General features: G+C 58.6%; 42 protein-coding genes, 2 tRNA genes, 3 rRNA genes and 6 pseudogenes (1 of these 53 cut by a window edge). 27 read left to right on the top strand and 26 right to left on the bottom strand.

From position 1 onward, the window contains the following. The 3 genes and pseudogenes from RHM58_RS03225 to RHM58_RS03235 all read left to right on the top strand — a co-directional run. Positions 1 to 446, top strand: a pseudogene (locus tag RHM58_RS03225) (acid phosphatase) (it extends 1,251 nt beyond the left edge of the window). Between the two features lie 155 nt (positions 447 to 601). Beyond that, positions 602 to 1,774, top strand: a complete 1,173-nt coding sequence (locus RHM58_RS03230; RefSeq protein ID WP_201255209.1) for a hypothetical protein — start codon at positions 602 to 604, stop codon at positions 1,772 to 1,774. 182 nt (positions 1,775 to 1,956) lie between these two features. Then, positions 1,957 to 2,481 (top strand): SET domain-containing protein-lysine N-methyltransferase, encoded by a 525-nt coding sequence (locus RHM58_RS03235; protein WP_201255208.1) that lies wholly within the window; start codon positions 1,957 to 1,959, stop codon positions 2,479 to 2,481. Positions 2,482 to 2,487: 6 nt separating this feature from the next. Here the strand turns inward: RHM58_RS03235 and can are convergent, their stop codons facing one another. Then, the gene (gene can, locus RHM58_RS03240) at positions 2,488 to 3,132 is read right to left on the bottom strand and encodes a carbonate dehydratase (RefSeq protein WP_123514497.1); all 645 of its coding nucleotides are present in this window, start codon (positions 3,130 to 3,132) and stop codon (positions 2,488 to 2,490) included. 183 nt (positions 3,133 to 3,315) lie between these two features. Here can and RHM58_RS03245 point away from each other — a divergent pair, with 183 nt between their 5' ends. After that, a complete protein-coding gene (locus tag RHM58_RS03245) occupies positions 3,316 to 3,720 on the top strand; it encodes a serine kinase/phosphatase (protein ID WP_201206715.1) in 405 nt (134 codons plus the stop codon). A 143-nt stretch (positions 3,721 to 3,863) separates the two neighbouring features. On the opposite strand, the gene rimI is transcribed toward RHM58_RS03245, so the two are convergent. Beyond that, positions 3,864 to 4,316, bottom strand: a complete 453-nt coding sequence (gene rimI / locus RHM58_RS03250) for a ribosomal protein S18-alanine N-acetyltransferase (RefSeq protein WP_149661172.1) — start codon at positions 4,314 to 4,316, stop codon at positions 3,864 to 3,866. Beyond that, positions 4,309 to 5,049, bottom strand: a complete 741-nt coding sequence (locus tag RHM58_RS03255) for an energy transducer TonB (protein ID WP_322270808.1) — start codon at positions 5,047 to 5,049, stop codon at positions 4,309 to 4,311. The genes rimI and RHM58_RS03255 overlap by 8 nt, the downstream gene beginning before the upstream one ends. Before the next feature lie 220 nt (positions 5,050 to 5,269). On the opposite strand from RHM58_RS03255, the gene mksB reads away from it, so the two are divergent. From mksB to mksF, 3 genes are read left to right on the top strand one after another with little or no spacing between them, the layout of a single operon-like run. Then, positions 5,270 to 6,547, top strand: coding sequence for an Mks condensin complex protein MksB (gene mksB / locus RHM58_RS03260; RefSeq protein WP_201206719.1), 1,278 nt, complete (start codon positions 5,270 to 5,272; stop codon positions 6,545 to 6,547). Continuing rightward, complete coding sequence (gene mksE, locus RHM58_RS03265) at positions 6,537 to 7,238, top strand: Mks condensin complex protein MksE (protein WP_201206721.1); 702 nt, start codon at positions 6,537 to 6,539, stop codon at positions 7,236 to 7,238. Before mksB ends, mksE begins: the two co-directional genes overlap by 11 nt. After that, a complete protein-coding gene (gene mksF / locus RHM58_RS03270; RefSeq protein WP_201206723.1) occupies positions 7,235 to 10,075 on the top strand; it encodes an Mks condensin complex protein MksF in 2,841 nt (946 codons plus the stop codon). The genes mksE and mksF overlap by 4 nt, the downstream gene beginning before the upstream one ends. 184 nt (positions 10,076 to 10,259) lie before the next feature. Here mksF and RHM58_RS03275 read toward each other — a convergent pair whose 3' ends face one another. The 14 genes and pseudogenes from RHM58_RS03275 to RHM58_RS03340 all read right to left on the bottom strand — a co-directional run bounded on the left by RHM58_RS03275 (position 10,260) and on the right by RHM58_RS03340 (position 25,718). After that, entirely contained in the window at positions 10,260 to 12,563 is a 2,304-nt protein-coding gene (locus tag RHM58_RS03275) for an intermembrane transport protein PqiB (protein ID WP_322269656.1), read from the bottom strand. Continuing rightward, positions 12,556 to 13,179, bottom strand: coding sequence for a paraquat-inducible protein A (locus RHM58_RS03280; protein ID WP_201206727.1), 624 nt, complete (start codon positions 13,177 to 13,179; stop codon positions 12,556 to 12,558). Before RHM58_RS03280 ends, RHM58_RS03275 begins: the two co-directional genes overlap by 8 nt. Next, the gene (locus RHM58_RS03285; RefSeq protein WP_201206729.1) at positions 13,166 to 13,825 is read right to left on the bottom strand and encodes a paraquat-inducible protein A; all 660 of its coding nucleotides are present in this window, start codon (positions 13,823 to 13,825) and stop codon (positions 13,166 to 13,168) included. Before RHM58_RS03285 ends, RHM58_RS03280 begins: the two co-directional genes overlap by 14 nt. A 150-nt stretch (positions 13,826 to 13,975) precedes the next feature. Next, a 5S ribosomal RNA gene (gene rrf / locus RHM58_RS03290) occupies positions 13,976 to 14,091 on the bottom strand. Between the two features lie 173 nt (positions 14,092 to 14,264). After that, positions 14,265 to 17,166, bottom strand: a 23S ribosomal RNA gene (locus RHM58_RS03295). A 234-nt stretch (positions 17,167 to 17,400) separates the two neighbouring features. Then, positions 17,401 to 17,476: transfer RNA gene (locus tag RHM58_RS03300), tRNA-Ala, on the bottom strand. Between the two features lie 32 nt (positions 17,477 to 17,508). Beyond that, positions 17,509 to 17,585 (bottom strand) — tRNA-Ile (locus RHM58_RS03305). Positions 17,586 to 17,668: 83 nt separating this feature from the next. Next, positions 17,669 to 19,198, bottom strand: a 16S ribosomal RNA gene (locus RHM58_RS03310). Together the 16S, 23S and 5S rRNA genes with 2 tRNA genes alongside form the textbook arrangement of a ribosomal RNA operon. Positions 19,199 to 19,742: 544 nt before the next feature. Beyond that, entirely contained in the window at positions 19,743 to 20,363 is a 621-nt protein-coding gene (gene msrQ, locus RHM58_RS03315) for a protein-methionine-sulfoxide reductase heme-binding subunit MsrQ (RefSeq protein WP_322269658.1), read from the bottom strand. After that, positions 20,363 to 21,376, bottom strand: coding sequence for a protein-methionine-sulfoxide reductase catalytic subunit MsrP (gene msrP / locus RHM58_RS03320; protein ID WP_322269659.1), 1,014 nt, complete (start codon positions 21,374 to 21,376; stop codon positions 20,363 to 20,365). Before msrP ends, msrQ begins: the two co-directional genes overlap by 1 nt. Positions 21,377 to 21,434: 58 nt before the next feature. After that, positions 21,435 to 22,289: a CDP-diacylglycerol--serine O-phosphatidyltransferase gene (gene pssA / locus RHM58_RS03325; protein ID WP_201198011.1), complete on the bottom strand. Its 855-nt coding sequence runs from the start codon at positions 22,287 to 22,289 to the stop codon at positions 21,435 to 21,437. Between the two features lie 144 nt (positions 22,290 to 22,433). After that, a pseudogene (ilvC, locus tag RHM58_RS03330) lies at positions 22,434 to 23,451 on the bottom strand (ketol-acid reductoisomerase). 48 nt (positions 23,452 to 23,499) lie between these two features. Continuing rightward, a complete protein-coding gene (gene ilvN, locus RHM58_RS03335) occupies positions 23,500 to 23,991 on the bottom strand; it encodes an acetolactate synthase small subunit (RefSeq protein ID WP_003176102.1) in 492 nt (163 codons plus the stop codon). A 2-nt stretch (positions 23,992 to 23,993) separates the two neighbouring features. Beyond that, the gene (locus RHM58_RS03340) at positions 23,994 to 25,718 is read right to left on the bottom strand and encodes an acetolactate synthase 3 large subunit (protein ID WP_201198012.1); all 1,725 of its coding nucleotides are present in this window, start codon (positions 25,716 to 25,718) and stop codon (positions 23,994 to 23,996) included. Between the two features lie 401 nt (positions 25,719 to 26,119). On the opposite strand from RHM58_RS03340, the gene RHM58_RS03345 reads away from it, so the two are divergent. After that, positions 26,120 to 26,542: a DUF4124 domain-containing protein gene (locus tag RHM58_RS03345; RefSeq protein WP_201255802.1), complete on the top strand. Its 423-nt coding sequence runs from the start codon at positions 26,120 to 26,122 to the stop codon at positions 26,540 to 26,542. Between the two features lie 21 nt (positions 26,543 to 26,563). Here RHM58_RS03345 and RHM58_RS03350 read toward each other — a convergent pair whose 3' ends face one another. The 3 genes and pseudogenes from RHM58_RS03350 to mrcB all read right to left on the bottom strand — a co-directional run bounded on the left by RHM58_RS03350 (position 26,564) and on the right by mrcB (position 29,976). Then, positions 26,564 to 26,899: a YqcC family protein gene (locus RHM58_RS03350; RefSeq protein WP_322269660.1), complete on the bottom strand. Its 336-nt coding sequence runs from the start codon at positions 26,897 to 26,899 to the stop codon at positions 26,564 to 26,566. Beyond that, positions 26,899 to 27,637: pseudogene (locus RHM58_RS03355) on the bottom strand (tetratricopeptide repeat protein). The gene RHM58_RS03350 and the pseudogene RHM58_RS03355 overlap by 1 nt, the downstream one beginning before the upstream one ends. A gap of 16 nt (positions 27,638 to 27,653) precedes the next feature. Further along, positions 27,654 to 29,976: pseudogene (gene mrcB / locus RHM58_RS03360) on the bottom strand (penicillin-binding protein 1B). A 117-nt stretch (positions 29,977 to 30,093) separates the two neighbouring features. On the opposite strand from mrcB, the gene RHM58_RS03365 reads away from it, so the two are divergent. The 4 genes from RHM58_RS03365 to RHM58_RS03380 all read left to right on the top strand — a co-directional run bounded on the left by RHM58_RS03365 (position 30,094) and on the right by RHM58_RS03380 (position 33,487). After that, the gene (locus RHM58_RS03365; RefSeq protein WP_322269662.1) at positions 30,094 to 31,650 is read left to right on the top strand and encodes a bifunctional aminoglycoside phosphotransferase/ATP-binding protein; all 1,557 of its coding nucleotides are present in this window, start codon (positions 30,094 to 30,096) and stop codon (positions 31,648 to 31,650) included. Between the two features lie 90 nt (positions 31,651 to 31,740). Continuing rightward, positions 31,741 to 32,085 carry a pentapeptide repeat-containing protein gene (locus RHM58_RS03370; protein ID WP_201198018.1) on the top strand — a complete coding sequence of 115 codons (345 nt, stop codon included), beginning with the start codon at positions 31,741 to 31,743 and terminating at the stop codon, positions 32,083 to 32,085. Positions 32,086 to 32,397: 312 nt separating this feature from the next. Further along, positions 32,398 to 32,670 (top strand): TfoX/Sxy family protein, encoded by a 273-nt coding sequence (locus RHM58_RS03375; RefSeq protein ID WP_007971093.1) that lies wholly within the window; start codon positions 32,398 to 32,400, stop codon positions 32,668 to 32,670. A 16-nt stretch (positions 32,671 to 32,686) separates the two neighbouring features. Then, complete coding sequence (locus RHM58_RS03380) at positions 32,687 to 33,487, top strand: Crp/Fnr family transcriptional regulator (RefSeq protein WP_201255800.1); 801 nt, start codon at positions 32,687 to 32,689, stop codon at positions 33,485 to 33,487. A 223-nt stretch (positions 33,488 to 33,710) separates the two neighbouring features. On the opposite strand, the gene RHM58_RS03385 is transcribed toward RHM58_RS03380, so the two are convergent. Genes RHM58_RS03385 through RHM58_RS03400 form a run of 4 tightly spaced genes read right to left on the bottom strand, consistent with a single transcriptional unit; the run spans position 33,711 to position 37,254 of the window. Next, a complete protein-coding gene (locus RHM58_RS03385; protein WP_322269665.1) occupies positions 33,711 to 34,559 on the bottom strand; it encodes a ChaN family lipoprotein in 849 nt (282 codons plus the stop codon). Between the two features lie 21 nt (positions 34,560 to 34,580). Then, positions 34,581 to 35,348 (bottom strand): heme ABC transporter ATP-binding protein, encoded by a 768-nt coding sequence (locus tag RHM58_RS03390; RefSeq protein ID WP_322269666.1) that lies wholly within the window; start codon positions 35,346 to 35,348, stop codon positions 34,581 to 34,583. After that, entirely contained in the window at positions 35,348 to 36,331 is a 984-nt protein-coding gene (locus RHM58_RS03395) for a FecCD family ABC transporter permease (protein ID WP_201205030.1), read from the bottom strand. The genes RHM58_RS03390 and RHM58_RS03395 overlap by 1 nt, the downstream gene beginning before the upstream one ends. A 50-nt stretch (positions 36,332 to 36,381) precedes the next feature. Continuing rightward, on the bottom strand, positions 36,382 to 37,254 hold the full coding sequence (locus tag RHM58_RS03400) for a heme/hemin ABC transporter substrate-binding protein (protein ID WP_201198021.1): 873 nt from the start codon (positions 37,252 to 37,254) through the stop codon (positions 36,382 to 36,384). Positions 37,255 to 37,418: 164 nt separating this feature from the next. On the opposite strand from RHM58_RS03400, the gene RHM58_RS03405 reads away from it, so the two are divergent. Further along, positions 37,419 to 37,736: a Rieske (2Fe-2S) protein gene (locus RHM58_RS03405; protein WP_201198022.1), complete on the top strand. Its 318-nt coding sequence runs from the start codon at positions 37,419 to 37,421 to the stop codon at positions 37,734 to 37,736. Here RHM58_RS03405 and sfsA read toward each other — a convergent pair. Both sfsA and RHM58_RS03415 read right to left on the bottom strand, forming a co-directional pair. Continuing rightward, on the bottom strand, positions 37,733 to 38,446 hold the full coding sequence (gene sfsA, locus RHM58_RS03410) for a DNA/RNA nuclease SfsA (RefSeq protein WP_201198023.1): 714 nt from the start codon (positions 38,444 to 38,446) through the stop codon (positions 37,733 to 37,735). The two genes, RHM58_RS03405 and sfsA, sit on opposite strands and share 4 nt — an antisense overlap. Next, positions 38,446 to 39,620 (bottom strand): annotated as a pseudogene (locus RHM58_RS03415) (pyridoxal phosphate-dependent aminotransferase). Before RHM58_RS03415 ends, sfsA begins: the two are co-directional and overlap by 1 nt. A gap of 332 nt (positions 39,621 to 39,952) precedes the next feature. Here RHM58_RS03415 and dksA point away from each other — a divergent pair. The 14 genes and pseudogenes from dksA (at position 39,953) to RHM58_RS03485 (ending at position 57,613) form a co-directional block, all read left to right on the top strand. After that, positions 39,953 to 40,396, top strand: coding sequence for an RNA polymerase-binding protein DksA (gene dksA / locus RHM58_RS03420; protein WP_008153293.1), 444 nt, complete (start codon positions 39,953 to 39,955; stop codon positions 40,394 to 40,396). 113 nt (positions 40,397 to 40,509) lie between these two features. After that, complete coding sequence (gene gluQRS, locus RHM58_RS03425; protein ID WP_322269668.1) at positions 40,510 to 41,397, top strand: tRNA glutamyl-Q(34) synthetase GluQRS; 888 nt, start codon at positions 40,510 to 40,512, stop codon at positions 41,395 to 41,397. Between the two features lie 77 nt (positions 41,398 to 41,474). After that, on the top strand, positions 41,475 to 41,651 hold the full coding sequence (locus RHM58_RS03430; RefSeq protein WP_003176118.1) for a hypothetical protein: 177 nt from the start codon (positions 41,475 to 41,477) through the stop codon (positions 41,649 to 41,651). Beyond that, positions 41,635 to 44,588, top strand: a pseudogene (locus RHM58_RS03435) (sensor histidine kinase). Before RHM58_RS03430 ends, RHM58_RS03435 begins: the two are co-directional and overlap by 17 nt. A gap of 22 nt (positions 44,589 to 44,610) precedes the next feature. After that, complete coding sequence (locus RHM58_RS03440) at positions 44,611 to 46,044, top strand: sigma-54-dependent transcriptional regulator (protein ID WP_201198027.1); 1,434 nt, start codon at positions 44,611 to 44,613, stop codon at positions 46,042 to 46,044. Between the two features lie 736 nt (positions 46,045 to 46,780). Continuing rightward, a complete protein-coding gene (locus tag RHM58_RS03445) occupies positions 46,781 to 48,181 on the top strand; it encodes a polynucleotide adenylyltransferase PcnB (protein WP_201198028.1) in 1,401 nt (466 codons plus the stop codon). A 3-nt stretch (positions 48,182 to 48,184) separates the two neighbouring features. Further along, on the top strand, positions 48,185 to 48,670 hold the full coding sequence (gene folK / locus RHM58_RS03450; protein WP_201255797.1) for a 2-amino-4-hydroxy-6-hydroxymethyldihydropteridine diphosphokinase: 486 nt from the start codon (positions 48,185 to 48,187) through the stop codon (positions 48,668 to 48,670). 377 nt (positions 48,671 to 49,047) lie between these two features. Then, positions 49,048 to 49,848, top strand: coding sequence for a 3-methyl-2-oxobutanoate hydroxymethyltransferase (gene panB / locus RHM58_RS03455; protein WP_201198030.1), 801 nt, complete (start codon positions 49,048 to 49,050; stop codon positions 49,846 to 49,848). Continuing rightward, positions 49,845 to 50,705, top strand: coding sequence for a pantoate--beta-alanine ligase (gene panC / locus RHM58_RS03460; protein ID WP_201198031.1), 861 nt, complete (start codon positions 49,845 to 49,847; stop codon positions 50,703 to 50,705). Before panB ends, panC begins: the two co-directional genes overlap by 4 nt. 196 nt (positions 50,706 to 50,901) lie before the next feature. After that, on the top strand, positions 50,902 to 51,282 hold the full coding sequence (panD, locus tag RHM58_RS03465; RefSeq protein ID WP_201194633.1) for an aspartate 1-decarboxylase: 381 nt from the start codon (positions 50,902 to 50,904) through the stop codon (positions 51,280 to 51,282). A gap of 407 nt (positions 51,283 to 51,689) precedes the next feature. Continuing rightward, a complete protein-coding gene (gene pgi / locus RHM58_RS03470) occupies positions 51,690 to 53,354 on the top strand; it encodes a glucose-6-phosphate isomerase (protein ID WP_201198032.1) in 1,665 nt (554 codons plus the stop codon). 172 nt (positions 53,355 to 53,526) lie between these two features. Next, positions 53,527 to 55,470 (top strand): acetate--CoA ligase, encoded by a 1,944-nt coding sequence (gene acs / locus RHM58_RS03475; protein WP_322269669.1) that lies wholly within the window; start codon positions 53,527 to 53,529, stop codon positions 55,468 to 55,470. 67 nt (positions 55,471 to 55,537) lie between these two features. After that, a complete protein-coding gene (locus tag RHM58_RS03480) occupies positions 55,538 to 56,410 on the top strand; it encodes an oxygenase MpaB family protein (protein WP_201198034.1) in 873 nt (290 codons plus the stop codon). Between the two features lie 186 nt (positions 56,411 to 56,596). Continuing rightward, complete coding sequence (locus RHM58_RS03485; RefSeq protein WP_201198035.1) at positions 56,597 to 57,613, top strand: class I SAM-dependent rRNA methyltransferase; 1,017 nt, start codon at positions 56,597 to 56,599, stop codon at positions 57,611 to 57,613. Positions 57,614 to 57,671 lie beyond the last annotated feature (58 nt).

Consider the following 57,671-nt stretch of genomic DNA (forward strand, 5'->3'; position numbering starts at 1 on the left):
CCGACGCCGAAGCCGGCAAGCTGCCCGCGGTGACGTTCTACAAACCCCAGGGCAACCTGAACATGCACGCCGGTTACGCCGACATCGCGTCGGGCGACCGGCATATCGTCCGCGCACTGAAAGTGCTGCAGCAAAGTCCGCAATGGAAAAACATGGTGGTGGTGATCACCGTCGACGAGAACGGCGGCTGGTGGGACCACGTTGCCCCGCCCAAAGGCGATCGCTGGGGCCCGGGAACGCGTATTCCGGCCCTGGTAATTTCACCGTTCTCGCGCAAGGGCACGGTGGATCACACGGTGTATGACACCGCTTCGATCCTGCGGCTGATCACTCGCACCTTTCAACTGGAAACCCTCGACGGGATCAAAATGCGTGATGACGCGATGATCGCCCGGGGCCAGAAGCCGATGGGGGATTTGACCAACGCTCTGCATTTTCCGGGTTGATTGATTGAAGATCAAAAGATCGCAGCCTTCGGCAACTCTTACGGGGGAATGTCATCGGCTGCGATTTTTTGCGTGGGTACTGGACCGCTCGACACATCTGGTTTCAGTATGGAGGCGCCCCGCCTACGAGGGCCCACGCTGAAAAGGATCTGAGCATGTTCAAACTCGCAGGACTTACCCTCGCCGCCCTCACCCTGAGTGCCGCCGCCCACGCCGATGTCGATCTCAAGCTGGGCAGCACCGAGCGCGTCACCCGACTCTTCGCTTACCCCAACAACTGCAACGTAATCTGCTTTCGCAACTGGACGCTGGAGCAGACCGTCGAGCATTACCTGACCCAAAGCGTGCAGCGCGATGGTTACAGCGCCGCCAAAGTCCTGGTGAAAACCGATAACGATCAGCTCTACGCCGAAATCAGCGGCGTACCCAATGGGTATGAAAAACCCCTGGCAGCGCTGCTCGATGCCGGGGATCTGGCCTACAACGGCGCCAGCAAACTCAACGCCGACGGCAAGTGGGCTTACAGCTGGTATCTGTTCCTGCCATTGGGCATGGCGCTGGAAAACCGCAAAAGTGTCGAGCTGCTGCACTTCCCGCCGGATTACTCGTTGACCCAGGCCCAGGATTACCTGGAGTCGGCCACGACCGATCGCTGGGCCACGCTGCTGGTCGACAACGGTATTCCAGCCGCCCAGACACCGGCCTATCAAACCATCATCGACATCGCGCCAATTGCCGCGCCGTCCAACGCGGGCAAGGATCTGGAAGGTGTTTACGACTACTTCAAGGACTACCAGACCACCATGGTCAAGGAAGTCAGCCAGAACGCCAAAGGCGCAACATTGCCAATGGTCGCCTTCGGTGCGCCGGTGCGTAACTGGATCAAGCAGCAATACGGGGTGACCGTAAATGTGTTGGGCCTGGCAACCATCAGCCCTAGCGCTGGCGTAAAAGTGCCGGTCTTGGGTTCCAACCATCCAAGTTACATCTGGTACGCCGCCGACCCGGCCAGCTACACCGGTCCGGATGCCCAGGCCAAGGCGGATGCCGCGGGTCTGACAGTCATGGGCCAGGATTTGAGCGCTGCCTGCTGGCAAGCCGGGATGGGCAGCAAACCGGGCAGTGATCCGAGTGCCCTGCTCAATAGCTGCACCCAGACCTGGCAAGTGACCCAGAAAGAAAAAACCTGTGAGCTGTTCTACACCTCGATCCGTAACCTGACGCCGGCAGACGCGGCAGCCAAATGCGCCACGCCACCGGTCAAGTCCCAGCTCCAACAGCTGCAAGCCCCGGCACCCGCAGCGGCGATCCCTGAACCGCACCTTTGAAACGATAAAAGCCTTTTGCGCGTGAGCCATGGCTGACGCGCAAAAGCGCACTATTCGCCTGTCAGTTCTGACAGTAGACCGAATGATTGATTTGCGAGAGGCTTGAGGCATACCCAACTGTTGCAGGGCTGACAGGAGCGTCAGCTTTCAGAGGTCGCAACACCTTGCCGACAAGGATCGTTATGAAAACCCAAACGTTGGACGGGATGCGAATGCCAACACCCGATGGCATCTATCCCTTTGCAGAATTACCCATTCGCCTTGGATTTCCTTCCAGGGCCGACTTTGAAATCATCTGCGACGCCCAAGGCTCAGCCGAGGCCGTGGTGGCACGTCGGTCATTTCCACGCATCAGCCGAATCTGCCGGGCTTCAGGGCATCTGCTGCCTTATCGCTGTGCGCATACACGGCAACTGGCTCCCGGCATCCACGTCTACGACCCGCGCTTTTGCGGGCTGCTAAGTCACTCCTGCGACCCGAACGTGTTTCTCGATATGAGCGAGCTGTGGTTATGGGCGCTGAAGGACATTAACAACGGCGACAGGCTGACAATGGATTACGCCGCGACCGAAGACAAACTGCTGCGCCAGTTCGCCTGCCAGTGTGGCTCGGCGGACTGTCGCGGCTGGATCACCGGCTACGATGAGCCACCCAACGCCGACGGCCAGCTGTTTTTGCTGCACTGGCGTCGGCGAAGTCTGTGTTGAAAGACGTTACAACGCCCCGACTGGACGCAAGCGATACTGCGGCGGCAGTTGCTCGAAGCCGCTGATCGTGGCGTTCAGGCTTTTCCAGCGACCATCCTTGATGCCATAGATGCAACCGTGGATCGACAGGCTTTGCCCACGATGCCAGGCGTTTTGCACAATGCTGGTGTGACCGACGTTGGCCACTTGCTGGACCACGTTGAGCTCGCAGAGGCGGTCGACCCGCTCCTCTTCGGTCGGCAACTTGGCCAGCTCTTCGCGCTTTTCATAATAAAGATCGCGAATCGAGCGCAACCAGCCATCGATCAGGCCCAATTGACGGTCCTGCATAGACGCACGCACGCCACCACAGCCATAGTGGCCGGTGACCAGGATGTGTTTGACCTTAAGCACGTCCACCGCGTACTGAATCACCGACAGGCAATTAAGGTCGGTGTGCAGCACCACGTTGGCGACGTTACGGTGCACGAACAGATCGCCGGGCAGCATGCCAACGATCTCGTTCGCCGGCACCCGGGCGTCGGAGCAACCGATCCACAGGTATTCCGGGGTTTGCTGACGCGCCAGCTTGGCGAAGAAATCAGGATCTTCTTTCGTGATCGCGTCGGCCCAGCGCTCGTTGTTATCAATCAGATCTTGTAATTCGTTCATGCAATGAAGCCTCAAGAATGATGCGCAGCTTTGACAGACGACCGCCCGTCGGGGTCACGCGCGCGATGCAGATACCCCTGATGCCCTGATGTTTACACCAGCTAGCCCGCAGCTCCATGCCGGGGGAATTCTCGGCAACCCAGTGGGTCCACCTTAGTAAGGCCCACAGTATGAGGAATTGCCATGACTGAATCACGACGTCCGTACGATGCGGTGCAACCCGAGCCCATCGACGACAACGAAGACCGCATGGGCTCGATGCATGAGCTGGATTTCGACGAGGAAGAACCCAGCGCAAAAATCGGTGACGAGTTGCCGGAAAATGAACGCGAGCGACTGATGCCCCGCGAACGTGTCCGTGAAGCCGGCATGACCGGTGCTTCGACCGACGACCATGAGTCTACCGACGATGACATGAGCCCGGAAACCCTGATCCGTGAAGATGGCGCACGGGATGCCCACGAGGCAGGCGAAGGGGAACCGGCCGATTGGGATTTAAGCATCGTCGATGAGGAGGACATTGGCGGCGGGAATGGGTTGGATGAGGCGGAAATGGCGAATCGCGATCCGGTTGACGGGAATCGTTGATCAATTTTTTGGACTAACACCGCCGATCTATCTGATTGATCGGATTTCCCTGTAGGAGCTGGCGAAGGCTGCGATCTTTTGATCTTGAGAGACAGAAAAATCAAAAGATCGCAGCCTTCGGTAGCTCCTACAGGGATTGGTGTTCAGTCGACCAAAGTGCAGGCCATAACGACGGCATCTTCACGCCCACCCACCGCCGGGTAGTAATCCCGACGACGTCCAATCTCATTAAACCCATACCGCTCATACAACCGAAACGCCCCACGGTTGCTGTCACGCACTTCCAGGAAACACTCGCGTGCCTTGGCGTCATACGCCCGGGACATCAAGTGTTCCAGCAACGTCAAACCCAGGCCACGGCCCTGATTCTCCGGTTTGACGGTGATGTTCAGCAGATGCGCTTCATCAAGAATGATCTGCACCACGCCATGCCCGACCTGCTGCGAACCTTCGAACATCAGCCAGATCTGGTACTTGCCCAGGCCATCGAGAAAAATTCCGCGGGTCCACGGGTGGCTATAGGCCGCGTATTCGATTTTCAGTACAGCGTCCATGTCCGCCTCGGTCATCGGGCGGAACGATACAGCGTCACTCATTTGATTCTTTCCAGCGCGCCATCAGCCGACGCATGGCTTGCCAGACATCAGCCTTACGCTGTGGCTCTTCCATTAATAATTCCAGACCCGGCAGGGCCCAGACCGAGCCCAGGCCTTCGACCTGGAGTTCACGGTTGAAGGATTCGGCGTTCGCCTCACCGGCAAACCGCACCGCCGGCAAACCAATCAGCCACAGGCAGACGCACGGGGCGTCTTCGAGCCGGGCCGAGAGGAAACCTTGCACGAAATCGCGAGCGGCTTCCGGGCCTTGATCCATGGTGCCGCGAGACAACAGCGGCCAGCGCACCGGCTCGCCGACAATTTGCGGGCTGTCCGGCAGACCGGCGGCACGCAGCATGTCCTTGAGCAACATATAGGCGGGATCGCGGGTCTGGAAGGTTTCGCCTGTGGGTAACTCCACCAACAGCAGGCAGCGCCCGGCCCGCAACAATTGCAGGGCGAAACGCGGCGGCGGCACAACTGGCGCCTTGATGGCCACCGGCGCCGCCTCTTCTTCAACCTTGGCGTTGGTGCGTGTGCTGGCCAGCGATGGCCGCGGCACCTCGATTTTCACCCGTTCGGCCGGTTTGACCAGCGGTTCCACGGGCGTCTCAGCCACTGGAGCCGGCGCCACCGGGGCGATGACCAACGGCTCAAGCGCCTCCAGCAGTTCGGGGCGCGAGGGCGCAGCAAAGGGCAATTCGGTGCGCGGCAGCCAATTGACCACCTGCATGGCGGTCAAATAAGCGCGGCGGCGAGACTCGATAAGCAAAGGTCGGCCACTTGTGGATAACTAATAGTGCGCTGATTCTACCGCCCTTCGCCGAAGATCGCCCGCGCTTGATCGATACTCTTACCCATAGAAACAGCGACAGCCCGTCCCGAGAGTGAATCGCAACAGGCGCGATGCAGTACAATCGCCGCTTTTAATCGTCAACCAGCCGGCCATCCCGATGATCGAACCCAAGCGCGTCTTGCGCGCCCTCGCTGAACACTGGGCACTTCTGGAGCCACTGTGCGAGCACTTCGACCAAGGCACTTTGAGCCTCAACGAACTGCGTTCACAGTTGGCCGCCCAGCAACTGGACAGTACACCGCAGGACATCACCAGCCTGCTGGACGTGTGGATCCGCCTCGACATTCTGGTGCCCGTGGCGAAAAGCCCGAACCGTTTCGAGCTCAATGCGCAGATCCACGACTTCCTCGCTTACCTGCGCCGTGAGCACCGTTTGGGCTTGTGCCTGGAAATCGAAGCCTATCTGCGCCATCTCGAGCGCCTGGCCGGTTATATCCAGGACGCGTTCGACATCCGCGACGGCCACGATTTGGCGCGCCAGTTGCGCTTGCTCGACATGCGCGTGCGGGACGTTTTGAAGAAACTCGCCAACGACGAACAGGCCCTGGTGGCCGTTGCCGAGCGGGCCAAGACCAGCGACCGGCAGATCCCGCTGCGTCAGCGTTACGCCGAAGTACTGGCGACCTGGGACGAATACGTCGAACCGATGATCCAGTTGGTGAACGCCGACGGCGCCTTCGAGCAAGGCGTGCGCAAAGTCGAAAACGTTCTGCTGCGCATGCTCACCGAACAGCAGCGCCTCGGCCACTTGGTCGATGACGACATGCTGCTGCGCACCCACGCACGCATCCTCGAAATGCAGACCAGCGCCCAACTGACCTTGCGTCATGCCCGCGAACTGCTATTGCCGCTGCGTGAAGAAGCCCGACGCCACAACGCCGTAACCCGTGGCGCAGCGCTGGCCCTGTCGGCCATCCGCCGTAAAGGCATTGATGCGGTGCCGCAAGCCGCGATGCCAATGTTCACGCGTCCGCAAAGCACCTTCCTCGGCAGTGCCAGTCAGGTCGAAGCCTATGTCTACGCCCTGGCGCGTTTCGAGCCAAAACCGGCGCGTTTCCCCAAGGCTCACAAAACCCAGAAAGGCGAAGCCCCGCGCGCGCCACGCACGGTTCGGGAAATGCTCGAACGCTGTGAAGACGCGTTGCCGATGCCGGACCTGATGACCTGGCTGCTGGAGCAGGAACCGGACGGCGCTACCGACGAATTGCTGTATTGGTTCTCGCGCCTGTCACGGGAAAAACGCTTCAAACGCGAGCGTCTGGAACGCCGCGATTACCACACTCATGAGCACCAGGTCAGCCTGCGCTCCTTCGCCCTGCTCTCGGCCGGCGACACCGCCGCCGAGGATTCCGCGAGCATCCCAAATGCATCTTGATCTAAACGAACTGTCCCAGCTGGCGCCGATCTTTCGCGAGCTGTTCAAGGGCTATCACGTCAGCCGCCGAGATCCGGAGCTGTACGCACAACTGTCGAACTTCCAGGACCAGTACCGCACGCTGTTCAAGGCGTTGGGTTTTGAACTGGTCTGCGACACCCGTGGTTTCTACTACTTTGTGCCAGACCTTGCCGCTGCAGCGGTGAACAAGACCGCTCAGCGTCTGGCGTTGTTCACTTTCATCCTCGTCGAGCATCTGGCGGATCAGGGCCGCGACCCGGTCGCCGTGCTCGACGGTGGCAGCCTCGGTCGTGATGAATTGCCATCGTTGCTGGAGAAGTATCGCGACCTGTTCATCCAGGCCGAAGTGCAGACCGTCGAAGAACTCGAAGAAAAAATCATGCGCCGCATGACTCAACTCGGTTTTGCCGGCGAAGAAAACGGCATCTACCGTTTCCTGCCGCCGATGCACCGTTTCCTCGACGTTTGCCTGTCAGTCCAGCAAGACCGCGATCTGGCGGCCAGCCTGCACAGCGTGCTGCCACTGCCAGCACCGGTGCTGATCGATGATGACAGCGACGAAAAGCTGCTGGAAACCGATGACCCGCTGGACCTCAGTGACTTCGCGGAAGAAAGCGAAGAAGACGCCATGGCCCGCGCCATTGCCGAAGAACAGGAGACCGACGCATGAGCAAGGAACGCTACGGCATTCGCCGCTTCGCCCTTTTGAACACCGCCGGTTACAGCCTCGGTCTGTTCCCGCTGGAAGAGCCGCTGTCGGTCTACGGCGCGAACAACCTTGGTAAATCCGCGTCGATCAACGCCTTGCAGTTCCCGATCCTGGCGCGCATGTCGGACATGAGTTTCGGCAAGTACAGCCTGGAACAATCCCGGCGTTTCTACTTCGCCTCGGACACCAGCTACATCCTGGTCGAAGTCTCGCTGCCCCATGGTCCGCACGTGATCGGCGTGGTCGGTCGCGGCCCGGGTGGTGGTTTCGGTCACCAGTTCTTTGCCTACGCCGGCAAACTGGATCTGGCCCATTACCAGAAAAACGACACCTGCCTGCGCCAGAAAGAGTTGTTCACCAACCTTGAGCGAGAGGGCCTGAAAGCCTACGAACTCAAGCCGGATGAACTGCGTCGCTTGCTGGTTGGCGGTCACACCTCGATTCCGCTGGACCTGACCCTGATCCCGCTGCGTTCCACCAGCGAACAGAGCCTCAAGACTTTCCGCGCGTTGTTCATCAACCTGCTGCACATGCGCGAAATCACTGCGGCCAAGCTCAAGCAGTTGTTCCTCGACGCCTTCGAACACAGCCTGCGTTCCGGCAGTGTCGATTACATCGCCGCGTGTGAAGAAGCGTTCCGCGATGTACGACGCATGGAGCAGGACTACAACTCGCTGGTTACCGCCGGCCCGCTGGTTGAAGCGTTGGCCTCAGGCGTTACCCAGCGCAACATCCTGCGCGGCAAGTTGCACCGCATCTCGCCGTTGCTCGATTCGTTGCTCGGCACCTGGTCGGACTACGCCAGTGCGCGCAAGGAAGAGCTGACCATCCAGGCCGAACATTACCGCGGCGAGCAGGACGCCTTGCAAAACGATCAGCGTGGCGGCACGCAAGAGCTGATGCGCCTGGAGCGGGAAATCACCGGCATCCAGCGCTGGCTCGGCGAGTTGTCGGTGCTCAAGCATCGCTTCGCGTTGGTCACTGACGTCAAAGTCCTGGAGCAGCAACTGCTGGCGGCCAAGGATGCGCACGATGAACTGGCTGGTGCGCTGGCCCAGTCCCGGCAGTTCAGCGCCGAAGACCTGGAAGAACGTCTGCGGGATCTGGAAAAACGCCTGAAGTCGGTGAAGCAGCAACTCGATCACGCCGACAACAACAGCTACGCCCGACTGCGTGAAGAGTTCTCGCAACAGGACGTCGAGCGCCTGATGCGCCTGTTCAACAGCGCGCTGTTCAGCCTGCCGCTGGGCGAGCACGGGATTACGCTGGACGAGGACGGTCAGTGGGTCAAATCCCTGGAGCTGATCCTAGACGGCTTCAAAGGCGAACGTTTCGAGGTGCCGGGGCTGTCCATCGACATCTCGCACATCGAGCCGCCAGCCCTGCAAGCCCTGGCCGACCGCGCAGCCTTGCGCGATCAGAAAGAGCGTCTGGAAAAAGAGCTCAAGCAACTGAAAACCCAGGCTGCCGTGGTCGCTGACCGCGCGGCGAGCAAGACCCAGACCGAAGCGTTGTACCAGCAAGTGCTGGATGCGCAGAAAGCCCTGGAAGATTTCCGCCGCGCGCAAACCTTGAGCGCCGAGGAAGACGACAAGCTTGAGCAATTGGCGCAGATGGAAGCGGCGCAGGAAGAGTTGAAGCGTTCCAGCGACGCCTTCACCGAACGCGTCCAGCAATTGTCTGCCAAGCTGCAACTGGTCGGCCGGCAGATCGGCGACATGGAAGCCAAGCAACGCACCCTCGACGACGCCCTGCGCCGCCGTCAGCTGTTGCCGGCAGACATGCCGTTCGGCACGCCGTTCATGGACCCGATCGACGATTCCATGGACAACCTGTTGCCGTTGCTCAACGACTACCAGGACAGCTGGCAGGGTTTGCAGCGCAGCGATGGTCAGATCGAAGCGCTGTATGCGCAGGTCCGTCTCAAGGGCGTGGCCAAGTTCGACAGCGAAGACGACATGGAACGTCGCCTGCAATTGCTGATCAACGCGTACGCGCACCGCACCGACGAAGCGCTGACCCTCGGCAAGGCGCGCCGTGCAGCGGTCACCGACATCGCCCGGACCCTGCGCAATATCCGCAGCGACTATGACAGCCTCGAGCATCAACTGGCGCTGTTCAACCGCGAGATCAACAAGCGTCAGGTCTCCAACCTGCAGAGCTTCCGCATCGTGCTCGCGCCGAACAAGGAAGCCCTCAAGCACATCGACCAGATCATCCACAGCGCCGGCCAATACGAAGAAGGCGAAACCCTTTCTGTGTTTGACCTGAGCCAAAGCGCCGATCAAGACAACAAGAACGAAGAAGCCAAGGAATACCTGGCGCGGCTGGTGGCGGCAAACCACAACCAGCTCGGCCTCAAGGACTTGTTCGAGCTTGCGTTCGAGATCACCAAGGTCAACGGTCAACCGGTGATTCACACCGACATCGACGGCGCGGCGTCCAACGGCACCACTATGACCATCAAGGCGCTGACCAACATGTATTTGTTGCTGCACTTGATGGACCGCGACCAGGCCGGTCGCGTGCGTCTGCCGTACTACCTCGACGAGGCGGCGGACATCGACGAGAAAAACCAGGCAGCGCTGCTGGAAACCAGTCTGCAACTGGGCTTCGTGCCGATCCTGGCGAGTGTGAAGCCACAGGTTTGCGCCAGTGTGGCGATTGACCTGGAAGGTGGTAGCGGGCCGAACGGGATCTACATTGATGAGGCGGACTGGAAGTACATTCGTCGGCATGATGAAGTGAAGCCGACTTTGAACGTTGAAGCCGATGAGCCGGAGCTGGATGCGGTTTGATTTAAACCGTTAGAGACGAAAAAAGGCCGCGACCCATTGGATCGCGGCCTTTTTTATTGAAGGCTTTTCGGTGGTTTTGAGGGCCCCATCGCGAGCAAGCTCGCTCCCACAGGTTTTATGTTCGACACAAATCGACTGTGGGAGCGAGCTTGCTCGCGATGGCGGCAGCACAGCCGCCAATAAACTACTTACCCAGGGAAATCTTCGGCGCCCAGGTCAGCCATTCATCTTCAAACTTGTCGAACAACGGGAACGTCTGTTCTGGCCGGGCCGGACTGCCCATGCGCTCACCGTCCGGCGTGGCGAAAGCGATACCACCCTGGATCAGCGTCTCCAGCGACTCGGTCCGCACCGTCGCGCCTTTGAACAATCCAAAATCAAAGCCAAAACCGCTGGTGTTCCAGAACCGCGTGCCGCTGCGCACCAATGGCGCGTACTTCGGCTCGATCAGGATGTGCACCAACACACGATCCGCGGTCTGGCCCAATTCATAACCGATTACCTTGCCGACGGTGATTTCACGGTACGTCACCGGCACGCCGGTTTTCAGCGAACCACGACGCGCCGCGCTCAACACCAGACTCAACCCGGCTTCTACCTTGGCGGACTCCGGCGGGTTGGCCAGCGCCACGAAGTTTTTCTGCGGGCCGAGGTTTTTCGCGGCCGGCTGCACTTCGATGTACTGACCCGTGACCAGGGTTTCGAGGTTCGACGTCTTGATCAACCCCAGCTCAGGCTTGACCACCCAGAACTGACTGCCCTCCCGCGCGATGCGTTCCGGTACTTCGGTAATCCGCGCGGTCAGCATCACCGACTGCAGGTCATCGCTGAGGTCGACGTCTTCAATCTTGCCGACATCCAGCCCTTTGAAGCGAATCGGCGTACCGCTGCGCAGGCCATCAGCGCGATCGACCTTGATGGTGACCACGGCGCCTTTCTGGTTTGCCTCGTCATGGCTGGCAAACAAACGGAAGCGCGGGATTTTCTTTTGCAACGGCGCCTTGGCTTCCGGGGTTTCGAAAGCAATACCGCCGGCCATCAGACTTTGCAGTGACTCACTTTTGACCTGGATTCCGCCGGTCAAACCACCGCTGAGCGTAATGCCGCTGGCATTCCAGAACCGCGTCGAGGCGTTGACCAGCCCCTCGTATTCCTTCTCGATGTGAACGCCGATGATCAATTGTTTTTTGGTCTTGGAAAACTGATAGCTCTGGACCGAACCGACTTTGACCTGTTTGTAGAGAATCGGGCTACCGACCTCCAGGGAGCCGAGATTATCGGTGAACAGCACCATGTGCAGGCCCGGCGAGCGCAGGTCCAGGGGCGGAGCCTTGGCCCGGGCCACGAACTCGCGCTGCGGCGCGCTGCCCTTGTCGCCCGGGCGCACGGCGATGTAGTTGCCTTTGACCAGGGCTTCGAGACCGGTGATACCCGCCAGCGAGATCGACGGCTTGACCACCCAGAACTGAGTCCCGGTGACGAGGTAATCTTCAGCCAACGGGTCAAGGGTCAATTCAGCGGTGGCACCCGACAAGTCCGGATCGATCTTCAGAGCTTTCAGATTGCCGACCTGGATGCCTTTGTACATCACGGGCGTACGGCCAGCCTGCAAGCCTTCAAAGTCGCTGAGTTTGACCTTGACCCGAATACCGGCAGCCGCCGCATCGAAGTCTTCATACAGACGGAACGGCAGGCTCGGATCGGTGGGCGGGCTGTCCTTGCGGTTTTCCGGAGTGGCAAACGCGATGCCGCCGGCGACGATGCTGGCCAGGGACTCGCTGCGAATTTTCACACCGGACAGATTGGCGTCGATGCTGATGCCGCTGGAGTTCCAGAAGCGCGTGTGTTTGCGCACCAGGCTGGCGTAGGTAGGCTCGATGAAGACTTTGAGCTCGACCGTGCTTTGGTCTTCGGACAGCAGATAGCTTTTGACCTGGCCAACTTTGATCTGCTTGTAGAACACTGGGCTGCCGCGATTCAGAGAGCCCAGACGATCAGCCTTGATGGTCAGGTGCAGACCGGGTTTGGAGTCCGACAGCGGCGGCTCTTCAGCCAGGGCTTTGAACTTGCGGGCCGGCTCGCCTTCACCGGGGCTGATGGCTACGTAGTTGCCCGACACCAGGGTTTCGAGACCGGTGATACCGGCCAGGCTCACGCTCGGTTTAACCAGCCAGAAGCGCGTACTGGTCTTGAGGTATTGCTCCACGTCCTTGTTCATCTCGACCGTGGCGATCACTCCTTTGGAGCTGCCGTCGTCATCGAGTTTGAGGGTCTTCACCTTACCGACCGACATGCCTTTGTAGACCACTTCGGTCTTATTGGCCTGAATGCCTTCGCCGCTTTCGAAACGCACCTGAACCTCGATACCGGTTTCGTTGTAGGCACGCCAGCCGAGCCAGCCGCCGATGATCAGGGCGATCAGTGGCAGTACCCAGATAGCTGACCAGTTCGAGGCCGGTCGGGTTTTCGCTGTAGGCAAATCAGTCATGGTCGTCGTCCGACTCCGTGTTATCCCAAATCAGTCGGGGATCGAAAGTAACTGCGGCAAGCATCGTCAGAATCACCACACTGGCGAAGGCGATGGCGCCAAGATTGGCTTCGACGCTGGCAAGCCGTCCGAAATTCACGACCGCCACTAGGATGGCGATCACAAAGATATCCAGCATTGACCAACGGCCGATGAACTCGATAAAGCGGTACATCACAATCCGCTGGCGTGCCGACAGTGGCTGGCGACGCTGCACCGAAAACAGCAGTAATGCGATACCCACGAGTTTGAACGTTGGTACCAGAATGCTGGCAATAAAAACCACGGCCGCGATTGGAATCATGCCGTGCTGAACCAGTTGGATCACGCCAGACATGATGGTGCTGGGATCACCCTTGCCGAGTGAGCTGACGGTCATGATCGGCAGCACATTGGCCGGGATGTAAAGAATCGCGGCGGTGATCAGCAATGCCCAGGTGCGCATCAAGCTGTTCGGACGACGGGCGTGAACCAATGCACCGCAACGGGTGCACACCTGCTCATCGGTGTCGGCTTCCTGCTTGTTCAACTCATGGCATTCGGTACAAATCAGAATGCCTGCATCAATCGCCCGCATGGGCATCTTCTCCTGACAAAGCCTGCCAGATCTGATGAGGCGACATCACAACCTCCAGCCAGACCTGGACCAACAACAAACTGATAAAGCACGCCAGGCCAAGACCTACGGTGATGGCTGCCATATCTGCCAGCTTGACGATCGCTACCAGCACGCCCATGAGGTAAACCTCGAGCATCCCCCAATCCCGAAGATGGTGGTAAATGCGGTAGAGCAACAAACCGTAACTGCGCCCGATGTTGAAACGAATGCTGAGTAGCACCGCCAACTGACAGAGTAACTTGAGCAGCGGGATTCCCATGCTGCACAAAAACACAACCACCGCGACGCCTTGCATACCGGTATCGAACAGGCCTACAACGCCGCTCCAGACAGTGTCTTGCGACGATTGCCCGAGTAGATTGAGCTGCATGATGGGTAAAAAGTTCGCCGGGACATACAACAACAGTGCGGCGATGACCAAGGCGAGGCTGCGTTGAACGACATTGTGCCGATGGGCATAGAGCTCATAACCGCAGCGCGGACAGAGGGCTTTCTCGCCATGGGCGAGTTCGGGCTTACGCATCAGCAGGTCGCACTCGTGACACGCCACCAAGTCGTCCAGCGGTAAATCTGACAGCCGTGAGGCGTCAACCGGATCTGGCATAAAAGGCTCTGGCTCCGAAAAAGGTGGGCCTATTCTAGTGTTCTGAATCGAAAATAACTGTGCAAATTTGTGCGGCTGTCGAAGCCATGCTTTTCTTCGGGCAAAACAAAACCCCTACCTGCATACGCAGATAGGGGTTTCGGAATTTAATCTTGACGATGACCTACTCTCACATGGGGAAACCCCACACTACCATCGGCGATGCATCGTTTCACTGCTGAGTTCGGGATGGGATCAGGTGGTTCCAATGCTCTATGGTCGTCAAGAAATTCGGTAGCCAGGTCGTTCTCCTTACGGAGTACGCTCCAGCGAATGGGTATGTGATAGATCTCGGTGTTTTGTGAGTGTCTCGAACTTTCGGTTCGTTTCGTCTTCACACACCGCAATCTGGTGCTCTTTCGCTTTTCAGCTCGAAGCAAGCAAATTGCTTGGGTGTTATATGGTCAAGCCTCACGGGCAATTAGTATTGGTTAGCTCAACGCCTCACAGCGCTTACACACCCAACCTATCAACGTCGTAGTCTTCGACGGCCCTTCAGGGGACTCAAGGTCCCAGTGAGATCTCATCTTGAGGCTAGTTTCCCGCTTAGATGCTTTCAGCGGTTATCCGTTCCGAACATAGCTACCCGGCAATGCCACTGGCGTGATCAACTGGACACACCAGAGGTTCGTCCATCCCGGTCCTCTCGTACTAGGGATAGATCTTCTCAAATTTCCTGCGTCGCGCAGCGGATAGGGACCGAACTGTCTCACGACGTTCTAAACCCAGCTCGCGTACCGCTTTAATGGGCGAACAGCCCAACCCTTGGGACCTACTCCAGCCCCAGGATGCGACGAGCCGACATCGAGGTGCCAAACCATGCCGTCGATATGGACTCTTGGGCAAGATCAGCCTGTTATCCCCGAGGTACCTTTTATCCGTTGAGCGACAGCGCTTCCACAAGCCACTGCCGGATCACTAGTCCCGACTTTCGTCCCTGCTCGACTTGTCAGTCTCACAGTCAAGCTCCCTTGTGCACTTACACTCGACACCTGATTGCCAACCAGGTTGAGGGAACCTTTGGGCGCCTCCGTTACTTTTTAGGAGGCAACCGCCCCAGTCAAACTACCCACCATACACTGTCCTCGATCCGGATAACGGACCTGAGTTAGAACCTCAAAGTTGCCAGGAGTGGTATTTCAACGTTGACTCCACCTGAACTAGCGTCCAATCTTCACAGTCTCCCACCTATCCTACACAAGCCACACCGAACACCAATACCAAGCTGTAGTAAAGGTCACGGGGTCTTTCCGTCATGCTGCGCGTAACGAGCATCTTTACTCGTAATGCAATTTCTCCGAGTTCGCGGTTGAGACAGCTGGGAAGTCGTTACGCCATTCGTGCAGGTCGGAACTTACCCGACAAGGAATTTCGCTACCTTAGGACCGTTATAGTTACGGCCGCCGTTTACCGGGGCTTCGATCAAGAGCTTCGCGTTAGCTAACCCCATCAATTAACCTTCCGGCACCGGGCAGGCGTCACACCCTATACGTCCACTTTCGTGTTTGCAGAGTGCTGTGTTTTTAATAAACAGTCGCAGCGGCCTGGTATCTTCGACCGGCATGGGCTTACGCAGTAAATCGCTTCACGCCTCACCGGCGCCCCTTCTCCCGAAGTTACGGGGGCATTTTGCCGAGTTCCTTAACCACGAGTTCTCTCAAGCGCCTTGGTATTCTCTACCCAACCACCTGTGTCGGTTTGGGGTACGGTTCCTGGTTACCTGAAGCTTAGAAGCTTTTCTTGGAAGCATGGCATCAACCACTTCGTGTTCTAAAAGAACACTCGTCATCAGCTCTCGGCCTTAGAATCCCGGATTTACCTAAGATTCCAGCCTACCACCTTAAACTTGGACAACCAACGCCAAGCTGGCCTAGCCTTCTCCGTCCCTCCATCGCAATAACCAGAAGTACAGGAATATTAACCTGTTTTCCATCGACTACGCTTTTCAGCCTCGCCTTAGGGACCGACTAACCCTGCGTCGATTAACGTTGCGCAGGAAACCTTGGTCTTTCGGCGTGGGTGTTTTTCACACCCATTGTCGTTACTCATGTCAGCATTCGCACTTCTGATACCTCCAGCAAGCTTCTCAACTCACCTTCACAGGCTTACAGAACGCTCCTCTACCGCATCACCTAAGTGATACCCGTAGCTTCGGTGTATGGTTTGAGCCCCGTTACATCTTCCGCGCAGGCCGACTCGACTAGTGAGCTATTACGCTTTCTTTCAAGGGTGGCTGCTTCTAAGCCAACCTCCTGGTTGTCTGTGCAACTCCACATCCTTTCCCACTTAGCACGCGCTTTGGGACCTTAGTTGGTGGTCTGGGTTGTTTCCCTTTTCACGACGGACGTTAGCACCCGCCGTGTGTCTCCCATGCTCGGCACTTGTAGGTATTCGGAGTTTGCATCGGTTTGGTAAGTCGGGATGACCCCCTAGCCGAAACAGTGCTCTACCCCCTACAGTGATACATGAGGCGCTACCTAAATAGCTTTCGAGGAGAACCAGCTATCTCCGAGCTTGATTAGCCTTTCACTCCGATCCACAGGTCATCCGCTAACTTTTCAACGGTAGTCGGTTCGGTCCTCCAGTTAGTGTTACCCAACCTTCAACCTGCCCATGGATAGATCGCCCGGTTTCGGGTCTATTCCCATGCGACTAGAATCGCCCTATTAAGACTCGCTTTCGCTACGCATTACCCTCTCGGGTTAAGCTCGCCACTGAAAATAAGTCGCTGACCCATTATACAAAAGGTACGCAGTCACCCAACAAAGTGGGCTCCCACTGCTTGTACGCATACGGTTTCAGGATCTATTTCACTCCCCTCTCCGGGGTTCTTTTCGCCTTTCCCTCACGGTACTAGTTCACTATCGGTCAGTCAGTAGTATTTAGCCTTGGAGGATGGTCCCCCCATATTCAGACAAAGTTTCTCGTGCTCCGTCCTACTCGATTTCATGACTAAGAGATTTTCGCGTACAGGGCTATCACCCACTATGGCCGCACTTTCCAGAGCGTTCCGCTAATCTCAAAGCCACTTAAGGGCTAGTCCCCGTTCGCTCGCCACTACTAACGGAATCTCGGTTGATTTCTCTTCCTCAGGGTACTTAGATGTTTCAGTTCCCCTGGTTCGCTTCTTAAGCCTATGTATTCAGCTTAAGATACCTAACTTATGTTAGGTGGGTTCCCCCATTCAGACATCTCCGGATCAAAGTCTGTTTGCCGACTCCCCGAAGCTTTTCGCAGGCTACCACGTCTTTCATCGCCTCTGACTGCCAAGGCATCCACCGTATGCGCTTCTTCACTTGACCATATAACCCCAAGCAATCTGGTTATACTGTGAAGACGACATTCGCCGAAAATTCGCAATTACTCACAAACTTTACCTTAGCCTGATCCGTTACCAGTGAAAGTAACGTCCAGTCTATCTTTCTATCACATACCCAAATTTTTAAAGAACGATCTAATCAAAGACTAGAAATCAACATTCACCATCACCAGGATGGAATGCTCATTTCTAAGCTTTCAACAAACAGAAGCAGTAGTGGTGGAGCCAAACGGGATCGAACCGTTGACCTCCTGCGTGCAAGGCAGGCGCTCTCCCAGCTGAGCTATGGCCCCATATTTCTACAGGTGTCCCACACAAGCAAAATTGGTGGGTCTGGGCAGATTCGAACTGCCGACCTCACCCTTATCAGGGGTGCGCTCTAACCAACTGAGCTACAGACCCAATTTCGGGCTGCTTCTTTATCGTCTTCTTCAATGAATCAAGCAATTCGTGTGGGAACTTATGGAGCAGCTGATGTCGTCGATTAAGGAGGTGATCCAGCCGCAGCTTCCCGTACGGCTACCTTGTTACGACTTCAGCCCCAGTCATCGAATCACACCGTGGTACACCGTCCTTCCCGAGAGGGTTAGACTAGCTACTTCTGGTGCAACCCACTCCCATGGCTGTGACGGGCGGTGTGTACAAGGCCCGGGAACGTATTCACCGCAGCGTTGCTGATCTGCGATTACTAGCGACTCCGACTTCATGAGGTCGAGTTGCAGACCTCAATCCGAACTGAGACCGGCTTTTTGGGATTAGCTCCACCTTGCGGTATTGCAGCCCTTTGTACCGGCCATTGTAGCATGCGTGAAGCCCAAGACATAAGGGGCATGATGATTTGACGTCATCCCCACCTTCCTCCGAGTTGACACCGGCAGTATCCCATGAGTTCCCACCATTACGTGCTGGCAACATAGGAAGAGGGTTGCGCTCGTTGCGGGACTTAACCCAACATCTCACGACACGAGCTGACGACAACCATGCACCACCTGTCTCAATGTTCCCGAAGGCACCAATCTATCTCTAGAAAGTTCATTGGATGTCAAGCCTTGGTAAGGTTCTTCGCGTTGCATCGAATTAATCCGCATGCTCCGCCGCTTGTGCGGGCCCCCGTCAATTCCTTTGAGTTTTAGCCTTGCGGCCGTACTCCCCAGGCGGGGAACTTAATGCGTTAGCTGCGACACGGAGACCGTGGAATGGTCCCCACATCTAGTTCCCAACGTTTACGGCATGGACTACCAGGGTATCTAATCCTGTTCGCTCCCCATGCTTTCGCTCCTCAGCGTCAGTTACGGCCCAGAGATCTGCCTTCGCCATTGGTGTTCCTCCTGATATCTGCGCATTCCACCGCTACACCAGGAATTCCAATCTCCCCTACCGCACTCTAGTCTGCCCGTACCCACTGCAGGCCCGAGGTTGAGCCTCGGGTTTTCACAGCAGACGCGACAAACCGCCTACGAGCTCTTTACGCCCAATAATTCCGGACAACGCTTGCACCCTACGTATTACCGCGGCTGCTGGCACGTAGTTAGCCTGTGCTTTTTCTGCAGGTACCGTCACTTTCGCTTCTTCCCTACTAAAAGAGGTTTACAACCCGAAGGCCGTCGTCCCTCACGCGGCGTTGCTGCATCAGGCTTTCGCCCATTGTGCAATATTCCCCACTGCTGCCTCCCGTAGGAGTCTGGGCCGTGTCTCAGTCCCAGTGTGGCCGGTCACCCTCTCAGGCCGGCTACCCGATCGTCGCCTTGGTGAGCCATTACCTCACCAACTAGCTAATCCGACCTAGGCTCATCTGATAGCGCAAGGCCCGAAGGTCCCCTGCTTTCTCCCGTAGGACGTATGCGGTATTAGCGTCCGTTTCCGAGCGTTATCCCCCACTACCAGGCAGATTCCTAGGCATTACTCACCCGTCCGCCGCTCGCCACCAGGTACAAGTACCCGTGCTGCCGCTCGACTTGCATGTGTTAGGCCTGCCGCCAGCGTTCAATCTGAGCCATGATCAAACTCTTCAGTTCAAACATCTTTGGGTTTTTAAGAAACCCTAAACTTGGCTCAGCAATCGTTGGTTACATCTTTGATTTCTCGCAGAGTAACTTGTGATGCTGATAATCTTGTTGACTATCAGTCTGACTCCACAAGCACCCACACGAATTGCTTGATTCAGTTGTTAAAGAGCGGTTGGTTAAGATCTTTCGTCTCAACCGAGGCGCGCATTCTACAGCAGCCTCTGTCACTGTCAAGCGGTTATTTTCAGAAGTTTTCAAAGTTTCCTTTGCAACTTCAACCACTTGCGCTTCCGATCTCTCGTTAGCGGGAGGCGAATTCTACAGCGTTACTCGCTGCTGTCAACACCTCTTTTCCGCTACTTTCGACCGAGAAGATCGAACCGTTAATAGAGCCACACAACACCGCTCTACCAACTCCTTCTGGGCTTCGATGACCTGAAGCAACTCGCTGCCGAAAACTGCATAACTCTTTGTTTACCAAGGAGTTTTCCGTTTCGACTGCGCCGGAAGTGGGGCGAATTATAGACTTCCAGAATCTGCCGTCAACCCCTAATTACGCCTTTCTTGCAGATGGTGCCTTTTTAGACGTTAAACGTGGAATTCGACGGGTTACAGGCGGTAGACGTAGCGCTATCAGCAGCGCACCTATAGAAGCATAGACAGCCCACTCCTTCAGATCCGCGCGAACAATCCACAACATATGCAGCAAGCCGAGCCCGAGAATCACATAGACCAGTCGATGCAGCTTCTTCCAACGAGAACCCAAACGCCGCTGACTGTAGCGATTGGACGTCACGGCCAGCACCAGTAAACAGAGAAACCCCAGCGTCCCGACAATAATGTAAGGCCGCTTGCGTAACTCGACGCCCAGCTGCGACCAGTCAAAACCGAGAATGAACGCGGTGTACCCGCTCAAATGCAGCACAACATAAGCAAAGCACCACAATCCCAGCTGCCGCCGGACAGCAGTCCACCCCGCCCAACCGGTCAGTTTCTGCAAGGGCGTCATACTTAATGTAATCAACAGAAGGACAAGCGTGCCCAGCCCCAAGCGATCAACCAGCACTTTACCCGGATCAGGCCCGAGCACATCCGCCCAGGCCTGATACAACCAAAGCAGCGGCCAGACCGCGATAACTATAAAGACGAAAATACGCCAAACCGCAAAGCGCATCAGTAGTTCTTCCGAAGATCGAGACCCGCATACAAAGAAGCGACTTCATCCGAGTAACCATTGAACATCTGCGTGTCCCGCACATTGGGCTTGAGCAGACCACTCGGCAAACGCCGCTCCCGCGCCTGAGTCCAGCGCGGATGATCAACCGTCGGATTCACATTCGCATAGAAACCATACTCATCCGCAGCAATGCTTTGCCAAGTGGTTTTCGGCTGCTCGCTGACCAGACTGATCCGCACGATGGATTTGATGCTCTTGAATCCGTACTTCCATGGCACCACCAAACGCAGCGGCGCGCCGTTCTGATTCGGCAACTCGCGCCCGTACATGCCCACCGCAAGAATCGCCAACGGGTTCATTGCCTCATCCAGACGCAACCCTTCTATATAAGGCCAATCGATCAAGGCAAACCCTGAACGCTGCCCGGGCATGCTCTTGGGATCCTGTAGGGTTTCGAATCGAATGTACTTGGCTTTGGAGGTTGGCTCGACCTCCTTGAGTAACGCCGAGATGGGAAAGCCGATCCAGGGAATGACCATCGACCAGGCCTCCACACAACGAAGACGGTAGATCCGCTCCTCCAACTGGTAAGGCTTCATGAAGTCCTCCAGCGCGTACCGCCCAGGCTTGCCCACCTCCCCGTCTACCACCACGCTCCATGGCTCGGTCTTCAGCGCGCCGGCATTGGCCGCCGGATCACCTTTGTCAGTGCCGAACTCATAGAAGTTGTTGTAGTGGGTTGCATCCTTGAACGGTGTGATCGCTTCATCCTTGACGTTGACCGCCCCCCACTTTGTAGAAGGAAGCTTTTCGGCGAACCAGGACGGCGCCTTGCCAGGCTCGACGTCGGCGTAGCGCGCAGCATCGCCAGCATTGGCCCATCGAGGAAGGCTGCTCACGGCCAAGCCGGCCACGGCAGCACCGAGCACATTGCGACGAGAGAGATAGAGGGATTCAGGCGTCACGTCCGACTCATGACAGTCAGACGCTTTGGGGAATTTGATCAGCATGGCTACTCCGCAGCATTGGAGGACAGATGCACCAATAGACTGCGGAGTATGAGGGAAATTACACGTTTTTATTCCGACGAAGACGTAACAGGTATTGAACCGGGCCTGAGGCCGCATACCCGAGGAACACCAGCAACAGAATGCGCGGCGGATCACTGAATACAACAGCAAACACCAACACCACGGCAAGGATCGCCACAAAAGGCACACGCCCTTTCAAGTCCAGCTCTTTGAAGCTGTTGTACTTGATGTTGCTGACCATCAACATACCGGCGGCCGCCACCATCAGCGCCACCAGGAACGACATCTTGGAACCCTGGATGCCGTAATCGCTGAATGCCCAGACGATCCCAGCAACAACACCCGCCGCCGCCGGACTGGCCAGGCCAATGAAGTAGCGCTTGTCCGCCGTACCGACCTGGGTATTGAACCGAGCCAGGCGCAACGCCGCGCCCGCCACATAGATGAAGGCAACCATCCAGCCGACCTTGCCCATGTCACCCAGGGCCCAGCCGAATGCCAACAATGCCGGTGCGACACCAAAGGCGACCATGTCCGACAACGAGTCGTACTCGGCACCGAAGGCGCTCTGGGTATTGGTCATCCGCGCAACCCGACCGTCCAGACCGTCGAGCACCATAGCGACGAAAATCGCGATGGCGGCGAACGCAAAATACTTGCTGGCACTGACCGAGTCACCGGCGCTCAAGGCGGCCTGGGCACTCATCGAGTTGATGATGGAGTAGAACCCTGCGAACAGGTTCGCAGTGGTGAAAAGATTCGGCAGAAGATAGATACCACGATGCCGGACTTTACGACCTTCGGCGTCATGCCCTTCTTCGATGTGCTCATCGATGGGCAGTAGACTTTCGGCGTCAGGAGCCTGGTTTGGCTCTTCGGGACGTTCGCTCATGGACATTACCTTGCAACAGGATGGAAAGTTTTCGACAGTGTCTGGGACGACAGTTCGGCCACAAACGATGCAGCTTTATACCAGAACCGGTGACCCAAACGAAAAAACGCGGCCTAGGCCGCGTTTCTCGTACAAGCGTGCGACTTAGTTTTTGGCTTTGTCGACGATCTTGTTGGCACCGATCCACGGCATCATGGAGCGCAGTTGCTCGCCGATGATTTCGATACCGTGAGCGGCGTTGTTACGACGCTTGGCGGTCATCGAAGGATAGCCGGTAGCGCCTTCGCTGATGAACATCTTGGCGTATTCGCCGTCCTGAATACGTTTCAGGGCGTTACGCATAGCCTGACGGGATTCGGCGTTGATCACTTCCGGACCAGTCACGTACTCGCCGTATTCAGCGTTGTTGGAGATCGAGTAGTTCATGTTGGCGATACCGCCTTCGTACATGAGGTCAACGATCAGCTTCAATTCGTGCAGGCATTCGAAGTAGGCCATTTCCGGCGCATAGCCAGCTTCAACCAGGGTTTCGAAACCGGCTTTAACCAGTTCAACGGTACCGCCGCACAGTACGGCTTGTTCGCCGAACAGGTCGGTTTCGGTCTCGTCCTTGAAAGTGGTTTCGATGATGCCGGTACGACCGCCACCAACGCCAGCAGCGTAGGACAGTGCAACGTTTTTGGCGTTGCCCGAAGCATCCTGGTAGATAGCGATCAGGTCAGGAATACCGCCGCCCTTTACGAACTCGGAACGTACGGTGTGGCCCGGTGCTTTCGGCGCGATCATGATCACGTCGAGGTCAGCGCGCGGAACAACCTGGTTGTAGTGGATCGCGAAGCCGTGGGAGAAGGCCAGGGTGGCGCCTTTCTTGATGTTCGGCTCGATTTCGTTCTTGTACAAAGCAGACTGGAACTCGTCCGGGGTCAGGATCATGACCAGGTCGGCAGCCGCAACAGCGGAAGCAACGTCAGTCACTTTCAGGCCATGAGCTTCGGCTTTGGCAACAGTGGCCGAACCTTTACGCAGGCCGACAGTAACGTCAACGCCGGAGTCTTTCAGGTTGCACGCTTGAGCGTGGCCCTGCGAACCGTAACCGATGATGGCAACCTTCTTGCCCTGGATGATCGACAGGTCAGCAGTCTTTGTCGTAGTAAACTTTCATGAAATTCCCCTATATATCCAGGCCGTTCAGGCCATTCGCTAATTTGGTTTAGATGCTGAGTACTTTGTCGCCGCGGGCGATACCGGTTACGCCGCTACGGACGGTTTCCAGAATCGAGGCGGTGCCGATGGACTGAATGAAGCTGTCGAGCTTGTCGCTGGTACCGGTCAATTGAACGGTATACACGCTGGCGCTGACATCTACGATCTGCCCACGGTAAATATCGGTAGTGCGCTTGATCTCGGCGCGCTGGGCGCCGGTGGCCTTGACCTTGACCAGCATCAGTTCGCGCTCGATGTGAGCACTCTCCGACAGGTCGACCAATTTGACCACTTCAATCAGCTTGTTCAGGTTCTTGGTGATCTGCTCGATAACTTCATCGTGGCCGACAGTGGTCAACGTCAGGCGCGACAGGGTCGGGTCTTCGGTTGGTGCCACAGTCAGGCTTTCGATGTTGTAGTTGCGCTGCGAGAACAGGCCGACTACACGAGACAGAGCGCCCGGTTCGTTTTCCAGAAGCAAGGAAATAATGTGCCGCATGATTAAGTACGCTCCGTCTTGCTCAGCCACATATCGCGCATGGAGCCGTCTTTGATCTGCATCGGGTAGACGTGCTCGCTGGTGTCGACCGAAATATCGAGCACCACCAGGCGATCCTTCATGGCAAACGCTTCCTCCATCTTCGACTTCAATTCTTTCGAGTCGGTGATGCGCATGCCTACGTGACCATAGGCCTCTGCCAGCTTGACGAAGTCAGGCAACGACTCCATGTAGGAATGCGAGTGACGACTGCCATAGCTCATGTCTTGCCACTGGCGAACCATACCCAGAACACCGTTGTTCAGGATGACGATTTTGACCGGCAAACCGTATTGCAGACAGGTGGACAGTTCCTGAATGTTCATCTGGATACTGCCCTCGCCTGTCACGCAGACGACGTCGGCATCCGGGAAGCTCAACTTGATACCCATGGCCGCCGGGAAACCGAAGCCCATGGTGCCCAGGCCACCGGAGTTGATCCAGCGGTTAGGCTTGTCGAACTTGTAGTACTGCGCCGCGAACATTTGATGCTGACCCACGTCGGAGGCTACAAAGGCATCGCCCTTGGTCACTTCGCACAGGGTTTCGACCACGGTTTGCGGCTTGATGATGCTGCCGTCGCCCTTGTCGTAAGGGAACAGGCCGCGGTCACCGCGCCACTCGTCAACTTGCTTCCACCAACTGGCAACGGACTCCTTGTTCGGGGTCTCGCCGATTTCCTTGAGGATCGCGACCATTTCGGTCAGGACGCTCTCGACCGGACCAACGATAGGCACGTCGGCCTTGATGGTCTTGGAGATCGAAGCCGGGTCGATGTCGATGTGAATGATCTTGGCATTCGGGCAGAACTTCGCCGGGCCGTTGATCACACGGTCATCGAAACGTGCGCCGACTGCCAGGATCACGTCAGCATGGTGCATCGCCAGGTTGGCGGTGTAGCTACCGTGCATGCCGAGCATGCCGATGAACTGACGGTCGGTGCCAGGGTAGGCACCCAAACCCATCAGGGTATTGGTCACTGGCAGGTTGAGCATCTTCGCCAATTCGGTCAGCGGCGCGGAGCCGCCACCCAGAATCACGCCGCCGCCGGCGTACATCACCGGACGCTTGGCCGCCAGGAGCATTTCTGCTGCCTTGCGAATTTGCCCGGAGTGACCGCGAACAGCTGGGCTGTAGGAACGCAGCTTGGCTTTTTTCGGGAAGATGTATTCGAACTTCTCGGCCGGGTTGGTCATGTCTTTCGGAATATCGACAACGACCGGACCAGGACGACCGGATTGCGCCAGGTAGAACGCCTTCTTCATGACTTCCGGGATTTCCGAAGCGTGCTTGATCATGAAGCTGTGCTTCACGATCGGCCGGGAGATACCGATCATGTCGGTTTCCTGGAACGCGTCGGTACCTACCATGTTGCTAGGCACCTGGCCGGAAATGACCACCATCGGAATGGAGTCCATGTAGGCCGTGGCAATACCGGTGATGGCGTTGGTTGCGCCCGGGCCGGAAGTCACCAGTACCACACCGGCTTTACCGGTGGCACGGGCATAACCGTCAGCCATATGGGTCGCAGCCTGTTCGTGACGAACCAGGATGTGGGTCACTTCCGGTTCTTTGAACAGGGCATCGTAGACATGAAGAAGAGCACCGCCCGGGTACCCGTAGATATATTTGACGCCTTCGTCACGCAAAAAGCGGACGAGCATCTCACCGCCAGATAAAAGCTCCACGTTGTTCACCTCTAAAACGCCAGAATACCGTCCACACACAAGGGGACGGGTCTTAATAGGTTTACTTCTCGGCAGAGCATGAGCGACGGTGGTCGCCGACTACGTCAGCACTGACTGAGCAAGTATTGGGATCGTCCCAAGTGTTGCGGGCCTTTCCCACCCAGCGCGAGGTAACGCGTTGCGGGTGTAACAGGTCGGCGCGGGTATGCGCCTCATGATCTACCGAGTGGGTCTGCTTCTGGCAGTCCCTCTACAGCGGACTTTGGATTCTTCTGTTTCGTCCTCTGCAAGTCAAGTCGTCTATGTGCTTTATTGTGAGTAAGCGCATGAGAACGCAAGAAAAAACCCGTAAACCGCAAGTGTGTTAGCTTCAATTGCGCAACTTATGACAAGGAAATGGCATGCGAACGTTCTTCTTCACCGCCAGTCTGCTGATCACCCTGAGCCCTTTGTGCATGGCGGCTCAGATCTACAAGTGGGTGGATGCCCAAGGGGTGACCCACTTCGATGCCCAGCCACCTCAAGGACAGCAAACCACCACCGTGGTCACGCCCGCTCCGCCTGTCGGCAAACCCACCGCACCCGCACGCAGTAGCGCCATTGGCGATCAACAGGCCATCGATAAGACAGTGAAAAAGCAGGTCGCCGAGCAGCAAGCCCAGCTCAAGACATTCTGCGAGCAGGCTCGAACGAACCTCGCTCAACTGCAGAACAACCCGCGACTACGGGAGGATGTCGACGGCGAGATGCGCCGCCTGACTGACGAACAACGTCAGGAGCGCACCACCGAAGCACAAAAACAAATTACGCAGAACTGCCAGTAACCACCCTACAAGGGATCGGCATTAGCGGGAGGCAACGATCAGTTGATCGAACTCTTTGAGCAGGACCTGCAGATACCGATCCTTGCCCTGGATATTGCGGGAGGCAAAGACCATTTCGGCCATTTCCTGAATCCCTGACGCATTGGGCAACGGCAGATCCTGTTCGAGGATCACTTTCATGCGCGGCAAGAAGATCCATTGCAGCCATTGCTCAAAGTCCAGGGTGTCGACCGAGAACGGCTCGACACTGGACAGTGCTTCAGCACTGGGCGAGACCTCGTCCCACCAGCCCTGAATCCGCAGCTCACGTTCGATCAGCAGCAACTGCTCGGCAATTTTCGGGAAACGTGCATCCATCACAGCGCAACCTTGGCCTTCTGACGGGCCAGTGTGGCGCCAGCGGTATCACCCTGCTTTTCACGAGCTTGAGCGATCAGTTCCCACAGGTTGGCCTGCAGATCCGGACGGCCACTGGCAAAGGTCAGACCACGCACGAGCGAACTGCTCGGCTTGTGGTGCATCGCCTTGAGCCATACGCACCTGCGCCAGACGATAAAGCACTTGCGGCTCACGCGGAGCCACTCGCTGGGCGCGCTCCAGACTGGAGGACGCACCGTTGAGGTCGCCACTGGCCTGTTGCTGTTGAGCGGTAGTCAGCAGCGCCAGCACCGGACCATCCAGTTGCTCGTCGGCAGACAAGCCGCCACCGGTGCTTGCCGACGGAATCCCGCTCGGGGTCGATGGCATGCTGTAGCTGCCCTGATTGATTGGCGCGGACTGAACCGGCGAGGTATCAATCGGACCCGGCGTGATCGGGCCCGGCGTGATCGGCGAAGTGCTGATCGGGGCCGAAGTCACGGCGCCACCACCCGGTACCATCACCACTACGCCGCTATCACCTTGCGGGATGGCCTGGGGCTGACCTTGCACCGGACGTTTTACTGTCGTCTTGCGGAAACCGCCATTCGCCTGAATCCGCTCACTGTTAGATACAGCGCTGCCGGAGTCCACAACCGGAATCGAACCGCGCTGTACGGTGGAGCAACCGCTGAGCAAAGCCACGGCGGTAACCGCTGGAATCAACCACTTATTCACTTGAAACCCTCTTTGCTTAATTCATCCAGCCCTTGACCCAATCCATCACCGTTTCACCGGAAGCAGGGGCTTGACCACCACAAGCGGCGCCGGGAGGCGGTTCACTGCCGCGAATATACGGCATCTGCACCGCACCTGGGCAGTTGGCATCAGAGCCTTGCCCGGTGCGCGAATCTACCCAGGCCTGAACAATGTTGTCCGGCTGCGGCATGTCCAGCGGCAGCGGATCGGCCTTGCGCATGAAACTGGTCCAGACCTGCAACGCACCGGTAGCGCCGGTGAACGGTGTCTTGCCGTTATCGTCGCGACCCAGCCAGACCACCGCCAGCAGATCCTGACTGAAACCGGCGAACCAGCTGTCCCGCGAATCGTTACTGGTACCGGTCTTGCCCGCCAGCGTCAGGGTTTTGGGCAGCACGTTATAAACCGAGCTACCGGTACCTTCACGCATGACGCGCTGCATGGCGCTCTGGATCAGGAAAATAGAGGCCGGATCGAAACGCTGCTGAATCTGGAACGGATAACGTTTAAGTGGCTCGCCTTCGGCAGTCAGCACGCTGCGAATCCCGCGCATCGGCGTATTGAACCCGCCGTTGGCCAGGGTCTGATACATGGTTGCCACTTCCATCGGCGTCAGACCACCCGCGCCCAACAGCATCGACGGGAACGCCGGGAACTCTCGACTCACGCCCAGGCGCGCCAGGGTCTTGAGGACGTTCGGTACACCCAGCTCCAACCCGAGACGCGCAGTCGACAGGTTGTAGGAATGCGCCAACCCTTGATACAGGAACACCGTGCCGTGGGAACGTCGGTCATAATTCTGTGGTTTCCAGACCTGACCGTCTGCGCCTTTCACCGAGAAGGATTCATCCGATAGCCAACTGGTCAAGGTGTACTGGCTTGGTTTCTCAAGAGCAGTCAGATAAACCGCAGGCTTGATCAACGAGCCGATCGGGCGTACCGCATCCAAGGCACGGTTGAAACCGGCAAAACTCGCCTGACGGCTGCCGATCATGGCCTGGACTTCGCCGGTTTCCGGATTGGTCACGACCATGGCCGCTTCGACATCATCCGAACCTTTGCGCCCGGCCAGTCGTTTAAAGGTGTCGTTGACCGAGGCTTCGGCCTTCATCTGCAGGATCGGGTCGAAACTGGTGAAAATCCGCAGGCCTTCTTCGGTCAAGTCTTCGTCGCGATAGTCTTCACGCAACTGACGTTTAACCAGGTCGATAAAGCCCGGGAACGAGCTGTCGGCCAGTTTGCCGCGAGTCGTCACGCCCAGCGGCATGGCCTTCGCGGCAGCAACTTGTTCGGCAGTAGCAACGCCTTGTTGCTCAAGCACATCAAGCACCAGGTTACGCCGCTCAAGCGCCCGCTCCGGGTTGCGACGCGGGTTGTAATAGGACGGCCCCTTGACCATGCCCACCAGCAACGCGACTTGATGCAGTTTCAGTTCGGACAACGGCTGCCCGAAGAAGAACTGACTGGCCAGGCCGAAACCGTGCACCGCACGCTGGCCATCCTGACCGACGAACACTTCGTTGAGGTAAGCCTCAAGAATGTCCTGTTTGCTGTAATGCAGCTCAAGCAACATCGCCATCATGGCTTCGGTGAGTTTGCGGGTCAGGCTGCGTTCGCTGGTCAGGTAGAAGTTTTTGACCAACTGCTGCGTCAGCGTGCTGCCACCCTGGGTCATCTTGCCGCCAGAGGTGTTGACCCAAATAGCTCGGGCAATCGATTTGGGAGACACACCCCAGTGGCTGTAATAATCCCGATCTTCCACCGCGACCAGGGTGTCGAGCAGGTACGGCGGAACCTGATCGAGCTTGATCAGAATGCGGTCTTCGAGGTTTTTCGGGTAAATCCCGCCGATCATCAGCGGTTCCAGCCGCACCACAGAAAGCTTCGAACCGTTGGTCGCCGAGAGTTCGGCCACATAGTCACCGGAGAACCGCACCCGTACGGGCTGGGGCTTCTCCATACCTTCATAAAATTGGAAGCCACGGGTGTTCAAGTCGACGGTATTGCCGCTGACCGCTGCTGCGCCGGGACCGTTGCTCACAGCTTCGCGCCGGTAGCCCAAGGCGTCGAGTTCGGTGAGGAAGTCGTCCTTGCTCAGCTTCTGGCCGGTAAACAGCTCCAGCGGGCGCGCATACACCTTGGCCGGAATGGTCCAGCGCTTGCCGGAAAACTTCTCCTGAACGATGGCGTCCAGATAAACCGCGAACCCGGCAAGCACGACAAGGCCGACCAGGCTGAGTTTAAGGGCCCAGCCCAGCCAGGGGCGCAGGCCGCTGGACGGTGGTTTTTTTGCTGCGAGGGGATCGAGTACGAGTCATGGCGGCGGATTATACGCACTTTATTCATACTCAACAGGAGCCTGCCAAGGTTTGCGTCCGGCGGAGTTGCGGCCATAATGGCGACCTTGAATTTCCCCCGACTCTGAAGGATCGCCTGTGAGCCAGTCCCTGATCGCCGCCCTGCAAAACCCGGCCCTCTACCCGCATCCCGTCGATGGGTTCCAGGTTATCGAGACCCATATCTCCTGGGTCATCCTCACGGGTCCCTTTGCTTATAAAGTGAAGAAACCGGTGAACTTCGGCTTCCTCGACTTCACCAACCTCGATGCTCGCGAACATTTCTGCGGTGAAGAACTACGCCTGAACCAGCGTCTGACCAATGATTTGTATCTTGAAGTGTTGCCGATCACCGGCAGTGCCGAAGCCCCACAACTGGGCGGTGACGGCCCGGTTGTCGAATACGCTCTGAAAATGCGTCAGTTCCCGCAAAGCCAATTGCTCAGCACCCTGCAAGCCAACGGCGAACTGACCACCGCGCACATCGACGAGATGGCCGCGCAAATTGCGCAGTTCCACCTCACTGCGCCGAAAGTACCTGCCGAACACGAAGCAGGCACCCCGGACAGCGTCATGGCACCGGTACGCCAGAACTTCGAACAGATCCGCCCGTTCCTCAGCGACAAGGCTGATCTGTTGCAACTCGACGCCCTGCAAGCCTGGGCCGAAAGCAGCTTCGAGCGTCTGAAGCCGCTGTTTGCCCAACGCAAGGCCGACGGTTTCATTCGCGAATGCCACGGTGACATTCACCTGGGCAACGCCACCGTGATCGACGGCAAGGTCGTGATCTTCGACTGCATCGAGTTCAACGAGCCGTTCCGCTTCACCGACGTCTACGCTGACACCGGTTTCCTGGCAATGGACCTGGAAGACCGCGGCCTTAAGAGCCTGGCGCGCCGTTTCATCAGCCAGTACCTGGAACTGACCGGCGACTATCAGGGCCTTGAGCTGCTCAACTTCTATAAAGCCTACCGTGCACTGGTTCGCGCCAAGGTCAGCCTGTTCAGCATGCCGGCCGAGGCCGATCCGGTGCAGCGCGCCACCACCCTGCGCCAGTACCGCAACTACGCCAACCTGGCGGAAAGCTACAGCACCATTCCTTCGCGCTTCATGGCCATCACCCACGGCGTTTCCGCTGTCGGTAAAAGCCGTGTGGCCATGCGTCTGGTGGAAGCACTGGGTGCCATTCGCCTGCGTTCCGACGTAGAACGCAAACGTCTGTTCGGCGAGCAGACCGTGCCGAACGATCCACAGGCCGGCATTTATAGTGCTGACGCCAGCTCAGCGACCTACACCCGCCTGCATGAAATCGCTGACGTAATCCTGCGTGCCGGTTTCCCGGTGGTGATCGATGCCACCTACCTCAAGCGCAACCAGCGTGACGGCGCGGCAAAAATTGCTGAAGCGACCGGCGCACCCTTCCTGATTCTGGATTGCAACGCACCGCAAGCCGTAATCGAGAGCTGGCTGGCCCTGCGTCAGGCAGACAAAAAGGATCCGTCCGACGCCAATCTGGCCGTTATCGCCGACCAGCAAGCCACCCGCGAAGCGCTGACGCCGGCCGAGATTCTCTGCAGCAAGCGTGTTCAGACCAATGAGAGCGGGACCCTGGACGCTGTCGTGGCGCAGATTCGCCAGCGCCTGCCGGGCTTGTAAGAAATTTTTCAGCCGTGGAGCCTTCGCTGGCTTCACGGCTGTCAAATAGTGGCACTATACTGGCGTCATAAAACCAACAGGTGATTTGACATGAGCCAGCCGAAACTTCTCGACACCCCGCTTTATGCCTTGCTGCACAAAGACGACATCACAGGCTTCAACAAGCAACGCCCCCTCGATGGCCCGATTGACATGGTCAGCGGCGATTTCCGTGGTCTTGATCTGCGTGAGCTGAACGCCGATGGCATCGACTTCACCGATGCGTACTTCCGTTCCGCCGACTTGCGTGGCATCGACTTCCGCAATGCCTCGCTGGAAGGTGCAAGCCTGGCCCATGCGCAAATCTCCGGCGCCTACTTCCCAACAGAGCTGAGTGCCGACGAAATCCTGATGTCGATGAATTTCGGGACACGCCTGCGCTATCGCACCCGCTAACATCCGCATCGCCTACCTGACACGACACGCCCCCTGTGGGAGCGGGCTTGCTCGCGAAAGCGGTTTAACCTTCAACATTCATGTCGACTGACACTACGTCTTCGCGAACAAGTCGAATCGTCGCACCGCCGCTCCCCACAGTTATTTGCGCTGCCCTCCTCTACTGCATTCGCAGCCCCTTCGAACGCTTCAGGACCTTGCCTCTTAGAAGCGTTTGCGTCGAAACCGACCAAACAATCACGCTTTTCCTACTGATGGCTACACTCCTCAAAGGCTCGCCCACGCACCGTTCGGCCGTCGCAAGGAGGCTTGATGAATGATGAACTGCAACACCTGAAGAATCTTGGCAAGACGTCAGCGCAGTGGCTGCATGCCGTGGGCATCCACAGCGCCTCGGACTTGCGTCGCCTGGGGGCGGTGGATGCTTATCGGGCCGTGCGTACGCGTGGGTTCCGGGCGTCCAAGGTGTTGCTGTATGCAATTGAAGGCGCCCTGATGGACGTGCACTGGAACGACATCCCCGCTGAACGCAAGGAAGCGCTGAACAAACAACTGGAAGCCATTTCTTCACGCCACAAGAATTGAACAGGCGCCCATCGCCATGTACTTGCTCGGGGAACAACCGGCTTACGCCGACACACTGATCAATCGACTGCAAAACATTCCCGCCCGGTTGCTGAACGGTTTATCGCCCTGCGGCCCGGCGCTGGAGTTTTCGGCCGTCGACGACCTCGCCACGCTATTGCCCGGCAATCAGTTGTTCCTGTTGGACAACGGTTTGCTACATGGCTGCGTCGACAACCGAGCCTTGTTCTATTTGCATGAAGGCGATCTGGTCGGCCTGCGCCAAGGCGTTGAACTGCCACATTGCCGCTTGCGTAGCGATGGTCCGCTGTCCTTGATTCCCTACCTGCGATCCGAGGTTTTTCAGCACATCTATGCCGATTCGCAGCGTTCGGAGTTGTTCCTGCAATATCTGGTCGGCCAGACCGCCCTGCTATCCGACGCGGTTGCCCACCTGAAACAACCGGAATTTCGTAGCACCAACGGCTTTCAGCGCGTTGCCGCCGGCGAAGTACTGATTCAGCAGGGCGACGAGGCAGACCATGTATTCGTCATCATCGAAGGCCATGCCGAAGCGTTTGTCGACGGGCATAAAGTCGGCGATGTGCCCAAGGATGAGATTTTCGGTGCCATGGCGGTGTTCACTGGCGAGAAGCGCAACGCCAGTGTGATCACCAGCGAACCGAGCACGGTAATGTTGATTCCCAAGGATCAGTTTCTGAGCCTGACCCAAAGCAATCCGAAGATTTCCCACAGCCTGATCGAGAGCATGGCGCGGCGCATTGACTTGCTGAACAAGCAGATTACCCAGTTGAGTTCACTTAAAAATCCAGGCTAAACCCAACGATTACAGGGCCTGCTGGCTGATTGAAAATAAATGAGAAAACAGCGGTTGACTTGGTAATGAGAATCGCTATGATTATCACAACTGGTCGCGAGACTGGTCGATTTTCTGAAAAGCCCTTGGTTCGGACTCTCAGATTATCTCCTCATCAGGCTAATCACGGTTATTTGACCCGGCTCTTGCCGGGTCTTTTTTGCCTGTAGAAAAGTCGCCGACGCTACTTGCCCATCTGCTTACGCATCTCTTCGCAATAATCCGGTGCCGGCGTGGCGGGCGTGTACCAGACGTAATCAGCCATCGCCAACGTGACCTCACTGCCCTGCTGCGCCAGCATCAGCACGGTTGGCGCTTCGGGTTCGCCCAAATCCAGTATATGAAGCGGTACACCGACATCCTTGCGCGCATGATACGCACCGGCAAACAGCAGCGAAGGCTCGGGGGCGACACGTAAACGCTCAGCCATTCGCCGGTCACGTTGCTGCTGCACCGCCAGCATTGCTGGCATTTGGGATTTTGGAAGCAGTCCGCAATGGGAGCCGCTGATTTGCGCCAGTAACTCGTCCTTGACCGAAGGTGCGTTAGAACGCGAACCGCTCAACCCAGGCGGCTGGGCATAAAAGGCACGGACTTCGTTGTCACTCAGATTGGCCGCCAGCAGTGGATAAGGCTGTCCCAGGGCGAAACGCACTATCGGCCCATACAAATCCCAGTCCCAACCCGACTGCCAGGCCAACGCGCCAGGCAAGTCGATCGGCGGTGTTGAAGCATTGCGCACGTCATCGACGCGCAGTTGTTGATCCGGCGTGAGCATTTCCAACAGCAGACTGCCTTGGGGACGTCTCTGCCCCAGCGTCTGGAGCAGCCACAATTGCAGTTGATGGTGATCGCGATTGTCATGCTGCTCGCCGACGATCACCCGCTCAGGCTTGGCCAGCCGTGCGACCAATTCTGGTGCCGTCAGTGACTGGCCCGTGCGCAAGTCGCGAATCTGGCCCGTGATCGGCGGCGGCAACACATGCTGACAGGCACTCAGCACAAGTACAGTCAGCAGAAAAATCCCACGCATGCTCTCACCTCGATGAACGACTCAGCGGGCGATGATCAGCGGATGCCCACGCTCCGGGTGCGGCTGCACCAATACTTCCAGCCCGAACACCGCTTTGAGCGACTCCGGACGCAGCACCTGCTCTGGTGTATCCAGCGCCACCGGGCGCCCGCCTTCGAGCAGCAACAGACGATCACAATAACGCGCCGCCAGGTTCAGATCATGCAGGATCACCAACACCGCGGCACCGCGATCAGCAAACTCGCGCACAGCCTGCAACGTGGTGTGCTGATGCAGTGGATCGAGCATCGAGGTCGGCTCATCAAGCAGTAAGGTCTGCCCCGCCTCGCCGGGCCAGAGCTGCGCCAGCACCCGGGCCAGATGCACTCGCTGACGTTCGCCGCCGGACAGCGCCAGGTAACTGCGACCGCTCAAATGCCCGGCATCGGCGGCGCCCAACGCGGCGGCAACAATTTCGTCATCGCGCACCCGACCGCTTTGATAAGGCAAACGCCCCATGCCGACCACTTCCTCGACACGAAAGCCGAAGTCGAGGGTCGACACTTGCGGTAGTACCGCCAATCGCTGCGCTCGCTGGGCACCCGTGCAGTGGCTCAGCTCACGCTCATCGAGCCAGACGCGTCCTTCATCAGGACGCAATTCACCGCACAACGCGCCGAGCAAGGTGCTCTTGCCAGCACCGTTCGGCCCCAGCACACCGAGGACTTCACCCGGCTTGAGTTCCAGTGTGATGTCCGTCAGCACCGTTTTGCTGCCTCGGCGGATCTTCAGGTTTTCTGTGCGCAACATCAGGCACGCCTCCTGAGCAGCAGAATCAGAAAGAACGGCGCGCCAATGAACGCCGTGACAATACCAATCGGCAACTCGGCCGGCGCCAGGGCCAGTCTCGCCACCAGGTCAGCGAACAACAACAGACTCGCCCCCGCCAGCACCGAGGCCGGTAACAGCACCCGATGATCAGGACCGGCCAGCAGCCGCACCAGATGCGGCACCACCAGCCCGACAAACCCGATCATCCCTGCTGCCGCCACCGCCGCGCCGACACCCAGCGCGGTGCAGAACACCAGTTCACGCTTGAGCCCTTCGACATCAATGCCCAGGTGACCGGCCTCCGACTCGCCCAGCAACAATGCATTCAAGGCCTTGGCCCTGCGCGGCAACCACAGCGCCACACCAGCCGTCACCAGCAGCAATGGCCAGAGCCGCGAATAACTGGCGCCGTTGAGGCTGCCCAGGTTCCAGAAAGTCAGCGTGCGCAGGGTCGCATCGTCCGCCAGATAGGTGAACAAACCCACCGCCGAACCGGCCAGCGCCGTTAACGCAATACCGGCCAGCAGCATGGTCGCGACGTTGGTTTGCCCGTTACGCCGGCCGAGTCGATACACCAGCGCGGTCACGCCGAGCCCGCCAAGAAACGCGCACAACGACAAAAGATAAGGCCCGAAGGACTCGGGCAAGCCGCCAAACGCCGAACCACCGACAATCGCAATCGCCGCGCCCAGTGCGGCGCCGCTGGAAACACCGACCAGCCCCGGATCGGCCAATGGGTTGCGAAACAGACCCTGCATTGCCACGCCAGACAAGGCCAGCACACCGCCCACCGCCAAACCGAGCAGGGTTCGCGGCAGGCGAATCTGCCCAAGAATCAGTTCAGCCTGCTCCAGACCGTCCGGGGCAATCGGCACACCGATCAACCGCAGCGCCGCACGCAACGTGTCGAGCAACGGCAAGCTCACCGGCCCCAGCGCCAACGACAGCCAGATCGCCAGCAAACACAGCAGACTCAAGCCAATAAACAGTGTGCGGGGTTTAACCAAAGTGGTCATTGGTCACTCGCGCCGAGATATAAACCGTCAGACAACTTTTTCAGCGCCTCGGGCAACCGCGGTCCGAGCCCGCCCACCAGTAAAGTTGGATCGAGTTCCATCACGCGGCCGTCCTTCGCGGCACGGGTCGAGGACAAGATGGGGTTTTCCTTGAACAATGCTGCGCGGGCCGCATCGCCGGTCAGCGCACGGTCGGAGAACACCAGCACTTCAGGGTTCAGGCTGGCCAAGGACTCGTTGGAAAAAGGTTTATAACCGGTATGCGTCGCCAAGTTGTGGCCGCCGGCCTGTTGCAGCAACCAATCGGCGGCGGTGTCCTTGCCGGCGATCATTGGATTGCCGCCCGCATGGCCGAGCAACAACAGCACACCCGGCGATTTCTGTTTGAGCTGCGCCTCGGTGATCCGGAGCTTTTGCTGATCCAGTTTCTGTTGATACGCCAGGAATGCCTGGGTCGCCTGGTCTTCTGCGCCGAGCAACTTGCCCAGATGCTGCAAGTTGCCCTGCAAGGCAGGCAAATCCGGCTGAGCCGAGAACAATTCGACCTGAACACCGGCACTGCGAATCTGCGAAAGCACCGGCGGTGGACCCATTTCTTCGGTGCCGATGAGCATCTGCGGGCGTAAGCTCAAGATGCCTTCCGCCGACAATTGCCGCTGATAGCCAATGCTCGGCAGGGCCTTCAAAGAATCCGGATGCTGACTGGTGGTATCGACGCCCACCAGTTTTGACTCGCCACCCAAGGCACTCACCCACTCCGACAAGGCGCCACCGGCACTCACCCATCGCTGCGGCAGTTCGGCCGCTGCCGCCTGGTGGCTGACGATGAGTCCGACACACAAGGCGACAACGCGGGTACTCAGACGCATAAACGGCTTCCTTAAAGGGTTTTCCCGGGCATCAACCTGACAGGCCAAGTATCCTCGACATCCGGCAAGCGCCCCCATGGGTGGGCGGCCATTTGATAATTATTTGCATTTGCGCGTCAAGTCCGGACATATCCAGTCACGAACCGCGACACTTGAGGATAGACATGAAGTTTCTTTGCCAGGGCCTGGAGTTGGCCGATGCCAGCAGCCGCGGTTTCGACATCGACGGCCAGAAGCTCTTCGCCGTGCGCCGGGGTGGTCAGGTTTACGTCTACATCAACCGCTGCCCGCACCGTGGCGTGGGGCTGGAATGGAAACCCGACCAGTTTCTGGACCCCAGCAACAGCCTGATCCAGTGCGCCACCCACGGCGCACTGTTTCTTATCGAGGACGGCGAATGCGTCGCCGGCCCCTGCGCGGGGCAATCCCTGACCGTCGTTCCCAGCCGCGAAGACGCGCAAGGGATCTGGATCAGCCTTTAACCGTTGAGCAATACGTCCAGACGCCGGTCAACCAGCATCTCTTCGTGGCTGATACGCACGCCATAAGCCAGCACCTCAACGCCGCACGCCACCGCTTCACGCAACGCGGCGGCGTAGGCCGAATCGATTTCTTCTGCCGGACGCACGGCGTCGATGCCGCTGAGATTGACGCAATACAACTGCACCGCGCGAATCCCGTCCCGGGCCAGATGCGCCAGTTCCCGCAAATGCTTGGCCCCGCGCTGGGTCACCGCATCGGGAAACGCCGCCACTGGCGTACCGTCAAAGCCCAAAGTGACACTTTTGACTTCCACGTACGCCGGCCCGTTCGGGTAATCGAGACGGAAATCGATGCGGCTGTTTTCCTGCCCATAGGCCACTTCGCGTTTCAGCTCGGTAAAACCGTTCAACTCAGTGATCACGCCGGCACGCAACGCCTCTTCGATCAAGCCATTGGCTCGCCCGGTGTTCACGCAAAACAACCGCCCTTGCGGGGTTTCACCGATTTCCCAGGTGCCGGGTAATTTGCGCTTCGGGTCGTTGGAGCGGCTGAACCAGACCTGCCCGCCCTCGACCTGGCAATTGAGCATCGAGCCGGTGTTCGGGCAGTGAATCGTCAGCAACTCGCCGCTAACGGTTTCGATATCGGCGAGAAAACGCTTGTAACGACGGATCAGACGACCTTCTTCAAGGGGAGGATGAAAACGCATCAGCCTTGCCAGCTCTTCAAGCCGCGAGCGATCCGTTCCACCGCTTCCTGCAAGCGCGGCAGGCTTTGGGTGTAGGCAAACCGCACGTGATGCCCGGCCTGATAACGCCCGAAGTCCAGGCCCGGGGTAATCGCCACGTGCTCGGTTTCGAGGAAGTGTCGGCAGAACGCGAAGGCATCACCGCCGAACTGGCTGATATCGGCGTACAAGTAGAACGCGCCCTCAGGTTCCACGGCGATGCCAAAACCGAGCTCACGCAAGGCCGGCAAGAGGAAGTCGCGACGACGACCGAATTCCGCGCGGCGCTCTTCCAGAATGCTGATGGTCGCCGGTTCGAAGCAGGCCAACGCGGCGTACTGGGCCATGCTCGGGGCGCTGATGTAGAGGTTCTGGGCGAGCTTTTCCAGTTCGCCGACCGCTGCTTGCGGCGCCGACCAGCCAGCCGAGGCGCCAGCCGGTCATCGCCGAAATACTTGGAAAAACTGTTCAGGACAAAGGCGCTGTCATCGACTTCCAGCACGCTGGCCGCGTCGGTGCCGTAGGTCAGGCCGTGGTAGATCTCGTCCACCACCAGATGGCCGTGGCGCTGCTTGATCGCAGCCGACAGCCCGGCCAGCTCATCGCGGGTCAGGATGGTCCCGGTCGGATTGGCCGGCGAAGCCACCAGGGCGCCGACGCTGTCATGGTCCCAATGCCGCGCCACCAGGTCCGGGGTCAGCTGATAACGCACGTCCGGACCGACAGGAACAAGCTGCGCCGCGCCTTCCACCAGCCGCAGGAAGTGCCGGTTGCACGGGTAGCCCGGGTCCGCCAGCAGCCAGTGTTTGCCTGGGTCGACCAGCAAAGCGCTGGCCAGCAGCAACGCGCCGGAACCGCCCGGCGTCACCAGAATTCGCTGTGGATCGATGTTCAGCCCGTAACGCTGCTGATAAAAGCCCGAAATGGCCTCGCGCAGTTCGGGAATGCCCCGTGCCGCGGTGTAACGGGTCTTGCCCGCCGTCAGCGCAGCCTGGCCGGCCTGGATGATCGGCTCGGCGGTGGTGAAGTCCGGCTCGCCGATTTCCAGGTGGATCACGTCGTGACCGGCAGCCTGCAGTTCATTGGCCCGCGCCAGCAGCGCCATGACATGGAACGGTTCAATCGCACGACTGCGGGCACTGTAGGACTGAGCCATTAGCCTTCCTTCAACGGGTAAAAGAATCGATTCTACCCAACCACTGGAACGAGCGAGAACCTAAAGCGGTCAGAGCCGTTATAACTCTGGCCTGAACGACTCAAGCGTGCGCGCCAGGTTTGACTAAAATCAATATTTGATCAGGTCTCCATCACCACCAGACAAGGCTTTGCAATCATTTGCAAGCACCGCGGGTCACCCCCTCGACATCCGGGAGTAGCGCGGCCCGATTTGATCTGGTAAGTTCGCCCGCTTGCAGCCGCAGGGCCGGCAGGTGTCGGTGATGGAGCAATCCTGCGCAATGGATTACAAGAGTAGAGGCGGTCTATTTCATGTCCACCCAAGCAAAGCAACAACAAAACCAGTCGATCAGCGGCTTCGAACCCTACAAAGAAGTAAAGGGCGAAGAGTACATGGGCAAGCCCATGCGCGCTCACTTCACCAAGATCCTGAATAAGTGGAAACAGGACTTGATGCAGGAAGTCGACCGTACGGTTGATCACATGAAAGACGAAGCGGCCAACTTCCCTGACCCGGCAGATCGTGCCAGCCAGGAAGAAGAATTCAGCCTTGAATTGCGCGCCCGTGATCGTGAGCGCAAGTTGATCAAGAAGATCGACAAAACGCTGCAATTGATCGAAGACGAAGAATATGGCTGGTGCGAGTCCTGCGGCGTCGAGATTGGCGTCAAGCGACTGGAAGCCCGCCCTACCGCCGACATGTGCGTTGACTGCAAGACCCTGGCGGAAATCAAGGAAAAGCAAGTCGGCAAGTAATCTCGACTTGAACGAAAAACGGAGCGTGCGAACGCTCCGTTTTTGTTTCTGAAATTCGGCACAGCACCGAACCCTGTGGATCGCGCACGATCAGACGACGTACCATCGCCCTCATGAATGTCTCTCCCTACATCGGTCGCTTCGCCCCCACGCCCAGTGGCCACTTGCACTTCGGCTCGCTGGTCGCTGCGCTCGCTTCGTACCTCGACGCCCGCTCTGTAGGTGGCCGCTGGCTGATGCGCATGGAAGACCTCGACCCGCCTCGGGAAGAACCCGGCGCCCAAGCCGCGATCCTCAACGCGCTGGAACGCTATGGCTTCGAGTGGGATGGTGAACTGGTTCGTCAAAGCGACCGGCACGACGCCTATGCCGAAGTGCTCAATCGTCTGTTCAGTCATGGCCTGGCCTACGCTTGCACCTGTTCGCGCAAACAATTGGAGCCGTATCACGGCATCTATCCGGGCCTGTGCCGCAATGCCGGGCATGGCGCTGAAGACGCGGCCATCCGCCTGCGGGTGCCGGAGCTCGAATACCATTTCATCGACCGGGTGCAAGGCGAGTTCCGCCAGCACCTGGGTCGGGATGTCGGCGATTTCGTGATTCGCCGCCGCGACGGGCTCTATGCCTATCAACTGGCCGTGGTGCTCGATGATGCCTGGCAAGGCATCACCGACATCGTGCGCGGCGCCGACTTGCTCGACTCGACACCACGCCAGCTCTACCTGCAAGAACTGCTCGGCCTGCGGCAACCGCGTTACCTGCACGTGCCGCTGATTACTCAGCCGGACGGTAACAAGCTCGGCAAATCCTACCGTTCGCCGCCATTGACCGACGATCAGGCCACGCCACTGTTACTGCGGGCATTACGCGCACTGGGTCAAAATCCGGGCAGCGAACTGGCTTACGCCACGCCTCGGGAAGTACTGAATTGGGGCATCGCCCACTGGGATGCCGCAAAGATCCCGCGCACACTGACCCTGCCCGAAGCGCAACTGCAGTGATGGCACTTGCAGTAGCGCCGCCATCCGTTACCATCGCCGCACGTTTTCGGGCACGCGCCTAAAAAAGAGAGGCCGGGATGTACATCTATCGCTTGGTCCTGCTTTTGGTAGTGGGGATTTATCTGTTCTCCCCGGCCATCATGGATTGGTGGATCGACGCCACTGGCGCCTGGTATCGCCCTTATCTGCTCTGGCTGATTCTGATCGTCGTGACCTTCATCCTGCAGAGCCAAAAAGATGCCGATGAGCTTTAGCCTGACCCAGATGATCCTGATCAGCGCCGCGTACCTGGCGGTGCTGTTCGGCGTCGCCTGGATCAGCGAACGGGGCATGATCCCCCGGGCGATCATTCGCCACCCGCTGACTTACACCCTGTCGCTGGGGGTTTACGCCAGTGCGTGGGCGTTCTACGGCACCGTGGGCCTGGCCTATCAGTACGGCTACGGCTTTCTATCGAGCTACCTCGGGGTGTCCGGCGCATTTTTGCTGGCGCCGGTGTTGCTGTACCCGATCCTGAAGATCACTCGCACCTATCAACTGTCGTCACTGGCGGACTTGTTCGCCTTCCGCTTCCGCAGCACCTGGGCCGGCGCGCTGACGACGATCTTCATGCTGATCGGCGTCCTGCCGTTGCTGGCGTTGCAGATTCAAGCGGTGGCCGACTCCATCGGCATTCTCACTCGCGAACCGGTGCAACACCGCGTGGCCCTGAGTTTCTGCGCACTGATTACCCTGTTCACGATCTTCTTCGGCTCGCGCCACATTGCGACCCGGGAGAAACACGAAGGCCTGGTATTCGCGATTGCCTTCGAGTCGGTGATCAAGCTGATCGCCATCGGCGGCGTTGGCCTTTATGCGTTGTACGGCGTGTTCGACGGCCCGCAACAGCTGGAAGTCTGGCTGCTGCAAAACCAGACCGCCCTCGCCGCCCTGCACACGCCTTTGCAGGAAGGCCCGTGGCGTACGCTGCTTTTGGTGTTCTTCGCTTCGGCGATTGTGATGCCGCACATGTATCACATGACGTTTACCGAAAACCTCAACCCGCGCTCACTGGTCAGTGCGAGCTGGGGCTTGCCGCTGTTCCTGCTGCTGATGAGCCTGGCCGTGCCGCTGATTCTCTGGGCCGGACTGAAACTGGGCGCTACAACGAGCCCGGAATATTTCACCCTCGGAGTCGGCATCGCCGCCAATAACAAGGCCTTGGCGCTATTGGCTTATGTCGGCGGTTTGTCGGCGTCCAGCGGGCTGATCATTGTTACCACCCTGGCGTTGTCCGGGATGGCGCTCAACCATTTGGTGCTGCCGCTGTATCAGCCGCCGGCCGAAGGCAACATCTACCGTTGGCTGAAGTGGACCCGCCGGGCGCTGATTGTCGCGATCATCATGGCCGGCTACGGCTTCTACTTGCTGTTGGGCGCCGAGCAAGACCTGGCCAACCTCGGCATCGTCGCCTTCGTCGCCACTTTGCAATTCCTGCCGGGCGTACTGTCGGTCCTGTACTGGCCGACCGCCAACCGCCGCGGCTTCATCGCCGGTTTGCTGGCGGGGATCCTGGTGTGGATGGTGACCATGCTGATGCCGCTGGTAGGCAATCTGCAGGGTTTCTACATTCCACTGCTGAACATGATCTACGTGCTCGACGACACCAGTTGGCACATGGCGGCGATTGCCTCGCTGGCCGCCAACGTGCTGATGTTTACGCTGATCTCGCTGTTCACCAACGCCAGCCCGGAAGAGGCCAGCGCCGCCGAAGCCTGCGCCGTGGACAACGTCCGTCGCCCGCAACGCCGGGAACTGCACGCCGCTTCGCCACAAGAGTTCGCCACGCAACTGGCCAAACCCCTGGGTGCCAAGGCTGCGCAAAAGAAGTTGAACAGGCCCTGCGCGATCTCTATTTGCCATTCGACGAACGCCGACCGTACGCCTTGCGTCGTTTGCGCGACCGGATCGAAGCCAACCTTTCCGGCCTGATGGGGCCGAGCGTCGCCCAGGACATGGTCGAAACCTTCCTGCCTTATAAGGCCGGCGGCGAAAACTACGTCACCGAAGACATCCACTTCATTGAAAGCCGTCTCGAGGATTACCACTCGCGCCTCACCGGCCTGGCAGCTGAACTCGATGCCCTGCGCCGCTACCACCGTCAGACCTTGCAGGAACTGCCGATGGGCGTCTGTTCCCTGGCCAAGGATCAAGAGATCCTGATGTGGAACAAAGCCATGGAGGAGTTGACCGGGATTGCCGCGCAGCGCGTGGTCGGTTCGCGCCTGAGCACCATTGGCGATCCGTGGAAAGAATTGCTGCAAGGCTTCATCAACCTGCCAGACGAACACTTGCACAAACAGCACCTGGCACTCGATGGCCAGACCCGCTGGCTGAACCTGCACAAAGCGGCGATCGACGAACCGCTGGCACCGGGCAACAGTGGCCTGGTGCTGCTGGTGGAAGATTTGACCGAAACCCAGATGCTTGAAGACAAACTGGTCCATTCTGAGCGGCTGGCGAGCATTGGCCGACTGGCGGCCGGGGTGGCCCATGAAATCGGCAACCCGATCACCGGTATCGCCTGCCTGGCGCAGAACCTGCGCGAAGAGCGCGAAGAAGACGCCGAACTGACGGAAATCAGCGGACAGATTCTGGAGCAGACCAAACGCGTGTCGCGCATCGTCCAGTCGTTGATGAGTTTCGCCCACGCGGGTAGCCATCAGCACAGCGACGAGCCCGTCTGTCTGGCGGAAGTCGCGCAGGATGCCATCGGCCTGCTGGCCCTGAACCGGCGCAATTTCGAAGTCCAGTTCTACAACCTGTGCGACCCCGATCACTGGGTCGAAGGCGATCCCCAGCGGCTCGCCCAGGTGTTGATCAACCTGCTCTCAAACGCCCGCGACGCCTCGCCGCCGCACAGCGCGGTACGGGTCAAAAGCGAAGCCGGCGAACATACGGTCGATCTGATCGTGGAAGACGAAGGCAGCGGTATTCCGAAGAACATCATGGATAGATTGTTCGAACCTTTCTTCACCACCAAGGATCCTGGCGAAGGCACCGGTCTGGGCCTTGCACTGGTCTATTCCATCGTTGAAGAGCATTATGGACAAATCACCATCGACAGCCCGGCTGATGTTCAAAGCCAACGCGGCACCCGTATTCGGGTGACTTTGCCGCGTCATGTCGAAGCGACGTCCGCTGTGAACTGAGACCGTCGAGAGTATCGAATCAATGCCGCACATTTTGATCGTCGAAGACGAAACAATTATCCGCTCCGCCTTGCGCCGCCTGCTGGAACGTAATCAGTACCAGGTCAGCGAAGCCGGATCCGTGCAGGAAGCACAAGAGCGTTTCAGCATTCCCACGTTTGACCTGATCGTCAGTGACCTGCGCCTGCCTGGCGCACCGGGCACTGAACTGATCAAGCTCGGTCAGGGCACTCCGGTGCTGATCATGACCAGTTACGCCAGCCTGCGTTCGGCCGTCGATTCCATGAAGATGGGCGCGGTGGACTACATCGCCAAGCCTTTCGATCACGACGAAATGCTCCAGGCTGTTGCGCGCATCCTGCGTGATCGCCAGTCGGCGCCAGCCGCGGGTGAACCGGTGGTCGGCAAAGCCGCCAACGGTGCCGCGAAACCGGGCGTCGATAACAGCAACGGCGAGATCGGCATCATCGGCTCCTGCCCACCGATGCAGGACCTGTACAGCAAGATCCGCAAAGTCGCGCCCACCGATTCCAACGTCCTGATCCAGGGCGAGTCCGGCACCGGTAAAGAACTGGTGGCTCGCGCCCTGCACAACCTCTCCAAACGCGCCAAGGCACCGATGATTTCGGTGAACTGCGCCGCCATTCCGGAAAGCCTGATCGAGTCCGAGCTGTTCGGCCACGAAAAAGGTGCGTTCACTGGCGCCAGCGCCGGGCGTGCCGGGCTGGTCGAAGCGGCGGACGGCGGTACCTTGTTCCTCGATGAAATCGGCGAACTGCCACTCGAAGCCCAGGCTCGCTTGTTGCGCGTGCTACAGGAAGGCGAAATTCGCCGGGTCGGTTCGGTGCAATCGCAGAAAGTCGATGTACGCCTGATTGCCGCGACTCACCGGGACCTCAAGAGCCTGGCGAAAATCGGCCAGTTCCGTGAAGACCTTTATTACCGTCTCCACGTGATTGCATTGAAACTGCCGGCCCTGCGCGAGCGCGGTGCCGACGTCAACGAAATCGCCAATGCGTTCCTGGCGCGGCAGAGCGCGCGGGTCAACCGCACCGATCTGAAGTTTGCCCCGGATGCCGAGCAGGCGATTCGTCATTACACCTGGCCGGGTAACGTCCGCGAGCTGGAAAATGCTGTCGAACGTGCGGTGATTCTGTGCGAGAGCCCGGAAATCTCCGCCGAGTTGCTGGGCATCGACATCGAACTGAGCGATCTGGACGACGACGATTTCATCGGCCTGGCCCCGCAACAGGGCAGCGCCGCTAACGCCAGCCACGAGCCGACCGAAGACCTGTCGCTGGAAGACTACTTCCAGCACTTCGTCCTCGAGCATCAGGACCACATGACCGAAACCGAACTGGCCCGCAAGCTCGGGGTCAGCCGCAAGTGCCTGTGGGAACGCCGTCAACGCCTGGGCATTCCACGGCGCAAGACCGGTGTGGCCAGCGAGAGCTGAACGTCACCTGTCAGGTGTGCGGGTAACACGTGACATTGTGAAAAAACTGTTACCGCAGCTTTTTCACGTAACAGAAGCCGGGGCTTACGGTAACGAAGCCCCGGTTTTTTTGGGCCCTGAAAAACCTCACCAAGCAGCCTAACCCCTTGTTTTGCTAGGCTTCGAAAAAGTTGGCACGCACCCTGCTATATGTTTAGTACAAGAACAATAACAAGCAATGCACAAGACAATAAAAATAAGACGAATCGACTCACGCACAATAAAAACAAGACGGCGAGAGGCGCAGCTAACTGATTCTTTTGGAGAGGCGTTGTATTTGGGGCGTGCCCCACGACCAGGCCGAGAACAACAAAAACTGTCCTAAGACAGAGCCTGAACTGGTTGGATCGCAAGATCACTGCAACACAGCGACCAAAGCAATCCGTTTGCTCTTGGCTCCCGATTGGGAGGGTCATGAAGGAAAATCTTCATGACGAGGGCACTTAACAAAAACAAAAAGCCCGAAACCAATAATAAAAATAGAGCATGCAACTACTTCTTGGGGAGCTTCGGCTCCCCTTGTAGTTTCTGCGATTCCTGAAAAGCCCACGCCAGAGCCTTCGCTTCAAGGCCTCGGAGCAATCCTCATCAGGCTGGCGCAGCTTCCTACACCATCCCCCGACTAAATGCTAGAATCCCGGCCCATCATGCGGTCATTCTTCGTTATGGCCGAACATTCCTTCAAACAGTGCATCCCATGCTGAAGAAGTTGTTCCAGTCATTCCGTTCTCCCAAGCGTCATACGCAACACATCCGTAGTACGCCTGAAGTGCTCAACAGCGGCCAACATTCGCTGCAGAAGGCACAATTCAGCCGTTACGCGGTGAACATCGTCGAACGCCTGCAGAACGCCGGTTATCAGGCTTACCTGGTCGGCGGCTGTGTGCGTGACATGTTGCTCGGCATCACGCCAAAAGATTTCGACGTCGCCACCAGCGCCACTCCTGAACAGGTACGTGCCGAATTCCGCAATGCGCGGATCATCGGTCGTCGCTTCAAACTGGTGCACATCCACTTTGGTCGTGAAATCATTGAAGTCGCGACGTTCCGCGCCAATCACCCGCAAAACGATGAGGAGGAAGACAGCAACCAGTCCTCCCGCAACGAGAGCGGGCGCATTCTGCGCGACAACGTCTACGGCACTCTGGAAGAAGACGCGCAACGCCGCGACTTCACCATCAACGCGCTGTATTACGATCCGGTCAGCGAACGCATTCTCGACTACGCCAACGGCGTACACGACATCCGCAATCACCTGATCCGCCTGATCGGCGACCCACAGCAACGCTACCAGGAAGACCCGGTACGGATGCTGCGGGCCGTGCGTTTTGCCGCCAAGCTGAATTTCGGTATCGAAAAACACAGCGCCGCGCCGATCCGCGATCTGGCACCGATGCTGCGCGAGATTCCGTCGGCCCGTCTGTTCGAAGAAGTGCTCAAGCTGTTCCTCTCCGGCCACGCCGCGGACACCTTTGAGATGCTGGTCGACTTGCAGTTGTTCGATCCACTGTTCCCGGCCAGCGCCGAAGCCTTGGAATACAACCCGACCTACACCCACACGTTGATCAGTGAAGCACTGATCAACACCGACCTGCGGATCAAGCAGAACAAACCGGTCACCCCGGCGTTCCTGTTTGCTGCACTGCTGTGGCCGGCCCTGCCGGGCCGTGTACTGCGTCTGCAAGAGCGCGGCATGCCGCCGATTCCGGCGATGCAGGAAGCGGCTCACGAGTTGATTGCCGAACAGTGCCAGCGCATTGCGATCCCAAAACGCTTCACCATGCCGATCCGCGAGATCTGGGACATGCAGGAGCGTCTGCCACGCCGTAGCGGCAAGCGCGCCGACCTGTTGCTGGACAACCCGCGATTCCGCGCCGGTTACGACTTCCTGCTGCTGCGTGAAAGCGCTGGCGAGCAGACCGACGGCCTGGGCGAATGGTGGACGGATTATCAGGACGCTAACGACAGCGAACGTCGCGACATGATCCGTGACCTGAGCGGCAAGGATGACGGCACCGGTGCGCCACGCAAGCGTCGTCGCAGCGGCGGCGCCAAGCGCAAACGCGCGGCCGGCGCTCCGAGCACCACGAGCGAGTAATCCATGGAACGCATCTACATCGGCATGGGCAGCAATCTAGCTGACCCCGCCGAACAATTGCGCAGCGCCGTCGAAGCGCTGGCGCAGTTGCCGCAGACCGAACTGGTCGGGGTTTCCGCGTTTTATCAAAGCGACTCATTGCTGCCCGGCCAACCGCGCTACACCAACGCGGTTGCCGCGCTGCACAGCACGCTCGCGCCGCTGGAGCTGCTCGATGCGCTGCAAGCCATCGAGAATGGCCAGGGTCGCGAACGTCTTGAACGTTGGGGGCCACGCACGCTGGATCTCGACATCGTGCTGTTCGGCGATCGCCTGATCGACGAACCTCGCCTCAAAGTCCCCCACTACCACCTGCAAGAGCGAGCCTTCGTCCTGTATCCACTGGCCGAACTGGCGCCTGCGGATCTGCGGTTGGCGGATGGCCGCGCGCTGACCGAGTTGCTGGCGGCGTGCCCGTTTGTCGGGCTGGAACGCCTCTCCAAAAACTGACGAAAAATACCCTGTGGGAGCGGGCTTGCTCGCGAATGCGGTGTGTCATTCAGCATCTATGTTGACTGACCCACCGTATTCGCGAGCAAGCCCGCCCCCACATTGGTTTTGTGTTGTTCATGAGATTCGCGGCGCACCCGCGCTAGCTGAATCGCATCAGTTACCCCGGTAACACCCCAACCGTAACAACGCGGTAACACACAATTGACTTCCCGAGTCCTCCTCACGACTATAGGCGTCCCGCTGCCGCCAACGCGGCGCTAAAGGGCGCAATCCAGGCCTTATAAGCACGACAAAAGACCGTGCGCCTGAGTAAATGAAGAATCACGCGCGTTACTCGCAGTAGTTTCCATAGCGCCTGAACGAGGATTTTTTACATGCCAGCCATCACCCTGACCACGCTCCAGAGCCTCAAGCAGAAAGGTGAAAAAATCACCATGCTGACCTGCTATGACGCGACCTTCGCCCACGCCTGCAACGAGGCCGGTGTTGAAGTGCTGCTGGTGGGCGACTCCCTCGGCATGGTTTTGCAAGGTCACGACAGCACCCTGCCGGTGACCACTGCGGAAATGGCCTACCACGTGGCCGCCGTCAAACGCGGTAACTCCGACGCCCTGATCCTCGCCGACCTGCCGTTCATGGCCAACGCCACCCTTGAACAAACCATGATCAACAGTGCCACGCTGATGCAGGCCGGCGCCCACATGATCAAGGTCGAAGGTGCCTTGTGGCTGGCGGACTCCATCCGCCTGCTCGCCGAGCGCGGCGTGCCGGTGTGCGCCCACATGGGTCTGACCCCGCAGGCGGTGAACATCCTGGGCGGTTACAAAGTCCAGGGCCGCAGCGAGAACCAGGCACGGCAGATGCGTGCTGACGCCATCGCACTGGAGCAGGCCGGCGCCGCCATGCTGTTGCTTGAATGTGTACCGAGCGAACTGGCCCAGGAAATCACCCAAGCCGTGGGTATTCCGGTGATCGGTATCGGCGCCGGTAGCGCCACCGATGGCCAGGTACTGGTACTGCACGACATGCTGGGCCTGTCCATCACTGGCCGCGTGCCGAAGTTCGTAAAGAACTTCATGGCCGGTCAAGTCAGCATTCAAGCGGCGCTGAGCGCTTACGTCACTGAAGTCAAAGCGACGACTTTCCCTGGCATCGAACATGGATTCTCTGCATGAACACCGTAAAAACCGTCCGCGAACTGCGGGCCGCCGTGGCCCGTGCCCGCGGTGAAGGCAAGCGCATCGCCTTCGTACCGACCATGGGCAACCTGCACAGCGGTCACGTCGCACTGATTACCAAAGCCTCCCAACGGGCGGACTTCGTGGTCGCGAGCATTTTTGTCAACCCGCTGCAATTCGGCGCTGGCGAAGACCTCGACAAGTACCCACGCACGTTGACGGCCGATCAGGAAAAACTGCTCCAGGCCGGCTGCCACCTGCTGTTCGCCCCGACCGTCGAAGAAATGTACCCCGACGGCATGGCCGGCCAGACCCGTGTCAGCGTTCCGCAACTGTCCGAAGGCTTATGCGGCGCCAGCCGTCCTGGGCACTTCGAGGGCGTGGCGACGGTGGTCAGCAAACTGTTCAACATGGTTCAGCCGGACCTGGCGATCTTCGGCCAGAAAGACTTCCAGCAACTGGCGGTGATTCGCGCGCTGGTGCACGACTTGAACATGCCGATCCAGATCATCGGCGAGCCGACCGTAAGGGCTGCCGATGGCCTGGCCCTGTCGTCGCGCAATGGCTTTCTCAATGAAGAACAGCGAGCGATTGCGCCAGTGGTGTATCGCACGCTGTCGTCGATGGCCGACGCCATTAAACAGGGTGATCGCGATTACCCGGCGCTGATCGACTCGCAGATTAAACAGCTCGAAGCGGCTGGCTTGCGGGCCGATTACCTGGAAATCCGCCATGCGCTGACCTTGCGTCAGGCCACTGCGCAAGATCGGGATCTGGTGATTCTGGTGGCGGCGTTCCTCGGGACTACGCGGTTGATCGACAACCTGCACCTGAACCTCGACGCGCCAGCCTAAACACCGCAATACCCCTGTGGGAGCGGGCTTACTCGCGAATGCGCTGGGTCATTCAGCATTGATGTTGGCTGACCCAGCGCATTCGCGAGCAAGCCCGCTCCCACATTTGATCTGCGGCGATTTCCACATCGTATTGATGCCCCTCAAGCCTTCGGGCAAACTGCCCGCCGTTCGATTCCGACCTGGGAAAACACTCATGCACGCCATCATGCTCAAAGCCAAGCTGCACCGCGCCGAAGTCACTCACGCAGTACTCGATTACGAAGGCTCTTGCGCCATTGATGGCGAATGGCTGGACCTGTCCGGCATCCGTGAATACGAACAGATCCAGATCTACAACATCGACAACGGTGAACGCTTCACCACCTACGCGATTCGTGGTGAAGAAGGTTCCGGCATGATCTCGGTCAACGGCGCCGCGGCGCACAAGGCCAAGGTTGGCGATCGGGTCATCATTTGCGCTTACGCTCACTACAGCGAGGCCGAACTGCTCAACTTCAAACCGCGCATGCTTTACATGGCGCCGGGCAATGAACTGAGCCACACCAGCAATGCCATTCCGGTTCAGGTCGCCTGATAACACCCAGTTAAGCGTGAAGCTGAACCTGTGGCGAGGGAGCTTGCTCCCGCTGGGCTGCGAAGCGGCCCCTCTCTCTACCTGAAAAGCAGGGGACTGCTGCGCAGTCCAGCGGGAGCAAGCTCCCTCGCCACAGGTTACTGATCGCTCGCTCGATCTCTTAACTGACCCGCATTACCCTTGGGAGCGTTCCGTTTGTCGGGACGTTTCCTGTTTCAATGTTAAAAAAGTACAGAAAACGAGTCATACAAAGCGAAGACAGATCCACACGCGAGGTTTACTGTTACCGCCCTGCGCTATTTAATCGTCTCCAAGCAGATTGACCGGACGTAACCCACCCTGTGGTCGGGACATTCCGGGATCTTCAATGTCTTTAAGGCAGTTCAAGTAAAAGGAAAACCGCAGCGATGGCGTATTACCGCACTCCTCACGACGTTACCGCTCTGCCCGCCTGGCAAGCGTTGAAAGACCACCGCCAAGCCATGCAGGATTTCAGCATGCGCGAGGCCTTCAATGCCGACCCGCAGCGCTTTACTCAATTCACCCTCAGCAGCTGCGGTCTGTTTCTCGATTATTCGAAGAACCTGATCACCGCCGAGACCCGTAACCTGCTGGTGGGCCTGGCCAACGAAGTCGATCTCAAGGGCGCTATCAAAGCGCTGTTCGACGGCGAAATCGTCAACTCCTCCGAAGGTCGACCAGCGCTGCACACCGCTTTGCGCCGCCCAGTGGGCGACAAGTTGTCGGTCAACGGCGTCAACGTGATGCCTGAAGTGCACAAAGTGCTGAACCAGATCACCGACCTCGTGGGCCGCATCCACGATGGACTGTGGCGCGGTTACACCGAGAAGCCGATCACTGACGTGGTGAACATCGGCATCGGTGGCTCGTTCCTCGGCCCTGAACTGGTGTCCGAAGCGCTGCTGTCCTACGCCCAGAAAGGCGTGCGTTGCCACTACCTGGCAAACATCGACGGCAGTGAGTTCCACGAACTGACCATGAAGCTGCGCGCCGAGACCACGCTGTTCATCGTCTCGTCGAAATCCTTCAACACCCTCGAAACCCTGAAGAACGCTCAGGCCGCACGTGCCTGGTACCTGGCGCAGGGTGGTTCGGAAGCCGAGCTGTATCGTCACTTCATTGCGGTGTCGAGCAACAATGCCGCCGCCGTGGCCTTCGGTATCCGCGAAGAAAACATCTTCCCGATGTGGGACTGGGTCGGCGGGCGTTACTCGCTGTGGTCGGCCATCGGGTTGCCGATTGCCCTGGCCATCGGCATGTCGAACTTCAAGGAACTGCTGTCCGGTGCCTACACCATGGACCAGCATTTCCAGAGCGCACCGTTCGAACAGAACATGCCGGTACTGCTGGCGTTGCTCGGTGTCTGGTACGGCAACTTCTGGGGCGCGCAAAGCCACGCGATCCTGCCGTACGACCACTACCTGCGTAACATCACCAAGCACTTGCAACAGCTGGACATGGAATCCAACGGCAAGAGCGTGCGTCAGGACGGCACCCCGGTGTCTACCGATACGGGCCCGGTCATCTGGGGCGGCGTCGGCTGCAACGGTCAGCACGCTTATCACCAGTTGCTGCACCAAGGCACCCAACTGATTCCGGCTGACTTCATCGTGCCGATTGTCAGCTTCAACCCGGTGTCCGATCACCACCAGTGGCTGTACGCCAACTGCCTGTCCCAAAGCCAGGCACTGATGCTCGGCAAGACCCGCGCCGAGGCCGAAGCCGAGTTGCGTGACAAGGGCATGGCCGAAGACGAAGTACAGAAGCTTGCACCGCACAAGGTGATCCCGGGCAACCGCCCGAGCAACACCATGGTGGTCGAGCGCATCAGCCCGCGTCGTCTCGGCGCACTGGTGGCGCTGTACGAACACAAAGTTTTCGTGCAAAGCGTGGTCTGGGGCATCAACGCCTTCGACCAGTGGGGCGTGGAGCTGGGCAAAGAGCTGGGCAAAGGCGTCTACAACCGCCTGGTCGGCAGCGAAGAAACCCCGGCTGACGATGCTTCGACCCAAGGCCTGATCAACTACTTCCGCGGTCGTCACCGCGGCTAACCCTGTGGGAGTGGGCTTGCTCGCGAATGCGGCGGGTCATTCAGCTTAAACGTTGACTGACACACCGACTTCGCGAGCAAGCCCGCTCCCACATTGGTTTTGTGTCTGGCTTGAACCCTTTCGTCTCTCGGCGCATCTTTATCTTGTCGCAAAACAAGAATAAGGAACCGTCATGTTCGATATCAGCACGTTCCCCAAAGCCGATGCCGTGCGCCGGGCTGCCCAATTGAGTCAGGACGACTACCAGCGCCTGTACCGACAATCCATCGAACACCCCAGCACCTTCTGGGCCGAACAGGCCACGCGCTTTCTCGACTGGAGCAAACCGTGGCAAACCGTCCAGCGCTATGACCTGAAAACCGGTGAAGCGAGCTGGTTCGCCGGGGGCCAGTTGAACGTCAGTTACAACTGCATTGACCGTCACCTGGAAAAACGGGGCGATCAGACCGCAATCATTTGGGAAGGTGACGACCCGGTCGAATCCGCCCAGATCACCTACAAAAAACTCCATCACAACGTCTGCCGCCTGGCCAACGTACTGAAAAGTCGTGGCGTGAAGAAAGGCGATCGGGTGTGCATCTACATGCCGATGATCCCCGAAGCTGCCTACGCGATGCTCGCCTGCGCGCGCATCGGTGCCGTGCATTCGGTGGTGTTCGGCGGTTTTTCTCCAGACTCCGTGCGCGACCGCATTCTCGACGCCGACTGCCGCACCGTGATCACCGCCGATGAAGGCGTGCGGGGCGGTAAATTCGTGCCGCTCAAAGCGAACGTCGACAAGGCTCTGCAAAGTTGCCCGGACGTCAGCACCGTGATCGTGGTCGAGCGCACCCAGGGTGACGTGAAGTGGGTCGAAGGCCGTGACCTCTGGTATCACCAGGCCCTGCGCGACGTCAGTGACGATTGCCCGCCCGAACCGATGGACGCTGAAGACCCGCTGTTCATCCTCTACACCTCCGGCAGCACCGGCAAACCCAAAGGCGTGTTGCACACCACCGGCGGCTACCTGCTGCAAGCGGCGATGACCTTCAAGTACGTGCTCGACTACCGCGACGGCGAAGTCTTCTGGTGCACCGCCGATATCGGCTGGGTCACCGGCCACAGTTACATCGTCTACGGGCCGTTGGCCAACGGCGCGACCACGCTGATCTTCGAAGGCGTGCCGAGCTACCCGAGCAGCTCGCGCTTCTGGCAGGTCATCGATAAACACCACGTGAATATCTTCTACACCGCGCCGACCGCCCTGCGCTCGCTGATGCGTGAAGGCCCCGAACCGTTGAAGGAAACGTCGCGCCAGAGCCTCAGATTACTCGGCACGTGTCGGAGAGCCGATCAACCCGGAGGCGTGGGATGTGGTACTCGCGACGTGGTCGGTGAGCAACGCTCGCCCCTGATCGTCGACACCTGGTGGCAGACCGAGACCGGCGCGATCATGCTCAGCCCGCTGGTCAGCGCCCAACGAATCAAACCGGGCTGCGCCACCCAACCGATGTTTGGCGTACAACCGGTATTGCTCGACGAGCACGGCAAGGAAATCAAAGGCGCCGGCAGCGGCGTGCTGGCGATCAAATCCAGCTGGCCGGCACAGATTCGCAGCGTCTACGGCGACCCGAAACGCATGGTCGAAACCTACTTCAAACCCTACCCCGGCTACTACTTCACCGGCGACGGCGCGCGACGCGACGAGGACGGCGACTACTGGATCACCGGGCGTATAGACGATGTGATCAACGTGTCCGGGCATCGCATCGGTACCGCCGAAGTGGAAAGCGCGCTGGTGTTGCACGACAGCATCGCCGAGGCGGCGGTGGTCGGTTACCCCCACGACCTCAAGGGCCAGGGCATCTACGCCTTTGTCACGCCCATGAACGGCGTCGAGCCCAACGACGAACTGAAGAAAGACCTGCTGGCTCACGTCAGCAAGGAAATCGGCAGCTTCGCCAAGCCAGACCTGATTCAATGGGCGCCAGCCTTGCCGAAAACCCGTTCGGGCAAGATCATGCGGCGGATTCTGCGCAAGATTGCCTGTAATGAGCTGGACAGTTTGGGCGATACCTCGACACTCGCCGATCCCAGTGTGGTGCAGGGCCTGATCGATAAGCGACTGAATCAATAACACTCGGACTAGGAACGCCTCGTGTAGGTGGCATTCCGAGTCCGCCTTTTTTCGCCACTGAGTCGCCATGGAATTCATCCGCAGCCGCATCGAAACCCAACTCATGAGTCTGACGGGGCTGTCCCTGGGCAAGCTCGATCTGGAGAACCCAAAGGGCGATCCCGGGCTGTTCGGCCCCGATTCGGTGAGCTGGCAAGTTCATGGCGATTTCAGCAGCATGCTGATCGGTGGCATCAGTGCGCTGATGCTGCAAGCCCTGCATCCGCTGGCCCTGGCCGGGGTCTGGGACCACTCGAATTTCCGCGAAGACATGATCGGCCGATTGCGCCGCACCAGTCAGTTCATCGCCGGGACCACGTTCGGTTCGCGCAAGGACGCCGACTGGCTGATCGAGAAAGTCCGGACCATTCACCTGCAAGTGGTCGGCACCGCACCGGATGGTCGGCCTTACGCCGCCAGCGATCCGGATTTGCTGACGTGGGTGCACGTGGCCGAAGTCAGCAACTTCCTTGCTGCGCATTTGCGTTACCGCAACCCGAACCTGTCCCTGGCGGATCAGGACCGTTACTACGGCGAAATCGCGCTGGTTGCTGAACGACTCGGGGCTCGTGACGTGCCGCGCAACCGTAAGGAAATGGCCGAGTACCTTGAGCGAATCCGCCCACAATTACTGTGCGATGAACGCAGTCGTGAAGTCCTGCGATTGCTGTTGAACGCGCCCTCCCCCAGCCGCCTGGCCAAACCGTTTGGCGGTTTGATGATGCAGGCCGGGATCGACCTGCTGCCGGACTGGGCCAGTGACATGCTCGGCGTCAGCCAGAGCCCGCTGCAACGCAAACTGATCCGCGCCAGCGTCAAACGCAGTGCGCCGATGCTGCGCTGGGCCATGCGCAATGGCTCAGTGCAGCGGGCCAAGCGGCGGATGGGGTTGTTGAACTAACCGCTAACCTTGTGGCGAGGGGGCTTGCCCCGTTGGGCTGCGAAGCGGCCCCAAAATATAGAGTGTTACTAAAATTTTGCCAGTGCTGCGCACTGGAACGGGGCAAGCCCCTCGCCACAGGATGCACCTCGTCCACACCAAGCTGTTAAACTCCCGCGCCAAATTCCCTCCTGCAAGGCGCCCAGCATGTCTTCCTTGATTCAGGCGCTGCGCGCCGCCCTCGACCATCGCCAGGACCTGCTTGCCGAACTGCATCAGCAGGGCACCGATTGCTATCGCTTGTTCCATGGCAGCCAGGAAGGCGCCGGCGGCCTGACCATCGACCGTTACGGCCCACAATTGCTGGTGCAAAGTTTTCACCAGTCGCTGGAACGCGATGACTTGCTGCAACTGCACGAAACGATCAATCAACAACTGGGCCTCGACACCCTGCTGGTTTACAACGATCGCTCCCGGGGCAATTCGCGCATCGACCGCGAAGACACCGTCTACCGCGCCGACGAAGCCGCCCTGCAAGACCTGGTCGGCCACGAATGGGGCCTCAACTATCGGGTTCGCGGCCGTCACGCCGGGCAGGACCCACTGCTGTTCCTCGATCTGCGCAACACCCGCGGCTGGGTCAAGGAGCACAGCAAAAACAAAAGCGTACTGAACCTGTTTGCCTACACCTGCGGCGTCGGCCTGAGTGCGGCGGCGGGTGGCGCGAGCGAGGTCTGCAACCTGGACTTTGCCGAGGGCAACCTGGCCGTCGGCCGCGAAAACGGTCTACTCAACCCGCAGTTGCCGACCATGGAATTCATCCAGTCCGATTACTTCCCGGCGATCCGTCAATTGGCCGGCCTGCCGATCAGTCAGCGTCGCGGGCAGAAACTGCCTAGCTATCAACGCCTGGAACAACGTCAGTACGATCTGGTACTGCTTGATCCTCCGGCCTGGGCCAAGAGCGCGTTCGGCACCGTCGACCTGCTGCGCGACTATCAGAGCCTGCTCAAGCCGGCACTGCTGACCACCGCCGACAACGGCGTGCTGATCTGCTGCAACAACCTGGCAAAAGTCAGCATGGACGACTGGCGCGACCAGGTCCTGCGGTGTGCGGAGAAAGCCGGGCGGCCGGTGCGAGAGTGGTCGGTGATGACACCGGGCGGCGACTTCCCGTCGATGGATCAGCAGCCACCGCTGAAAACCCTGATCCTGCAACTCTGATCCTTCAGGAAAAAGTTCCTGCAAAAGAATCTGAACAATCCTGAATAGCGGCAAGTAC

The sequence above is a fragment of the Pseudomonas sp. 10S4 genome (genome assembly GCF_034344865.1).
Taxonomy (GTDB): domain Bacteria; phylum Pseudomonadota; class Gammaproteobacteria; order Pseudomonadales; family Pseudomonadaceae; genus Aquipseudomonas.

Excerpts from the sequence above, each read along its gene's own strand:
- RHM58_RS03230 (WP_201255209.1), top strand. The coding sequence starts at position 602 with ATGTTCAAACTCGCAGGACTTACCCTCGCCGCCCTCACCCTGAGTGCC.
- RHM58_RS03235 (WP_201255208.1), top strand. The coding sequence starts at position 1,957 with ATGAAAACCCAAACGTTGGACGGGATGCGAATGCCAACACCCGATGGC.
- can (WP_123514497.1), bottom strand. The coding sequence starts at position 3,132 with ATGAACGAATTACAAGATCTGATTGATAACAACGAGCGCTGGGCCGAC.
- RHM58_RS03245 (WP_201206715.1), top strand. The coding sequence starts at position 3,316 with ATGACTGAATCACGACGTCCGTACGATGCGGTGCAACCCGAGCCCATC.
- rimI (WP_149661172.1), bottom strand. The coding sequence starts at position 4,316 with ATGAGTGACGCTGTATCGTTCCGCCCGATGACCGAGGCGGACATGGAC.
- RHM58_RS03255 (WP_322270808.1), bottom strand. The coding sequence starts at position 5,049 with ATGCAGGTGGTCAATTGGCTGCCGCGCACCGAATTGCCCTTTGCTGCG.
- mksB (WP_201206719.1), top strand. The coding sequence starts at position 5,270 with ATGATCGAACCCAAGCGCGTCTTGCGCGCCCTCGCTGAACACTGGGCA.
- mksE (WP_201206721.1), top strand. The coding sequence starts at position 6,537 with ATGCATCTTGATCTAAACGAACTGTCCCAGCTGGCGCCGATCTTTCGC.
- mksF (WP_201206723.1), top strand. The coding sequence starts at position 7,235 with ATGAGCAAGGAACGCTACGGCATTCGCCGCTTCGCCCTTTTGAACACC.
- RHM58_RS03275 (WP_322269656.1), bottom strand. The coding sequence starts at position 12,563 with ATGACTGATTTGCCTACAGCGAAAACCCGACCGGCCTCGAACTGGTCA.
- RHM58_RS03280 (WP_201206727.1), bottom strand. The coding sequence starts at position 13,179 with ATGCGGGCGATTGATGCAGGCATTCTGATTTGTACCGAATGCCATGAG.
- RHM58_RS03285 (WP_201206729.1), bottom strand. The coding sequence starts at position 13,825 with ATGCCAGATCCGGTTGACGCCTCACGGCTGTCAGATTTACCGCTGGAC.
- msrQ (WP_322269658.1), bottom strand. The coding sequence starts at position 20,363 with ATGCGCTTTGCGGTTTGGCGTATTTTCGTCTTTATAGTTATCGCGGTC.
- msrP (WP_322269659.1), bottom strand. The coding sequence starts at position 21,376 with ATGCTGATCAAATTCCCCAAAGCGTCTGACTGTCATGAGTCGGACGTG.
- pssA (WP_201198011.1), bottom strand. The coding sequence starts at position 22,289 with ATGAGCGAACGTCCCGAAGAGCCAAACCAGGCTCCTGACGCCGAAAGT.
- ilvN (WP_003176102.1), bottom strand. The coding sequence starts at position 23,991 with ATGCGGCACATTATTTCCTTGCTTCTGGAAAACGAACCGGGCGCTCTG.
- RHM58_RS03345 (WP_201255802.1), top strand. The coding sequence starts at position 26,120 with ATGCGAACGTTCTTCTTCACCGCCAGTCTGCTGATCACCCTGAGCCCT.
- RHM58_RS03350 (WP_322269660.1), bottom strand. The coding sequence starts at position 26,899 with ATGGATGCACGTTTCCCGAAAATTGCCGAGCAGTTGCTGCTGATCGAA.
- RHM58_RS03370 (WP_201198018.1), top strand. The coding sequence starts at position 31,741 with ATGAGCCAGCCGAAACTTCTCGACACCCCGCTTTATGCCTTGCTGCAC.
- RHM58_RS03375 (WP_007971093.1), top strand. The coding sequence starts at position 32,398 with ATGAATGATGAACTGCAACACCTGAAGAATCTTGGCAAGACGTCAGCG.
- RHM58_RS03380 (WP_201255800.1), top strand. The coding sequence starts at position 32,687 with ATGTACTTGCTCGGGGAACAACCGGCTTACGCCGACACACTGATCAAT.
- RHM58_RS03385 (WP_322269665.1), bottom strand. The coding sequence starts at position 34,559 with ATGCGTGGGATTTTTCTGCTGACTGTACTTGTGCTGAGTGCCTGTCAG.
- RHM58_RS03390 (WP_322269666.1), bottom strand. The coding sequence starts at position 35,348 with ATGTTGCGCACAGAAAACCTGAAGATCCGCCGAGGCAGCAAAACGGTG.
- RHM58_RS03400 (WP_201198021.1), bottom strand. The coding sequence starts at position 37,254 with ATGCGTCTGAGTACCCGCGTTGTCGCCTTGTGTGTCGGACTCATCGTC.
- RHM58_RS03405 (WP_201198022.1), top strand. The coding sequence starts at position 37,419 with ATGAAGTTTCTTTGCCAGGGCCTGGAGTTGGCCGATGCCAGCAGCCGC.
- sfsA (WP_201198023.1), bottom strand. The coding sequence starts at position 38,446 with ATGCGTTTTCATCCTCCCCTTGAAGAAGGTCGTCTGATCCGTCGTTAC.
- dksA (WP_008153293.1), top strand. The coding sequence starts at position 39,953 with ATGTCCACCCAAGCAAAGCAACAACAAAACCAGTCGATCAGCGGCTTC.
- gluQRS (WP_322269668.1), top strand. The coding sequence starts at position 40,510 with ATGAATGTCTCTCCCTACATCGGTCGCTTCGCCCCCACGCCCAGTGGC.
- RHM58_RS03430 (WP_003176118.1), top strand. The coding sequence starts at position 41,475 with ATGTACATCTATCGCTTGGTCCTGCTTTTGGTAGTGGGGATTTATCTG.
- RHM58_RS03440 (WP_201198027.1), top strand. The coding sequence starts at position 44,611 with ATGCCGCACATTTTGATCGTCGAAGACGAAACAATTATCCGCTCCGCC.
- RHM58_RS03445 (WP_201198028.1), top strand. The coding sequence starts at position 46,781 with ATGCTGAAGAAGTTGTTCCAGTCATTCCGTTCTCCCAAGCGTCATACG.
- folK (WP_201255797.1), top strand. The coding sequence starts at position 48,185 with ATGGAACGCATCTACATCGGCATGGGCAGCAATCTAGCTGACCCCGCC.
- panB (WP_201198030.1), top strand. The coding sequence starts at position 49,048 with ATGCCAGCCATCACCCTGACCACGCTCCAGAGCCTCAAGCAGAAAGGT.
- panC (WP_201198031.1), top strand. The coding sequence starts at position 49,845 with ATGAACACCGTAAAAACCGTCCGCGAACTGCGGGCCGCCGTGGCCCGT.
- panD (WP_201194633.1), top strand. The coding sequence starts at position 50,902 with ATGCACGCCATCATGCTCAAAGCCAAGCTGCACCGCGCCGAAGTCACT.
- pgi (WP_201198032.1), top strand. The coding sequence starts at position 51,690 with ATGGCGTATTACCGCACTCCTCACGACGTTACCGCTCTGCCCGCCTGG.
- acs (WP_322269669.1), top strand. The coding sequence starts at position 53,527 with ATGTTCGATATCAGCACGTTCCCCAAAGCCGATGCCGTGCGCCGGGCT.
- RHM58_RS03480 (WP_201198034.1), top strand. The coding sequence starts at position 55,538 with ATGGAATTCATCCGCAGCCGCATCGAAACCCAACTCATGAGTCTGACG.
- RHM58_RS03485 (WP_201198035.1), top strand. The coding sequence starts at position 56,597 with ATGTCTTCCTTGATTCAGGCGCTGCGCGCCGCCCTCGACCATCGCCAG.